Genomic DNA, 56,115 nt, shown 5'->3' on the forward strand with positions numbered 1-56,115 from the left:
GGCTCGTCCGTGACCTCCCGCCGCACCCGGGAGGTGGAGGCGCGCACGAGCACGGCGGATCGCGTCGTGCAGAGCGTGTGCCCCTACTGCGCCGTCGGTTGCGGCCAGAAGGTCTTCGTCAAGGACGACAAGGTCGTCCAGATCGAGGGCGACCCGGACTCCCCCGTGAGCCGGGGTCGGCTCTGCCCGAAGGGGGCCGCCAGCGAGCAGCTGGTCAACTCACCTTCGCGCCGCACCGACGTGCTCTACCGTGCGCCGGGCGCGAGCGAGTTCCAGAAGATCGACCGTGACACCGCCATCGACATGATCGCCGAGCGCTACGTGCGCACCCGTGCCGACACCTGGCAGGACAAGGACGAGCAGGGCCGGACGCTGAACCGCACCCTGGGGATCGCCTCGCTCGGGGGAGCCACCCTCGACAACGAGGAGAACTTCCTGATGAAGAAGCTCTTCACGGCCTCGGGGGCGATCCAGATCGAGAACCAGGCCCGTATTTGACACTCCTCCACGGTTCCCAGTCTGGGATCCTCGTTCGGCCGGGGTGGCGCCACGCAGTACCTGCAGGACATGGCCAACTCGGATTGCATCATCATCGAGGGCTCGAACATGGCGGAGTGCCACCCGGTGGGCTTCCAGTGGGTGGCCGAGGCCAAGGCCCGCGGGGCGAAGATCATCCACGTCGACCCGCGCTTCACCCGCACCTCGGCCGTCGCCGACCACCACGTGGCGATCCGGGCCGGGACCGACGTGGTCTTCCTCGGTGCACTCGTGAACCACGTGCTGAGCAACGACCTCTACTTCCACGACTACGTCGTCGCGTACACGAACGCGGCGACCCTGGTGGGTGAGGACTTCCGGGACACCGAGGACCTCGACGGGGTCTTCTCCGGCTACGACCCGGAGACCGGCAGCTACGACCCCGCCTCGTGGGCCTACGCCGAGGCCGAGGGTGGGGTCATCGAGGAGCCCGGGGGCGGCCACGAGCACGGCGCGCACCGCACCGATCGCGCGTCCGGTGACCTGCACGGCGCCGCCGGGCCGGCGCTGAACCACGCCGAGGTGATGCGCGACGAGACCCTCCAGGATCCGCGGACCGTCTTCCAGATCCTCAAGCGGCACTACTCGCGGTACACCCCGGAGATGGTCGCCGACGTGTGCGGCATCCCGGTGGACCAGTTCCAGCTGGTGGCCGACGCCGTGGCCCACAACTCCGGACGTGAGCGCACGACGGCCTTCGCGTACGCCTTGGGGTGGACCCAGCACAGCCTGGGCGCGCAGTTCATCCGCACCGCAGCGATCCTCCAGCTGCTCATGGGCAACATGGGCCGCCCCGGCGGGGGGATCATGGCGCTGCGCGGTCACGCGAGCATCCAGGGGTCCACGGACATCCCGACGCTCTTCAACAACCTGCCCGGGTACCTGCCGATGCCGATGGTCGGCAAGCACGACACCCTGGCGGACTTCCTCGGGAGCATCGCCTCCCCGACGCAGAAGGGTTTCTGGACCGAGGCACCCGCGTACACCGCGAGCCTGCTGAAGTCCTGGTTCGGCGACGCCGCCACCCCGGAGAACGACTTCTGCTACGACCGGCTGCCGCGCCTGACCGGCGCGCACGGGACGTACCAGACGACGCTGGCGATGCTCGACGACAAGGTCGAGGGCTACTTCGTCGTCGGTCAGAACCCTGCCGTCGGTTCCGCCCACGGACGCATGCAGCGCCTCGCGATGAGCCGCCTGAAGTGGCTCGTCGTGCGCGACTTCCAACTCATCGAGTCCGCCACCTGGTGGAAGGACTCACCGGAGATCGCGAGCGGCGAGCTGAAGACGGAGGACATCGACACCGAGGTCTTCTTCATGCCGGCCGCGACCCACGTCGAGAAGTCCGGCACCTTCACCCAGACCCAGCGGATGCTGCAGTGGCACCACAAGGCCGTCGATCCGCCGAACGACGCGCAGAGCGAGCTGGACTTCTTCCACCAGCTCGGCGTGCGCATCCGGGAGCTGCTCGCGGACTCCGACCTCGAGCGGGACCGCGCCCTGCAGGACCTCACGTGGGACTACCCGACGGACGAGCAGGGCGAGGTCGACGCCGAGGCCGTGCTCCGGGAGATCAACGGCTACCACCTCACCGGGGAGAAGGCGGGCCAGCTGCTGGACTCCTTCACCCAGATGAAGGACGACGGCTCCACCTCCGGCGGGTGCTGGATCTACACCGGCGTGTACGCGGGCGGGGTCAACAAGTCCGCGCTGCGCAATCCGGCCAGCGAGGAGGACCCGCTCGCCCACGACTGGGGCTGGGCCTGGCCGATGAACCGGCGCATCCTCTACAACCGCGCCTCAGCGGATCCGCAGGGCCGGCCGTGGAGCGAGCGGAAGAAGTACATCTGGTGGGACCAGGAGCAGCAGAAGTGGACCGGCAAGGACGTCCCCGACTTCCCGGTCGACCGTGACCCGTCCTTCCGCCCGGAGCCGGGTCTTCGCGGTCCGGCGGCCCTCGCCGGCGACGACCCCTTCATCATGCAGGCCGACGGCAAGGGCTGGCTCTACGCGCCGAAGGGCATGGTCGACGGCCCGCTGCCCACGCACTACGAGGCGCAGGAGTCGCCGGTCGCCAACCCGCTGTACGGGCAGCAGCGCAACCCGGGACGGGTGACCTTTCCACGCAAGGACAACCTGTGGAGCCCCTCCGCCGACGAGCCGGGGGCCGACGTCTACCCGTACGTCTTCACGACCTACCGGCTGACCGAGCACCACACCGCGGGCGGGATGAGCCGGTGGCTGCCATACCTCTCCGAGCTGCAGCCGGAGATGTTCTGCGAGATCTCCCCGGAGCTGGCGCAGGAGCGCGGGCTGGTCAACGGCGGCTGGGCGACGATCGTCTCCGCGAGGAGCGCGATCGAGGCCCGGGTCCTCGTCACCGAGCGGATGACGCCCCTGACGATCAAGGGACGCACCGTCCACCAGATCGGCCTGCCCTACCACTGGGGCGTCGGCGGGGACGCCGTCGTCGAGGGCGACGGGGCGAACGACCTCATCGGCCTGGCCCTGGACCCCAACGTCCAGATCCAGGAGTCCAAGGTCGGCTCCTGCGACATCCGCCCGGGCCGTCGCCCCCGTGGCGAGGAGCTGCTCCGGCTCGTCGCCGAGTACCAGTCGCGGGCCGGCACCACGGTCGAGACCGGCAACCAGCGCCGTTCGGACCCTGCCGGCGGCCACGACGACGGAGGGACCCCATGAGTTATCTGTCCCGCCAACTCTCGGGCCGGAGCGACCCCGCCCGGGACTCCGGATGGGTCGACCCACCACCGCGCAAGGGTTTCTTCACCGACACCTCGATCTGCATCGGCTGCAAGGCCTGCGAGGTCGCGTGCAAGGAGTGGAACGCGCTGCCGATGGACGACCTCGGGTTGTCGGCGAACTCCTACGACAACACCGGCGACCTCGGTGCGAGCACCTGGCGCCACGTCGCCTTCGTCGAGCAGAGCCAGGACCGGATCGCGGCGGCCCGCGAGTCCGGTCAGGCACTCGTCGACCTCGGCATGCCCTCGGTCGGTGCCCCGTCCGCGCCGAGTCCGATCGACGCCGTCGGAGGGGCGCCGGCCGGATACGGCAGCCTGCCCGCCCCGATCGAGGACCACGGGCCGGCCCTGGGCGACATGCTCCGGGAGAAGAGCGACTACGAGTCCGGCACCCCCATGGTCGGGCCGATGCCGGACTTCCGGTGGTTGATGTCCTCCGACGTGTGCAAGCACTGCACCCACGCCGGCTGTCTCGACGCCTGCCCGACGGGGGCCCTCTTCCGCAGCGAGTTCGGCACCGTCGTCGTCCAGGACGACATCTGCAACGGGTGCGGGTACTGCGTCGGCGGCTGCCCCTTCGGGGTCATCGAGCGGCGCACCGACTCCTCGATCTCGGTCTCGGGCGATGACCACGTGCACAACATCGGCGTCGCCCAGAAGTGCACCCTCTGCTACGACCGCCTGAGCCACGACCAGACTCCGGCGTGCGCGCAGACCTGCCCGACGACCTCGATCCAGTTCGGGGACCACGAGGACATGGTCGCCCGTGCCCACGAGCGGGTGGACCAGCTGCACGAGCAGGGCTTCACCGAGGCACGGCTGTACGGCGCCAACCCCGATGACGGGGTCGGCGGCACCGGCTCGGTCTTCCTGCTCCTCGACGAGCCCGAGGTCTACGGACTGCCCCCGGACCCGATCGTGCCGACCGCCAAGCTCCCGGAGGCCTTCAAGGCGGCCGGGGTCGCGGGCCTCGGCCTGCTGGCCGCCGCGGCGGCCGCGTTCATCGGAGGTGGGGCGTGAGTCTCTCCCCCTTCGACAGCTATCGACCGCCGGAGGAACCCCGGCGGGGCAAGCGACGCAGTCCCGTCCGTGGTGCCGCCACCGGCGCCGCCCGCAGCGTGGCGGCCCTTCGAGGCTCCTCCGTCGCACCTCAGGAACCGGGGGGCCGCGGCTGGCTGAACCGTGATGGCGGTGGCCGTCGCGAGGCTCCCGCAGTGCCCGACGCCGAGTTCTCCAGCTACTACGGCCAGCCGGTCATCAAGCCGATCCCGTGGGAGTGGCCCATCCCGGCCTACCTCTTCACCGGTGGCCTCGCCGCCGGCTCGGGGATCCTCGGTTCCGGCGCCGCCCTGACCGGTCGGGAGCTGCTCCGCCGCCGCAGCCGGATCGTCGCCGTGGTCGGGACCGCGGCCAGCGGCGGGCTGCTCATCGCCGACCTGGGCCGCCCCGAGCGCTTCCTGAACATGATGCGCACGGTGAAGCTGACCTCCCCGATGTCGGTCGGTACGTGGATCCTCTCCGCCTACGGGGCCGCCTCGGGCCTGACGACGGCCGCCGAGGTCGCCCGTCTCGTCCCGGCGCAGGGTTGGGGGCCGATCAGCGGGCTGGCCCGTGTGGTGCGCTCCCTGGAGACGCCGGCCGCCCTCGGCCAGGCGCTGGTGGCGCCCCCCTTCGCGGCCTACACGGCGGTGCTGCTGACCAACACCTCCACCCCGGTGTGGTTCGAGAGCCGGCGCCACCTGCCCTTCGTCTTCTCCGGGTCGGCGGCGCTGGCGTCCGGCGGGGTGCAGATGGTGCTCACGCCCACCGAGCAGGCGCGGCCCGCGCGCCGGCTGGCGGCGCTCGGTGCGGCCGGGGAGCTCGTCGCGATGCACCAGCTCGAGGAGCACCTCACGCGGGAGGGGCTCGAGGAGCCGCTGCGCACGGGGGAGGCCGGAACCCGGCTGCGCCTCGCCAAGGCACTGACGATCGCCGGCGGCCTGGGGACGCTACTGGCCGGCCGGAGTCGGGTGGCGGCCGTCGCCTCCGGCGCCGCGCTCGCCGCGGCCTCCGCCCTGACCCGGTTCGGGGTCTTCGAGGCGGGCATGGTCAGCGCCAAGGACCCGAAGTACACCGTTGGCCCCCAGAAGCGGCGGCTCGAGGAGCGCCGTTCCCAAGGGCAGGTGGGTGACGGCATCGTCACCGTGGGCTGACCCCGGGGCAGCTCCCCCGGGACCGTGCACAGGAGGTCCGTGTTGAGTTCCGCAACCACTCATCCCGCTCCCACGAAGCCCGGCAACCGCTGGGTCGTCCTCGTCGGCGGCGTGCTCGTCCAGCTGACCATCGGGGCCGTCTACGCCTGGAGCACGATGAGCCGTGCCCTCCAGGCGGATGAGTCCGCCTGGGACATCAGCGGCGTGCAGGCCGCCATCCCCTTCGAGGTCGCCATCGGGATGCTCTTCGTGGGCACCTTCCTCGGCGGCCGGGTCCAGGACAGGCGGGGTCCGCGGGTCGTCGCCCTCTCCGGCGTCGTCGTCTACTCGATCGGCATCATCCTGGCCGGCCTGACCCGGGACACCTCGGACCTGTGGCTGCTGATCCTCGGCTACGGCGTGCTGGGCGGCTTCGGTCTCGGCCTGGCCTACATCGTGCCGATCGCGATGCTGCAGAAGTGGTTCCCCGACAAGCGGGGACTGATCACCGGTGTCGCCGTGGGTGGCTTCGGCTTCGGTGCGGTGATCACCTCGCCGATGATGAACCGGCTCATCTCCGGGATCGACGACTACCAGGCCCAGCCGACCAAGGCCTTCATCTGGCTGGGTGTCGCCTACCTGGTCGTCGGGGCCATCGGCGCGTCCGTCTTCCGCAACCCCCCGGAGGGGTACACGGTCGCGGGTGCGGCCCAGAGCGGCGGCGCGGCGACGTCGCCTCCGGCCGGACGGGACTTCACCCAGAAGGAAGCGATGAGCACCCCGCAGTGGTACCTGCTCACGTTGGTCCTCACGGTCTCGGTGACGGCGGGCATCTCGCTGATCTCGGTGGCGGCCGACGCCGCGACGGACATCGCGAGCTTCAGCGTCGCGGCCGCGGCGACCCTCGTCGGGATCATGGGCCTCTTCAACGGCGGCGGCCGGATCTTCTGGGCGGCGGTCTCGGACCGGATCGGGCGCCGTTCCGCATTCGTGGGCATCCTCGGCCTGCAGGGCCTGGCACTGCTGGCCATCCCGCACATCGGCAACATCGTGGTCTTCTACGTGCTCTGCGCGATCGTCTACACCTGCTACGGCGGCGCCTTCGGCACCCTGCCGGCGACCGCGGGCGACTTCTTCGGTGTGCGGCACTCCGGTGCGATCTACGGGCTGATGCTCATCGGGTGGTCGATCGGCGGGATCATCGGCCCGCTGCTGATCACCTGGCTGATCGGTGACGACAAGGCCTACACCCTCGGTTTCACCGTCATGGGCCTCATCGCCCTCGTCGGCGTCATCCTGCCGATCATCTCCCGACCGCCGAAACACACCTGAGGGATCCGGCCGGAGCCGGAGTGGGTCCACGATCCCGCCCCGGGCCGGCCATACACTCACGCCCATGCGTTCTCCTCGGGTCACCGCCCTGCTGGCCGCGACCGCCCTGGCCCTGACCGCGTGCGGATCCTCCGGCTCCGGCGACGGCGACCCGTCCGGCTCCTCCTCCGCCTCCGGCTCGAAGGGGGCCTCCCCCACCTCCTCGACGCCGACGGGACCGAAGGAGATCACCATCGCCTTCGGTGGTGACGTCCACTTCCAGGACCGGGTCGCGCACCTGGCGACGGAGCCGAACGGGCTGAAGTCGCTGCGGCCCTACCTGGCCACCGCGGACCTGTCGATGGTCAACCTCGAGACGGCGATCACCGAGCGCGGCGAGCCGATGCCGAAGAAGTTCAACTTCCGCGCGCCGACCTCGGCCCTGACGACCATCGATAACGCGGGCATCGACGTCGTCTCGATGGCGAACAACCACGCCGTGGACTACGGGCCGCAGGGGCTGAAGGACACCCTGGCCTTCAAGAAGAAGAGCCCGGTCCCGATCGTCGGCATCGGCAAGGACGAGAAGGAGGCCTTCGCCCCGGTCGAGCTGAACCCGGGGAACGTCTCGGTCGCCGTGCTCTCCTCCTCGCAGGTCAGGGAGGAGACCCTCGCGAACTGGTCCGCGGACGAGGACTCCCCCGGCATCGCGAACAACCTGCCCACCGACCGGATGGTCAAGGCCGTGGAGAAGGCCGCGAAGGACCACGACCTCGTGATCGCCTACCTGCACTGGGGCATGGACTACTGGAACTGCCCGGACCAGCGCTCGGTCAACGCCGCGAAGGACCTGCAGGAGGCCGGCGCGGACATCATCGTCGGCGGCCACTCGCACCGCTTCCAGGGGTCGGGCTGGCAGGGCAAGTCCTACATCGGCTACGGGCTGGGCAACTTCGTCTGGTACTCCTCCCGCCCCTACGACAAGGAGACCGGGGTCCTGACCCTCACCGTCGACGCGCAGGCCGCCCGTGCCAAGCCCTCGGCGAAGCGGGACAAGACCGTGGTCACCGACTCGAAGTGGACCCCGATGGTCGTCGGCCCCGAGGGCCTGCCGATCGAGCAGACCGGCGCCGAGAAGGACCGCCTGATGCAGGTCAAGGACGAGCGCAACGAGTGCTCCGGCCTCGCCCAGTCCCCCGACGCCGGCTGAGGCCTCACCCCACCGAGACGGTGACCCCCTCGCCGAGCGCGCCGGCGGCGACGGTCTCCCCGACGACGGGCGCACCCGGCACCTCACCGACGACGAGCAGCCCGCCGGAGGTCTGGGCGTCGGCGAGCAGGATGAGCTCGTCCTCGTCCACCCCGTCGGCGGCGAGCGTCGGGCGCACCCAGTCCAGGTTGCGACGTGATCCGCCCGGGACGTGCCCGGCGGCGAGCGCCTCGCGGGCCCCGTCGAGGTAGGGCACGGCGGCCGGGTCGACACGGGCGGCGATGCCCGAGGCGCGCGCCATCTTGTGCAGGTGCCCGAGCAGCCCGAAGCCGGTGACATCGGTCGCCGCGCGGATCCCGGCGGTGAGCGCGGCCCGGGAGGAGTCCCGGTTCAGCGAGACCATGGAGGCAACCGCCTCGGGGCTGGCCTCGCCGGTGGTCTTCATCCGGTTGTTCAGCACGCCGACGCCGAGGGGCTTGGTCAGGCTGATCGGCAGGCCCGGCTCGGCGGCGTCGTTGCGCATCAGGGTCGCTGCGTCGGCAGTGCCGGTCGCGGCCATCCCGTAGATCGGCTCCGGTGCGTCGATGCTGTGACCACCGATGACCGGGCAGTCGGCCTGCGCGGCGACGTCGAGCCCGCCACGGAGCACCTCGCGCAACAGCTCGGTCGGCAGCGCCTCGCGCGGCCAGCCGACGAGGTTGATCGCCATGACGGGGGTGCCGCCCATCGCGTAGATGTCGGAGAGGGCGTTGGCCGCGGCGATCCGGCCCCAGTCGTAGGCGTCGTCCACGACGGGTGTGAAGAAGTCGGCGGTCGAGAGCAGGGCGGTGCCCCCTTCGATCCGCACGGCGGCGGCGTCGTCGCCGTCGCCGAGGCCCACGAGGACCTCGGCGGCCGGGTCGGCGAGGGGGGCCTGCAGACCGGCGATCACCTGTTCCAGCTCCCCCGCAGGGATCTTGCAGGCGCAGCCGCCGCCGCGCGCGTACTGGGTCAGACGAGTTGCCACCATGACCCGAGATTAGGACATGCCTCGGCATGACCACCCGACGCCCGGGTAGGACGGTGCCATGAGTCAACGTGACACCGCCGAGGAGCTCCTGCGGGAGCACGGCACGACCTACGCGCAGGAGGCCGGGGTCCGCCTGCGGGACACCCCGGCACCGCTCTTCCAGCTGCTGTGCCTGACCCAGCTCTTCTCCGCCCCCATCGGCGCATCGGTCGCCGTCGCGACGATGCGCGAGCTGCTCGCCGCGGGGTGGACGACACCGCAGCACCTGCTCGACTCCACCTGGCAGGAACGGGTGGACGCCCTCGGGCGCGGCGGCTACCGGCGCTACGACGAGAGCACCGCGACCCACCTCGAGGAGGCGGCGCAGCTGCTGCAGGACCGGTGGCGCGGCGACCTGCGCCGGTTGCACGACGAGGCCGAGGACGAAGAGGGCGTGCGCTCGCTGCTCCAGGAGTTCCCCCGCATCGGCCCGACCGGATCGCGGATCTTCTGCCGCGAGGTGCAGGCCGTCTGGCCCGACCTGCGTCCCCAGGTCGATGTCCGCGTCCGGAAGGGGGCCGAGGCGGCCGGCCTGCCCACCGACGCCGACGAGCTCGCCGCGCTCGTCCACGGCGACGAATTCGCCCGGTTGACCGCGGCCCTGGTCCGGGTGGACCTCGACGACTGACCCACGGGTCCGCCGCACGTCACACGGGAAGACCCGACTAGGCTCGTCGACGGAGGCGTCTGGGTTCCTGGTGGGCCCCCCGGTCTTCAACACCGGTGAGGCCGAGCATCTCGGTCTGGCGGGTTCGATTCCCGTCCGCCTCCGCCAGCCAGACGAAGGGGGCGTGCGCCCCCTTCGTCCCCACAGGAAGGGAGCTGCCGGTGAGCCAGTCCGACCCCCGCCGCGCCATCCCGCGGACGGACTCCGTCCTCGCGCAGGCCCCCTTCGTCGACGCCGCCCGGCGGCTCGGGCGGACCACCGTCCGAGCCGCCGTCGCGGTCGCCCAGGAGCGCGCCCGGGAGGGCGAGATCGCGCCCGACGAGGTCGCGGCCACGGCGCTGGCGACGCTGCCGCTGCGCGCCTCCTCGCTGACCCCGGTGCTCAACGCGACCGGGGTCGTCGTGCACACGAACCTCGGCCGGGCGCCCCTCTCCAGCAGTGCGATCGAGGCGGTGATGGACGCCTGCGGGTACGTCGACGTCGAGATGGACCTCCCGAGCGGGCGCCGCAGCAGCCGCGGCGTCGGAGCGGTCGAGGCGCTGACGACGGCCGTCCCCGGCGCAGGCGGTGCCCTCGCGGTGAACAACGGCGCCGCGGCACTCGTGCTCGCCACGACCGCGCTCGCGGCCGGGCGAGAGGTGGTGATCTCCCGGGGGGAGATGGTCGAGATCGGTGACGGCTTCCGGCTGCCGGACCTCATCGCCTCCACCGGGGCCCGGCTGCGTGAGGTCGGAACGACCAATCGCACCCACCTGCGGGACTACACCGACGCGATCGGCCGGGAGACCGGGTGCGTGCTCAAGGTGCACCCGAGCAACTTCCGCATCGACGGCTTCGTCTCCGGCGTCGGGCTGGAGGAGCTGCGCGGGCTCACCCGGCCGGACGGCACCCCCGTGCCCGTCGTCGCCGACATCGGCTCCGGCCTGCTCGCCCCCGACCCCGCCCTGCCGGACGAGCCGGACGCGGCGACGTCGCTGCGCCACGGGGCGAACCTCGTCACGGCCAGCGGGGACAAGCTCCTCGGCGGCCCCCAGGCCGGACTGCTGCTCGGCGACGCGGAGCTCGTCGAGCACCTCCGTCGCCACCCGCTCGCCCGGGCACTGCGCGTGGACAAGCTGACCCTGGCCGCCCTCGAGGCGACCGTGCGCGGCGGAGCGACACCGGTGAGTGACTCCCTGCACGCGGATGCAGACGACCTGCGCGAGCGGGCCGAGCGGCTCGCGGCCAGGCTGGAGCGGGAGGTCGTGGCCGTCCGGGGACGGGTCGGCGGCGGCGGCGGGCCCGGAGTTCCGCTGCCCGGGTGGGCCGTCGAGGTGCCGGAGGCCGCGGTGGCTCGGCTGCGGGACCCCCGCGACGGCATGCCGGTGGTCCTGGCCCGGGTCGACGACGGTCGGGGCCTGCTTGACCTGCGGTGCGTGCCACCGGAGCAGGACGAGGACCTCGAGACGGCCACGCGTGCGGCGCTCGCCGAGATCGGGGCGCCCGAGCCATGAGGAGGGTGCTGGCCACGGCCGGCCACGTCGACCACGGCAAGTCCACCCTCGTGCGGGCCCTGACCGGGCGCGACCCGGACCGGTTGGCCGAGGAGCGCGACCGGGGCCTGACCATCGAGCTCGGCTTCGTCTGGACCGGGCTGCCCGGTGGCGCCGACGTCGCCTTCGTCGACGTGCCGGGCCACCAGCGCTTCATCGGGACCATGCTCGCCGGGCTCGGCCCTTCTCCCGCGGTGGTCTTCGTCGTCGCGGCGGACCAGGGCTGGCAGGAGCAGAGCAGCGAGCACCTCGCCGCGGTGCAGGCGCTCGGCATCCGCGACGGACTCCTCGTCATCACGCGGGCGGACCTCGCCGACGAGGGGCGCCGCGCCGAGGTCGCGCGCGAGGCCACGACCCGTCTCGCGGGAGCGGGCCTGGACCTCCCGGCGACCGTCGTCTCCGCCACAACGGGTGAGGGGATGGAGCAGCTGCGGGAGGCGCTGGAGGCGCTCGTGGTCCGGATGCCCGAGCCGGATGCCGAGGCCCCGGTGCGGCTGTGGAGCGACCGATCCTTCGTCATCAAGGGCGCCGGGACCGTCGTCACCGGGACCCTCGGCGCGGGCACCGTCCGGATCGGGGACCGGTTGCTGCTGCTGGAGCACGGTCGGTCACGGGAGGTGGTCGTCCGCGGCCTGCACAGCGAGGACGAGGCGCGCGCGGCGATCGCCCCCGTCTCGCGGGCCGCGGTGAACCTGCGCCGGGCCGAGGGCGTCGGGCGCTCGGTCGTGCTGCTGACCCCGGGCGCCTTCGAGCTGGCGGCGAGCGTGGACGTCGCCCTCGCCCCGGTGGGCACCGGCCTCCTCGGGGACGAGCCCACGGGGACCGATCCCGGTGCCGTGGCGCACCCCCCGGAGCGGGCGACACTCCACGTGGGCACGACCGGCACCGGGGTGCACGTGCGACCGCTCGGTGACGGCTGGGCCCGGTTGTCGGCCGCCGAGGAGCTGGCGTGGCGGGTCGGGGACCGCGCGATCCTGCGCGACCCGGGCAGCCGCCGCATCTGGTCGGTGCGCGTGGTAGACGTCGATCCGCTGCCGCTACGGCGTCGCGGTGCTCCCCGACGCCGCGCCGAGGCCCTCGCGGCAGGCGACTCCTCCGGGTCGGCGAGCGGGCTCGCTGCACTGCGGCTGCGGTCCCGGTCCGCCGACACCGAGATGCGCCTGCGGCGCCTCGATCTGCCCGTGCCTGCCGGAGCAGCCACCATCGGGCCCTGGCGCGTCGATCCAACCGCCTCGGCGCACTGGCGCGACCGGCTCGTCGACGCCGTCACCGCGCACCACCGCGACCACCCCGTCAGCGCGGGCCTGTCGATGGCCGACGCCGCCCGCGCGCTCGGCCTGCCCGAGCACCTGCGCGACCCCCGGGACGGGGGGAGCCTCGGCGACGAGGCCGATCCCCCTGCGGTCGGCCTCGTCCGCCACCTGGCACCGGCGGCGGGACTCGCGATCACCGACGGGCGGGTGCACGACCCCTCGGCCGTCGGCCTCGCCGACGCCGAGGGCGCCGTCGCCTCGCTCGAGACGAAGCTGCGCGGCTCCCCCTTCGTCGCGCCGGAGCGTGGTGAACTCGCGGACCTCGGCCTGGGAGCCGCAGAGCTCGCCGCCGCCGAACGGCTCGGCCGGGTGCTCCGCCTGCCCGACGACGTCGTGCTCCTGCCCGACGGCCCGGCCCGCGCGATGCGGGTGCTCGCCGGCCTGGACCAGCCGTTCACCCTCAGCGAGGCGCGGCAGGCACTGGGCACCACCCGCCGCGTCGCCGTCCCCCTGCTGGAGCACCTCGACTCCCGCGGCTGGACACGTCGGGTCGACGGCCGGCTGCGTGAGGTGGTGCGCTGAGCTGACGAAGGGGGCCGAGCCGGCCCCCTTCGTCCCTCGGCTCAGGCGGCGGGCGCCGCCACCTGCACGCGGGTGCTCACCGGCACCCCGTTGGTGAGGTTGTCCGCGACCGGGCAGTGGGTGGCCACGGCGTCCTCGAGGCGCCGGTAGGAGGCCTCGCTCTCCGGGCCGGTGAGGTCGACCTTCAGCTCGATGCCCTCGTAGCCCGGCCGGACCCCCTCCTCCGTGCCGAAGAACCCGGCGAGGTCGATGTCGCCCGTGAGCTCGACGTCCACACCGTCCAGCTGCAGGCCGAGCTTCTGGGCCCAGACCTGGTAGCTGATGACCGTGCACGAGGCGAGCGCGGCGAGCAGGTGCTCGATCGGGTTGGCCCCCTTGTCGGTCCCACCGAGCGAGGCCGGCTCGTCGATCGTGAACTCGTGCGTCCCCGCGGTGATCTCGACCTCGGTGGCCGTCCCCCGCACGAGGGAACCCCCGACCGTGATGGTCAGCTGGGTGTCCTTGGTGGCCGTCTGCGTCATGGCATGCTCCTGTCACTCAGGGCTCTGGCGAACCCGCGCTTGCCGCGACCGGTCGGTCGCGGCCAGGTCCTCACCCGGGGCACCCCACCGTGGGTGGAGGGTTGCCGCCCAGCCAGCCGGGGCTTCGCGCTGGGGCTCATGACCTGCACATAACGTGACATGCATGGCTCCATAATGTCCACTTATGGATTGCCGGTCTCAGCATGTGGCGCACCGGTCTCCGGTGAGCCGGTGCGCAGCTCGACGGTGAAGATCGGCAGGAAGAGCTGGGCCAACGGCCCGATGGCCACGGCGTAGAGCGCGGTGCCGATGCCGACGGCACCGCCGAGCAGCCAGCCGACCACGACGACGGTCACCTCGATCCCGGTGCGCACCAACCGGATCGAGCGCCCGGTGACCTGCGACAGCCCGGTCATCAGCCCGTCGCGCGGGCCGGGCCCGAACTGCGAGCCGATGTACATCCCGGTCGCGACCCCGTTGAGCACGACGCCGCCCACGAGGAGCAGGACGCGCCAGCCGAGGTGCTCCGGCGGCTCGAGGACGGAGAGCACGACATCCGCGGAGGGGCCGATGAGCAGGGCATTGCCGATGGTCCCGACGCCCGGCTTCTGGCGAAGGGGGATCCACGCCAGGAGGACGAGGAGGGAGACCCCGACGACGATCGAGCCGAAGGTCAGGGGGACGTGGTGCGAGACACCGACGTGGAGGACGTCCCAGGGGATCTGCCCGAGGGTGCCGCGGATGACGAGCGCCATGGACGCGCCGTACAGGAAGAGGCCGATCAGCAGCATCGGCAGTCGCAGCAGCAGCCGGCCGGCCCGCAGCTGGGCGAGGGGGCCGATGTCGGCCAACTCGCGGGTGCGGCCCCGGGAGGCTCCGACACGGCTGGGACCCGGTCCTCTGGTGGCGCTCATGGCCCTAGTGTGCGCTGCCCCGGAACCACCCTCGGCTGTGCACCGGGCAGCGGCCCTCCTCGCCGGTGTCGCGGGCCGACCGCCCGCCCACGAGCACGCGGCTGGCCCACCGGATGCGGCGACGGATGAGCAGCAGGACGACGACGGCGGTGATGCCGACCGGGCCCCAGAGCGGATCGGGACCGAAGTCGGGGGGCGTGTCGTAGCCCCCGTCCCCGAGACCCGCCGCGCGCTCGAAGTGGTTGCGGGAGAGGGGGAAGACGAGGCTGTCCAGGTAGTACGCCACCGGCAGGGCCATCGGCCCGCCGGCCACGGTGGCGATGGTCCACTGGTCGACGTGCCGGGACTCGTGGCGGCCGATCGCCTCGACCTGCTCGGGGTGGGCAGTGGCATCCGACCCGAATTGCACGTACGTCTCCTGCCCCGGGAGTGCGGAGCCCGCCTGGTCCGCTTCGGGGACCCAGCTGACGAAGACGTCGCCGATGACGCTGCCGCCACCACCGGGGGCCGGGGGTGGCGGGAAGGCCACGAGCACCGCGGACCCGGAGCAGTGGCTCATCCCCAGCGCGCCCGTTGCCATGAGCATCACGCCGCTGGTCGGCGCCGTGACGGCCGAGCGGGTCCTCCCCCACCAGCCGGACGACGAAGGGGGCCGCCCCGGGCCCTCCTCGGCCACGACCTCCTCGGCGCCGCTGGTGAAGCGCGTGCTGCACTGGTCCAGGGGACCCGCCGCCGCCTGGGTCCGCACGGCGGCACCGAGGAGAAGCAGCACGGCGAATCCGGCGACCGCCACGACGCCGGCCCGCTGGTGCCGGTGGCAGACCGTGCAGGACGCCGCCCTCTCCCGACGGCGCCGACGCGCGAAGGGGAGCAGCCACAGGACGAGGCCGGCCACCCCGAGGCACAGCAGCACTGCTGCACCGAGGAGCAGGTGGAGCACCCACTGCGGTGACAGCCTGGCTCCGGGCCTGGTCCCGGCGCGGCTCCCTTCGTCCATGGGAACCCCTCATCTCGCCGGAGGCCGCGCACGACGGCGGCTCGCGACGAGCCTACCCACCCCGGCCTCGCGGGAGCCGGGAGTGAGGCGATCAGTCTCCGACGGTCTTCTTCGCCCGGGCGACGACCTTCTTGTCCGGCGCGAAGACGACCGCCCGGTCCTTGCCCTCGTAGTCGAACTGGTTGAGGAAGAAGCGGATCGCGTTGATCCGCCCACGCTTCTTGTCGTTGGACTTGATGACCGTCCACGGGGCGTGCTTGGTGTCGGTGCGCTCGAACATCGCCTCCTTCGCCGCCGTGTAGTCCTCCCACCGGTCGAGGCTCTCGAGGTCCATCGGGGAGAGCTTCCACCGGCGCACCGGGTCGATCTGCCGGATCGCGAAGCGGGTGCGCTGCTCCTGCTGGGTCACCGAGAACCACATCTTGGTCACGTGGACACCGGCCTCGGTGAGCATCCGCTCGATGCGCGGCGCCTGTCCCATGAAGACCTCGTACTGCTCATCGGTGCAGAAGCCCATGACCCGCTCGACACCGGCGCGGTTGTACCAGGAGCGGTCGAACATGACGATCTCGCCGCTCGTGGGCAGGTGCTGGAGGTAGCGCTGGAAGTACCACTGCCCCTCCTCCCGATCGGAGGGCTTGGTCAGGGCCACGACCCGGGCACCCCGGGGGTTGAGGTGCTCGGTGAAGCGCTTGATCGTCCCGCCCTTGCCGGCCGCGTCCCGCCCCTCGAAGAGGATGACGAACTTCCGGCCGGTGTCATGGGCCCAGTACTGGAACTTCAGCAGCTCGATCTGGAGCAGGTACTTCTCGACGTCGTAGTCGAAACGGGTCATCAACTCCTCGTAGGGGTAGTTCTCCCGCCAGGTCTCGACCGCGCGACCGTCCGGGGCGATGAGCATGGGGTCATCGCCCTGGTCGTCGCGAACCGTGTAGCCCTCGTCGATCAGCCGGTCGATGTACTCGCGCAGGTTCTGCTGCATGGGTCGTGGATAGCACCCCAAGGTGTCCAGCAGGTAACGGTCCGGCGCTGAGGTGCGAGGCCACCCGCGGTGGCCCCTGAGGTGCGAGCGTGCGCGCGGCTCATGCGCTACTCACGGGTACTACACCACGCTGCGCGTAGCCAGTGAAGTGGATTCCCGGAAACTCAAGGTTCTGTTGGCTCTCGACGTCTGAGAGTGGTGTCGTACCCGCGAGTCACTTGGTGAACCGGAGCGGCGCTGGGTGCCACGACTGCAGATCGCACCGCTCACGCGAAACGTAGGACCCGAGCAGCCACCGGTCCCCGAGGTGCGAGCACGCCCGCGGCCGGGCCCCGAAACCACTGGCAGGCTGACCCCATGAGCAGGAGAGCGAAGGGGGGCGGCGCCACCCCCGCGACGAAGGCGCTGTCGGCAGCCGGACACGAGTTCGTCGAACGCGCCTACGAGCACGACCCGGCCGCCGCCTCGTACGGGCTCGAGGCCGCCGAGGCACTCGGGGTGGAGCCGGAGCGGGTCCTCAAGACCCTGCTCGCCCAGACCGACCTGACCCGCGACCACGGCCTCGTCGTGGCCATCGTCCCCGTCGACCACCAGCTGGACCTCAAGGCGGTCGCCGCCGCCGTCGGCGCGAAGAAGGCGAGCATGGCCGACCCCGCCGGCGCGGAGCGGGCGACCGGGTACGTCGTGGGCGGCATCAGCCCGATCGGCCAGAAGCGCTCTCTGACAACGGTGCTCGACGAGTCGGCCATGTCTCACGAGACGATCCTCGTCAGCGGGGGTCGCCGCGGCTTCGACATCGAGCTCGCGCCGAGCGACCTCGTCGAGGTGACCCGCGCCTTCATCGCAACCATCGGGAGATAGGGCAGCGAGCAGATGGACTGCAGTTCGGTCTGCTGGGAACGAGTTCCCGCGGCCCCTCGCCCTCGTCGGCGGCGAGCTGCAGTCCATGTGCGCGTCATCGCTCAGCTCGGCCCGGAAGCGGGTCCACCCGACCGACGCACGCGACAGGCAGGTCACCGCCGTAGACGTGGGGGAAGAGCTCGCTCACCCCGGCTGCGGGCGGCTCGAACCGCACCTCGAGGCCTCGCTCGGCGAGTGCGGACTCGTCGAGCGTGAGCAGCAGCAGGGGCTCGGTGACGTCGGCGTAGAAGCGCTCGAGAACCCCGGCGGTCTGGTCGGGGGCGCTGCAGTGCATGAAGCCGACATCCGCGATGAGCCGCCCGCGTGTGGAGACGGGGTACGTGCCAATTGCCTGCGCAGCGCTCCAGTCGGACTCGAAGGCGATGTGCTGCAGAGACATGGATCCATCGTGCCCGGATAGCCTGGCCAGGTGGCGATGAGCGCGCGGGAGGACCAGAACCGCCGGCTCCTGCGCGCCCGTGACGCGATGGATCACGACTACGCGAGCCCGCTGGACATCCCTTCGCTCGCCACGGTGGCGCTGATGTCGCCGGCGCACTTCTCCCGGCAGTTCACCGCGACCTTCGGGGAGACCCCGCACCGCTACCTCCAACGCCGGCGGATCGAACGGGCGATGGCGCTGCTGCGCGACCACGACCGCACCGTCACCGACGTCGCGATGGCGGTGGGCTACGACAGCCTCGGGACCTTCAGCCGGACCTTCCGCGAGATCACCGGGCGCACGCCGAGTGCCTTCCGCGACGACCCGCCGATCGACGCGCCCGGATGCATCGTGCGGCGCTGGACGAGACCGAGCAGCTCCGGAGAAGCGCCACCGGCTGCACGTCCCTAGGTTGGAGCCATGTTCACAGGAATCAGCCACCACTCCGTCTACGTCCTCAACCAAGAGGAGGCCCTCGCCTTCTACTGCGGCAAGCTCGGCTTCGAGGTGAGCGCCGATGTCAACCTGGGCTTCATGCGCTGGCTCACCATCGCGCTGCCCTCCCAGCCGGACCGGCACATCATGCTCGAGGTGCCGGGGCCTCCCTTCGTCGACGACGCGATCGCCGGCCAGCTGCGCGACCTGCTCACCAAGGGTGCGCTCGGCACAGCCGCCATCCTCACCACCAACGACTGCCGGGCCACCTACGAGGACCTGCGGGCGAAGGGGGTCGAGTTCACCGAGGAGCCGACCGAACGTCCGTACGGCATCGACTGTGCGCTGCGGGACCCCTTCGGCAACCCCGTGCGAGTCACCCAGCCCGCGACCGGACCGGTGACCGCCGAGGACTTCGCGCAGGAGAGCACCGGGGGCTGACCCTTCGCGACGGCCGCGGGGCGGCCTCCTCAGACCGCCCCGCCTCCGTCGTCCTCACATCTTCACGCCGATGTACTTCGTCTCGAGGAACTCGTCGATCCCGGTGAAGCCGCCCTCGCGCCCCAGACCGGACTCCTTGACCCCGCCGAAGGGAGCCGCCGGGTTGGAGACGACGCCCTGGTTCAGGCCGACCATGCCGGCTTCGAGGGCGTGGCTGACCCGCAGGCCACGGTTCAGGTCCTGGGTGAAGAGGAAGGAGACCAGGCCGAAGGGGGTGTCGTTGGCCATCCGCACCGCCTCCTCCTCGGTGTCGAACTCCGTGATCGCCGCGACCGGGCCGAAGATCTCGGTGCTGGTCAGGTCGGCCTCCGCGGGGACCCCCGTCAGGACCGTGGCCGGGTAGAAGTGACCCTCGCGGTCGACCGGGCTGCCGCCGACGGCGACGGTGGCACCGCGCTCGACCGCGTCCGTGACGAGCTCGTGGACCTTCTCGACCGCGCCCTGGTTGACCAGCGGCCCGACGACGACGTCGTCCTCGACGCCGCGGCCCATGGCCAGCTGTCCCATCCGCTCGGTGAGCCTGCGGGAGAACTCCTCGGCCACGGGGCGCTGCACGAGAATCCGGTTCGCGGCGGTGCAGGCCTGCCCGATGTTGCGCATCTTCGCCGCCATGGCCCCCTCGACCGCGACGTCGAGGTCGGCGTCCTCGAAGACGAGGAACGGGGCATTGCCCCCGAGCTCCATCGAGGTCTTCATGACGGTCTTCGCCGCGAGCTCGAGCAGGTGCTTGCCCACCGGGGTCGAGCCGGTGAAGGAGAGCTTGCGCGAGCGCGGGTCGAGGATGATCGGGGTCATCACGTCATCGGTGTGGCTCGTCGTGACGACGTTGACGACCCCCTTCGGGAGCCCGGCGCGCACGAGGATGTCCACGAGCGCCAGGGTCGACAGCGGGGTCAGCGACGCGGGCTTGATCACCGCGGTGCACCCGGCGGCCAGAGCGGGGCCGATCTTGCGGGTGCCCATCGCCATCGGGAAGTTCCACGGCGTGATCAGCACGCAGGGCCCGACCGGCTCCTTGGCGACCATGAACTGCGCGCCGCCCGCGGGCGCCGTCATGTATCCGCCGTCGATGCGCACCGCCTCCTCGGCGAACCACCGGAAGAACTCGGCCGCGTAGGCGATCTCCCCCTTCGCCTCCGGCAGCGGCTTGCCCATCTCGAGGGTCATGATCAGCGCGAGCCGGTCCTGCTCGGCCATGAGCAGGTCGTAGGCACGGGAGAGGATCTCGCTGCGCTCGCGCGGTGCCGTCCTGGCCCAGTCCGCCTGGGCCGCATCGGCTGCGTCGAGGGCGCGCATCGCCTCCTCGGGGTCCGCGTCGGCGATCTCGACGAGCACCTCGCCGGTCGAGGGGTCCTCCACCGGGAGCTTCTTCGCGGTGTCCACCCACTCCCCGCCGATGAAGAGCTGGGTCGGGACCGATGCGATCGCGTCGTTCTCGCGCGCGTTCTCTGCCATGTCAAAGCCTCCTTGCCGTTGCCGCCATCCTAGAAGTATTGTCAACAATCGGACAACCAATGGAGGTTCATCGATGACTGCCCTGTCGCCCATCCTCAAGCAGGCCACCCCGGTGGTCGTCGACCACGCCCAGGGATGCGAGGTCTTCGACACCGACGGACGCCGCCACCTCGACTTCACCGCCGGCATCGGCGTGGTCAGCACCGGCCACTGCCACCCGAAGGTGGTCGCCGCCGCCCAGGAGCAGGTCGGCAAGCTCATCCACGGCCAGTACACGACCGTCATGCACCAGCCGCTGCAGCGTCTCGTCGAGAAGCTCGGCGGCGTGCTCCCGCAGGGCCTGGACTCGCTCTTCTTCGCCAACTCCGGCAGCGAGGCCCTCGAGGCCGCGCTCCGACTCTCCCGGCAGGCGACCGGCCGCCCGAACGTCATCGTCTTCCACGGCGGCTTCCACGGCCGCACCGTCGCGACCGCGACGATGACGACCTCGGGCACCCGCTTCTCCGCGGGGATCAGCCCGCTCATGGGCGGGGTGCACGTGGCCCCCTTCCCCACCGCCTACCGCTACGGATGGAGCGAGGAGGAGGCGACCCGCTTCTGCCTCCAGGAGCTGGACTACATCTTCGCGACGCTCTCCGCGCCGGACGAGACCGCCGCCTTCATCATCGAGCCGGTCCTCGGCGAAGGGGGGTACATCCCCGCCAACACCGCCTTCATGCAGGGTCTGCGGGAGCGGGCCGACGAGCACGGCATCCTGCTCGTCGTCGACGAGGTGCAGACCGGCTTCGGCCGGACCGGTCGCTACTTCGGGCACGAGCACTTCGACGTGCGCCCCGACGTGGTCACCCTGGCGAAGGGGATCGCCTCCGGCTTCCCCATCTCCGGCATCGCCGCCTCCGAGGAGCTCATGGCCAAGGCCTGGCCCGGCTCGCAGGGTGGCACCTACGGCGCCAACGCCGTCGCCTGCGCGGCCGCAGTGGCCACCCTCGAGGTCATCGAGGAGGAGGGCCTCGTCGCCAACTCCGAGGAGCGCGGCAAGCAGCTCATCGAGGGCGCCCGCCAGGCCGCGGACGACGGCGTCGGTGACGTGCGCGGGCTCGGCCTGCTCGTCGGCAACGAGTTCACCACCGCGGACGGCGAGCCGGACACCGCCCGGGCCAAGGCCGCCCAGCAGAAGGCCGCCGAGAAGGGGCTGCTCATGCTCACCAACGGCGCGCACACGAACTGCGTCCGGATGATCCCGCCGCTCGTCATCACCCCCGAGGAGGTCGACGAGGGGCTGCAGATCTGGTCCGAGGTGCTGAAGGAGGTCTGAGCCGTGGCTCGCTACATGACGATCACGCTCGAGAGCCGGGGGGTCTCGTGCCGGGCCCGGCTGCTCGACGAGGAGGCGCCCGGCAGCTGCGCCGCGGTGTGGGAGGTGCTGCCGACCGGGGGTGATGCCTTCCACGCGAAGTACGCCCGCAACGAGGTCTACACCCTCATCCCCCGGCTGACCGCGGCTCCCCACCGGGAGAACCCGACGATCACGCCGATCCCGGGGGACGTGTGCCTCTTCGACTTCGAGCCCTGGGAGATCGGCAACCCGGCCTACGGCTACGACGCGGGGTCGGCGGCGCACGCGGAGCAGGGCGCGACCGACCTGGCGATCTTCTACGGGCGCAACAACCTGCTCGTCAACGGTGACGTCGGCTGGGTGCCCGGCAACGTCTTCGCCACGATCGAGGAGGGGCTGGCCGAGATGGCCGAGGCCTGCAACGACCTCTGGCGCACCGGCGTCGTGGGCGAGCGACTCACCTTCGCCCGGGCCTGAACCACGCCTGACCCACGAAGCCCGACCCGGGCGCTGCCTCGGGGGAGGGGGTGCACGCGCCCGGGCCGGGGGTCGATGGACGCCACCGACCACAGCAGTGGCGCAGGCGAATCTCCGGCCTGACAGGCTTGCCCGATTCCCCCTCCGTCACGTCTCGACGGCGCCTGCCGCCGGATTACGGTTGTGGTAGGGCCCTCCAGTGCACTGGAGGGCCCTCCTCCCCCGAACCCATGCGTTGATCTTACTACTTCTTTACTCTTTGTGAAGGTCTCGTTCCGGCAACGGCACGGGCCGTCGCCTCAGCGGCCCATCACCCACTCCACGAACCGCCCGGCGGCTAGGACGAGGTCGTCGGAGTGGCGCGGTCCGACGATCTGCAGACCGACCGGCAGCCCGGCGGCGGTGGTGCCCACGGGGATGCTGATCGCCGGCTGCTGGGTCATGTTGAAGGGGTAGCTGAACTGCGTCCACTGCGGCCAGGTCTCGTAGTCGCCGCCCGGCGGCACGTCGTGCCCGGCCTCGAAGGCGACGATCGGCATCGTCGGGGTGATGAGCAGGTTGTGCTCCTCGTGGAACTGCCCCATCCGGATCCCGAGGGCTGCCGAGACGGCCTGCGCCTTGAGGAACTCCACGGCCGTGGCCCGGTCGCCCTGGTCCCACATCCGCCCCAGCCCGGGGTCGACGGTCTCGCGGGCACCGGGCATGCCGCCGAGCAGCTTCGCCGCGCCGGCAGCCCAGAGCAGTTGGAAGGACTCGTACGGGTCCTCGAAGCCGGGATCGGCGTTCGTCACGTCGAGGCCGGCAGCGGCCACCTTCGCCACGGCGTCGTCGCAGATGCGGGCGACCTCCGGGTCGACCCGCACGTACCCGAGGTCCCTGGAGTAGGCGACGTGCAGCCCGGTCACCTCACGGTTGAACTCGCCGCGGTAGGTCAGCTGCGGCGGTGCCTGCGAGGTCGGGTCGCGCGGGTCCGGGAGCGAGAGGATGTCCATGAGCAGCGCGGCGTCCTCCACGGTGCGCGTCATCGGACCAGCGTGCGCCAGGGGCCCGAAGGGGCTCGCCGGGTACATCGGGATCCGGCCGTGGGTGGGCTTGAGCGCGACGATCCCGCAGAAGGAGGCCGGGATGCGCACGCTGCCACCGCCGTCGGTGCCGACCGCGACCGGGCCCATGCCGCTGGCGACCGCGGCCGCCGCCCCACCGGAGGAGCCGCCGGCGGTCGTGCTCGGGTCGACCGGGTTGCGCGTGATCCCCGTGAGCGGGCTGTCGGTGACCGCCTTCCACGCCAGCTCCGGGGTCGTGGTCTTGCCGACGAAGACCATCCCGTCGGCCCGCAGGCGGGCGGTCACGGGGGCGTCCTCGTCCCACGGCTGGTCCGGGTCGACGGCCCTGGAGCCGCGCAGCGTCGGCCAGCCCTTGGTGAGGAAGATGTCCTTGATCGAGATGGGCACCCCGTCGAGCAGGCCCTGGGGGTGCCCGGCGCGCCACCGCTCCTCGGAGGCACGGGCCATCTCCAGCGTCGTCTCGCGATCGACCAGGCAGAAGGCATTGAGCCCACCGTCGACCTCGTCGATGCGGTCCAGCACCGCCTCGGCGGCCTCGACCGGCGAGAGCTCACCACCCCCGTAGGCGGCGACGAGCTCGACGGCGGTCATCTCGGTGGGGTTCATCTCTCAGCTCCCGGTGCTCGGTACGTAACCCAGTGAGGTGTCGACGACGTTGGCCAGCGGCTCCTCGTCGACCCAGCGCGCGAAGTTGTCCGCGAACAGGCGCAGCAGCTCCTCGCGCCACCCGATGAAGTCCCCCGAGTTGTGCGGGGTGATGACGACACCGGGCATGCCCCACAACGGGTGGTCCTCCGGCAGCGGCTCGACGTCCAGGACGTCGAGCGCGGCTCCGGCGATCGACCCGTCACGCAGAGCGGACACGAGGTCGTCGGTGACGACGGACTCCCCGCGGCCGACGTTGATGAAGCGGGCGTGGTCCGGCATGGCACGGAAGGCCGCCGCGTCGAACATCTCCTTGGTGTCCTCGGTCAGCGGCGCGATGCCGACCACCCAGTCGGCGCGGCCGAGCGCCTCGTGCAGGTCCGCCTGGGCGGTGACCGTCCCGAAGTCCGGGTCGTCGGTGCGGGCCCGGCGGCCCGACCCGGAGACCTGCACGCCCACGGCGGTGAGCAGCCGCGCGACGGCCCGCCCGATCTGGCCGGTGCCCACGACGAGCGCCTTGGTGCCGGCGACCCGCTCGGACTCCCGGTGCACCCAGCGCCGGGCGCGCTGCAGTTCCCAGGAGCGCGGCATGTCCTTGGCGAAGCTCAGCACCTGCCCCACGACGTACTCCGCGATGGAGTCGTTGAAGACCCCCCGCGAGTTGGTGAGGATGACGTCGCTGTCGACGACCTCCGGGGAGAGGATCGCGTCCACCCCGGTGGCCGCGACGTGGATCCAGCGAAGGGAGTCGGCCGCGTGCCAGGCGTCCGGTATCGCCTGCGAGAAGAAGTCGTGCGCGAAGAGCACGTCCGCGCCGGGCAGCGCGTCGGGCAGCTCCTCTGCCGTCGCGTAACGCACCTCGGCCGCCTTCTCGCGCACGGGCGCCATCGCCTCTTCATCGGGGAGATCACCGTCGTGCAGCACCACGACCACGGACTGCCTGGTCATGTTGACAACGTAGAAGCGGCGCTCCTAGATTGTCAACAATCTTGCAATCCTCCCTCTGTGAAGGTGAGGTCCCACCGTGGAGCTGACCGACGTCGAACTCGACGGCCCACTCGCGCAGCGCGGCATCGGCATCATCGCGCCCTTCGACCTCGCCCTCGAGCGGGAGTTGTGGCGCTGGGCGCCGCTGGAGGTCAGCTTCCACCTGGCGCGCACCCCCTTCGAGCCGGTGGCGGTGAGCCTGGAGCAGGCGGAGCTCGTCTCGGCCCCGAAGCACCTGCAGACCGCGACCCGCGACGTACTCGGCGTCTACCCGGAGATCGTCGCCTACCTGTGCACCTCGGGCAGCTTCATCCACGGGGTGGAGCACGAACGACGGCTCGTGCAGGCGATCCTCGACGCGGGCGCCCCGGACGCGGTGACCACCTCGGGCGCCCTCGTCGAGGCGGTGCGCGCGCTCGGCCTGTCCCGGATGTCCGTCATCACGCCGTACGACGAGACGCTGACCCGGCGCCTCGAGGCCTTCCTCGGGGAGCTCGGCGTCGAGGTCCTCCACTCCCAGTACCTCGGTCTCGGCGGCGGCATCTGGCGGGTCAACTACCGCACCGTGGCCGAGCTGATCCTCGCCGCCGACGACCCCGCGGCGGAGGCCATCTTCGTCTCCTGCACCAACTTGCCGACCTACGACATCATCGCGCCGATGGAGCGCGAGCTCGGCAAGCCGGTGCTCACCGCCAACCAGCTGACCGTGTGGTCCTGCCTGCACCGGATGGGCCTGCCGATGATGGGCCCGGGCAGCTGGGTGACCCCGCTGCTCGAGCGCGAGGGCGAGACCGCACCAGGAAAGGAGCACCCATGAGCACCGACCGGGCCACGGTCGGGATCATCTACCCCGACCATGCCGCCGAGGACGACTACCCGCTCGCCGAGCGGCTGCTCGGGGTCTCGCTGCCGGTGGTCCACATCTACGGCACGGACCTGCACGCGGTACCCGAGCTGCTGGACCTCGGCAGCCCGCAGCGCCTCGCCGAGGGGGCCCACCAGCTCGCCGGGCACGCGCCCGATGCGGTGATGTGGGCCTGCACCTCGGGCAGCTTCGTGCGCGGGGTCGACGGGGCCCGCGTGCAGGTCGAACGCCTCGCCGACGTCACCGGGGTACCGACCTCCAGCACGAGCCCGGCCTTCGTCGGGGCGCTGCAGACCCTCGGGCTCTCCAGGGTGTCGGTCGCCGCGAGCTATCCCGACGACATCGCCCAGCTCTTCGTCGACTACCTCGCCGCCGGTGGCGCCCGGGTGCTCGCGATGTCCAGCGCCGGCATCGACACCGCGGCGGAGGTCGGGACCCTGCCCCCGGGCCGGGTCGTGGACCTCATCACCGCAGCGGACCGGGAGGACGCCGAGGCGGTCCTCGTCCCGGACACGGCGATGCACACCCTCGGGGTCATCCCCGAGGCCGAGGCGGCGATCGGCAAGCCCGTGCTCACCGCCAACCAGGTGACGATCTGGCAGGGGCTGCAGCCCCTCGGGTGGCACGGAGGGGGCGAAGGGGGCCCCGCAGCGACCGCTCCGCCCGAGGGGGCGCCACCGCCCGTGCGGACACTCGGGGCACTCTTCGCCACCGGTGGCACCGCCGGGGACCGCACCACCGGCGAGAGGGCATGATGTCGGACCTCGAGGTCACCCCCGCCCCACGACGATCGACCGTCGAGCACATCGCCGCGGAGCTGCGTGCCGCCGTCATCGCCGGGACGTTGCCTCCCGGGACACAGCTCGGGGAGGCGGACCTGGCCCATCGCTTCGAGGTCTCGCGGGGCCCCCTTCGCGAGGCCATGCAACGCCTGGTCTCGGAGGGCATCCTCGTGGCCATCGCCAACCGCGGGGTCTTCGTCACCGAGCTGACGACCGAGGACATGGCCGACATCTACCGTGCCCGTGCGGCGATCGAGCGCGGCGCCGCGGAGGTCCTCCTCGACGGGCACCGCCGGCAGGCGCACAGTGCGCTCGGGCCCCCGGTCCGGGAGATGAAGGCAGCCGCCCGGGCCGGCGACGGGCCCGGCGTCTCGGATGCCGACCAGGCCTTCCACGAGGCGCTCGTCGCGTGCTCGGGGAGCCCTCGTCTCATCCGCGCCATGAGCACCCTCATCGTCGAGACCCGGCTCTGCCTGGGTGAGCTGCGCACGACCTACCCCGACCTGCGTACCCAGGTGCGCGAGCACGAGGACCTGCGCCGGGCCATTCGGGACGCCCCGCGCGAGCAGGTCCTGGACCACGTGCGCGCACACCTCGAGGACGCCGTCGACCGGCTCACCGCGAAGCGAGCCGGCTGACGACGCCCTCGGTCGAGGTGGGGCGGGCACTCAGGGGACGATGATCTCCGCCCCCGCGAGCGCCTCACGGTTGGCCTGGGCGATCCCGCGAGCGGTGGTGCGTGGCGGCACCCGGTCACTCGTCCAGGCCTCGAGGATCACCGCGACCTTGGACTGCATCTCGTTGCGCAGCCTGCGGAAGGAGTCCTCGGGATCGGTCCCGACCTGGCCCTGCAGCAGCCACCAGGCCCAGGCTGCGGCGCCCGCGTTGGCGACGAAGTCCGGGACGACCGGCACGCCGCGAGCGGTCAGCTCGTCCTCCGCCGGCGCGGTCGTCGCCGTGTTCGCGGCCTCGACGACCACCCGGGCGGCGACGTCGGCGACGTTGTCCTCGTTGATCGCGTACGAGACGGCGGCGGGCACGAGGATGTCGACCTCGCTGGCGAGGATCGCATCGCGGGGCAGCTGCTCGACGCTCCCGGGGACCTGCGAGCGGTCGATCTCGCCGTACTCGTCACGAGCCGCGAGGAGCGCGGGCACGTCCAGGCCGTCCGGGTCGCGCAGCGTCCCGCCGGCGTCGGCGATCGCCACGATCTTCACACCCGCCTCGTGCAGGTACCAGGCTGCTCCGCCGCCCATGGTCCCGACCCCCTGGACCGCGACGGTCGTGGTCGACGGGGGCCAGCCCAGCGCCACCGCCGTGCCCAGGCAGGCCTGCGCGACGCCGTAGCCGCCGATGACGTCACCGAGGGGCAGCGGCAGCTCGTCCTCGGTCTGGACGTGCAGCCCGGCCCGGACCCGGGCCAGTGCGCGCTCCGGGTCGGCGGAGCGACCGATCGCCGCGTGGTAGGACTGCGAGAGCCCGAGCTCGGCGAAGGCCTCGTCGATCTGCTCCTGGGAGACGCCCAGGTCCTCCGCGGTGATCCAGTGCCGGTCCAGCCAGGGGCGCATGGCCTCGCAGAAGCGGGTCAGCACGCCCATGGCCCGTGGGTCCTTCGGGTCGAAGTCGATACCGCCCTTGGCGCCGCCGACCGGGAGGCCGAAGGTCGCGGTCTTCGTGGCCATGCCGCGGGCGAGGTCGGTGACCTCCTCGACCGTGCACCCCTTGCGCATGCGGGTACCTCCCGTGGCGAGGCCCCCGACGAGCGTCTGCACGACGAGGAATCCGTCGGCGCCCGTCACCGGGTCGCGCCAGGTGACCTCGTGCGCCGGAGGGGCCTCGGTCAGGTCGACCGGGACGGCTGTCACCGCCTGTCGGGCCTGCTTGTCCAGTTCACCCCTGTTGTCCATCAGCGTCATGTCGACCACCTCCGTAGCGAGATCGAGGGCCTCGTTGCCCCGTACGGCCAGCGTGCGGCCGGGCCCGAGCCCCCGTCCAGCAACAGTTCGTGCACGTTCCTGCGAAGGTTCACTTCACGATCGCGAGGGCGCCTCGGATGGACGTGGCCGCGCCGACGTTCCACCGGCGGGTCGACCTCGACCCGGGTCGCCGACGAGGCTCCGGGCATTCCGTGCCACGCCGTGCCACTCTGGGCTCATGGAGCTGTCCCTGCGCCGTCTCCACATGCTGCGCGAGCTGCGTCGCCGCGGCACGGTGACGGCCGTCGCGGAGACGCTGCACTACAGCACCTCCGGCGTCTCCCAACAGCTCGCGCAGCTCGAGCGGGAGGTGGGCGTCAAGCTCGTCGAGCGGCACGGGCGCCGGCTCCAGCTGACCGAGCTGGGCCTGCTGCTCTCCGAGCACGCCGACGAGATCCTGCAGGCGGTGGACCGGGCCACCGCGGCGCTCGACGAGGCGGAGGAGGGGCTCACGGCGAGGCTCACGCTCGGGGTGTGGGCCTCCGTGGCCTCCGGTCTCGTCCCACCGGCCCTGGCTGCCCTGCTGCACAGCCACCCGGGCGTCACCGTGAGCACGGTCGAGCTGGCCCCGGAGGAGACGGCCGAGGCGGTGCGTGACGGCCGGCTCGACATGTCCTTCGTCATCGACTACTCGGGCCAGCCGCTGGACCACGACCCGACGCTCGTGCGCGCGGTGGTGGCCGTCGAGCGGCTGCACGCCGCCGTGCCGACGGAGATGATGATCCCCCCGGGGACGGTCTCGCTCATCGACCTGGCCGAGCACCCGTGGATCCTCGCCGGCCGCCGCTCCCAGTTCGGACGGGCGGTGCGCACCGCGTGCCACCAAGCGGGCTACGAACCACGGATCGCGCACACCGTCGAGGAGCAGCCGACGGCCCTGGCGATGGCCGCAGGCGGCCTCGGCGTCACCCTCGTCTCCGACCTGGCCCTGGAGCACCTCCCACCGGGAGTGGACATCCTCCCCCTTCGGGAGCCGGTGATGCGCACGGTCTCGATCACGCACCGCCGCAGGCCGGTTCGCCCTTCGCTCGACCTCGTCATCGACGCGGTCAGGGCAACCGCCGCGACGAAGGGGGTCGCCGCCGGGTCGCTCCCGGCGACCGACCCGCAAGCCCCCGCCTGAGGTGCCACGCATTCCCGTGACGAGGACTCTTGCGGCGACCAACTTAAGCCTTTAAGTTAGTCCGGTGAGAGACCTCGCCCACGAGTTGAACGACCTCGTACTGACGCTCAACCGGAGCGCCGAGCGACGTCTGGCACCGCTGGGCCTCACCTTCCGGCGGTTCCTCGCGCTGACGATCATCGGGGAGCACCCCGGCCTGACCGGGCGCGACCTCTCCGGGGCCATCGGCATCACCGAGGCGGCCGGTAGCGGGCTCGTACGCGCCCTCATGGCCGACCATCTGGTGCTCGACGTGGCCCCCACGGGGTCGGGCAACCGTCGTCGGCTGCAGCTGAGCGACACCGGCGAGGACCTGCTGCGCCGCAGCGGCGAGGCCCTCGGCGACTCCTTCGACGCCTTCGTCGCGAGCCTGGACATCGATCCGAGGACTCTGGCCGAGACCGTCCACACGATCACCACGGCCCTCAAGGCCGACTCCCGATGAACGGAGAACACCTCATGCCCCACCTCCTGGCACTGCTGGCCGCCCTGCTGCTGGTGGTGCGCCTCGGAATCCTCATCCACCTGCACCTCTCCCAGCCCCGGATCCACCCCGTCCGGCAGGCGGTCAGCGACTACGCCCTGAGCGACGGACGACGCTGGTTCGCCACGATGGGGGTCGTGGGCGCCCTGGTCTGGGTCTGCCTCGCCGTGGCGGTGGGCACCGGGCTCCCGGGCTGGTCGGACCGATCCTCCGTCACCACCCAGCTCCTCGTGCTGACCGCCTCGGTGCTCGCCGCTGCTGCACTGCCCACCGACGCGGAGGGCTCGCCGCGGACGCTCACCGGCGTGCTGCACTACGCGGCGGCGATCGTCCAGTTCGCGATCCTCTACGGCCTCACCGGCAACTTCGTGCGGCTGGCGGCGACGGATCCGGGCCTGGCTCCCTTCGCCCCGATCCTGGAGCCGCTGCGCACGGTCGTCCTCGTCTCGCTCATCGCCCTCGTCGTGGCCCTGCTGCCCAAGGTCCGCCACCTCTTCGGGGTGCCCGAGCGGGTCTTCCTCGTCTCGACGCTCGCCTTCTACCTGCTCGTGGCCATCGGTCTCGCGCGCTGACCGGCACCGAGCAGGACCACGCCGGCGACCGCCTGCCACACGAGTGGCGCGTAGACGCTCATCCGCTCGGTGATGCCGAAGAGCGGTGGGACCACGAGCATGCCGACGAGCCCGATGACGGCGAGCGCGGCGAGACCGCCGGCGAGCAGCGCCAGGCCCCGGCGGGCCCGCCACAGGTTGATCGACGCGGCGATCAGCAGCAGGGTCCCGCCGTAGAAGACGGCGACGGCACCCAGCCCGTGCAGGGCGCCGCGGAGCGGGACCATGCCGGTGGGGAAGCACCCGACGACCACGAGACCGAGACCGTTGACCAGCGCGAGGGTGACCACCGTGCGCCGGCCCCGCCGCGGGGCGAAGGGGGCCAGCAGCACCGCCGCGACCGCGAGGCGCAGCCCGGTGCCGATAAAGGTCAGGTTCATCAGCAGGTGCCGGCTCGAGAAGGCCGGCTGCGGGGTCCAGTCCTGGACCTCCGGGACACCGAAGAGGCTGATGGCGTCCGAGGTCCAGGCGTAGGGGCGGCCCTGCCAGCCGGCGGCGGCGAGCGCCTCACCCACGAAGTAGAGCGCAGCGAGCACGAGGAGCACTCCGCCCCAGCGGTATCGGGTCGGGCTCGGATGGCCCGGTCCGGGCCCGGTCGAGGTCTTCGTCACGCCGGCAGGTGCTGGTCCAGCCACCCGATGATGTCCGAGACGATCTCGTCACGACCCACCTCGTTGAGGATCTCGTGCCGCGCGCCCGGGTACAGGGTCACCGAGACGTCGTGCACGCCCGCGGCGGAGAGCTGATCGCCCACCTGCCGCACCCCCTTGCCGTGGGCTCCGACCGGGTCCGCCTCGCCGGAGGTGAGCAGGATCGGCAGGTCGGCCGGAGTCCGGCCCGCGAGCCGGGACAGGCCGTTGACGCCGCCGAGCAGGTCGGCGTAGAAGCCGGCCGTGAAGACCTCCCCGCAGCGTGGGTCCGCCACGTACAGGGCGACCTCGTCGGGGTCGCGGCTCAGCCAGTCGAAGTCGGTGTCGGTGGGCTTGAACTGCCGGTTGTAGCCACCGAAGACGAGCGTGTCCATCAGCGGTGAGCGGGTGCGACGCCCCCGAAGTCGGGACTCGGCCTTCGCGACCAGCTCGCCGACGCGACCGAGCAGTCCCTGATCGCCGCTGGTCCCGCAGAAGACCGCACCGGCGAGCTCCTCGCCGTGGCGGGTGACGAAGTCACGCCCGAGCAGCGAGCCCATCGAGTGACCGAAGAAGAGGATCGGCAGCCCGGGGTGGGCCTGCTTGATGGCCTCGGTGATCGCGTACATGTCCTCCACGGCGGTGTCCCACCCCTGCTCGTCGGCGAGGTAACCCGCCTCTTCCGTTAGGGAGGAGGTCTGGCCGTGACCACGGTGGTCGTGCATCCACACCGCATACCCGGCACCGGTGAGCGCGCGCGCAAAACGCTCGTACCGGCTGGAGTGCTCGGCCATGCCGTGGGCCGCCTGCACGACCGCCTTGGGCTCGCCGTCGGGCAGCCAGGTCCGGACGAACAGCGGGACCGAGTCCTGCGGGGAGGCGATGGTGGTCGTGTCGCTTCGCATGCCGGGAGGCTACCGGCCCGGGCTGGCAGGGAACTCCCAGACGTGGGTGCGAGCATGGTCACGAATTTTGCCCACCCCCTGACCCCTGAGGGACCCATGAGCAAGAAGTCCGCGAAGAAGCTCACCGCCCGCGAGGCCCGACTGTCCGAGGCCCGCGAGCAGCAGCGCGCCACCGAACGCCGCCGTGCCCTGCTGCTGACGGTGGCCACGGGCCTCGTCATCGCCGTCATCGTCGGGGCCGTCGCCTGGGCGATCGTCGGCGAGAAGGACGAGCGCGAGGCGGGCGGTGACCTCTCCGCCGTGCAGGAGTTCGACTACGACGGGCAGCAGCACGTGGAGGGCCAGGTCGACTACGAGGAGTCCCCGCCCGTCGGCGGCGAGCACAACCCCGCGTGGTTGAACTGCGGCGTCTACGACGAGCCGGTCCCGAACGAGCACGCCGTGCACTCCCTGGAGCACGGCACCGTGTGGATCACCTACGACCCCGACCTGCCAGACGGCGAGGTGAGCACGCTGGAGGACCTCACTCCCGGTACCTACGGTCTGCTCTCCCCGTACGAGGGAGACATGCCGGGCAAGATCGTCCTCTCGGCGTGGAACCACCAGCTGAGCGTCGACTCGGCCGACGACCCGCGGATCGAGGGCTTCATCCGGGAGTACCGCCAGGGCCCGCAGACCCCCGAGCCGGGCGCTGCCTGCACCGGAGGTGTGGACCCGTCGGAGAGCCTGGTCGGGTGAGCACCCGCGTCCTGAAGCCGCTGCTGGCCCTCCTGGTCGCCCTGGCCATCGGGCTCGTCGGCGGGATCCTCCTGGGCCGCTCCGGCGAGCAGGCGCAGACGCCCGCGGACAACAGCGTGGCGGCGGGCTTCGCCCGGGACATGCAGACCCATCACGACCAGGCGGTGGAGATGTCGTGGATCGTGCGCAGCCGGACGAAGGACCCGGCCGTTCGCTCCCTCGCCTACGACATCGCCCGCACCCAGGAGAGCCAGTCCGGTCAGATGGCCGGGTGGCTGCAGGTGTGGGGGCTACCGCCGACCGGTCCCGGTGAGCAGATGGAGTGGATGCGGCTGACCGGGCACCAGCACGACCGCGGGGAGATGGTCGAGAAGGACGGCCGGATGAAGGGGATGGCCTCGGAGGAGGAGCTGGAGAAGCTGCGCGGCCTGCGCGGCGAGGAGGCCGAGATCCTCTACCTGCAGCTGATGATCGACCACCACCTGGGCGGGGTGCCGATGGCCAGGGCGGTGCTGGACTGCGGTGTCGGGCCCGTGGAGGACCTCGCCGATGCGATCATCACCAGCCAGCGCGCGGAGGTGGGCACGATGACCCGGATGCTGGAGGAGCGCGGCGCGAAGCCACGCCCGGACTCCACCTGAGGCAAGGCCTCCCGGGTCCGCAGCGCCCATCCACGATGATGGACTCATGGACTTCGGCACAGAGACGATCCGGGCAGCGGCCGAGCGAATCCACGGACGAGTCCGGCGGACCCCGCTGCTGTCCTCCCCGATGCTCGACGAGGCCACGGGGGCAACGGTGCTCGTCAAGGCCGAGGCGCTGCAGCTGACCGGCTCCTTCAAGATCCGAGGCGCGCTCAACGTCCTCCTCTCGCTCACCGACGCGGAGCGGGACGCGGGCGTCCTCGCCTTCTCGACCGGCAACCACGGTCAGGCGGTGGCGGCGTCGGCACGGATGACGGGCTCACGGGCGACGATCGTCATGCCGCAGGACGCCCCACGGATCAAGGTCGACGGCGTTCGGTGGTGGGGCGGTGAGGTCGTCTTCTACGACCCCGCCGCGCAGGACCGCGAGGTCGTCGGTCGTGACCTCGTCGCCGAGCGCGGCCTGACGCTCGTGCACCCCTACGACGACGTGCGCACGATGGCCGGGCAGGGCACCGCCGGTCTCGAGATCCTCGACCAGCTGCGCGAAGGGGGCCACGCCCCGGACGCGATCGTCCTCCCCTGCAGCGGCGGTGGGCTCGCCTCGGGAGTCCTCGAGGCGGTGCGTTCGGAGGTGGACGCCGCCCCCTTCGTCGTGGAGCGGGAGGGCTACCCGAAGATGGCCCGCTCGCTGGCCACCGGCCGGGTGCAGCAGGTACCCGCCGTCCCGGCCTTCCTCGACGCGATCGGCTCGCCGACGGTCGGCGAGTCCACCCTCGCCGCGCTCTCCCGGCACCCGGTGACCGCACTCGAGTTGAGCGACGACCAGGCGCGGCTGGCGATGCGCGAGGCCTTCCGCACGCTCAAGCTCGTGCTCGAGCCGGGCGGCTCCGCGGCGCTGGCCGCCGTGCTGGCACGCCGGGACCGGTTCGCCGGGAAGACCGTGGTCGTCCTCGCGAGCGGCGGCAACGTCGACGCGTCGGTCTACTCCGAGGTGCTCGCGGACGCCACACCCGGATGATGGCCGTCCGCTGGTCCGCGGTGACCCTGTGGAGCACCGGCCACGGTTGTCGGCGCGCGCGGATACGGTCTGATCGTGGCACTACACCTCCACCGCGCGCAGCGGACCGACGTCCTCGCCGACGAGCTCGGCGCGCTGCTGGCGAGCCCGCTGCCGGACCCCTTCGCCCGGGAGGTCGTCGTCGTGCCCGAGCAGGGCATCGAGCGGTGGCTGGCGCAGCGGCTCTCGCACCGGCTCGGCGCCAGCGGTGGACGCGGGGACGGGGTGTGCGCGGGAGTGGAGTTCCTCCGGCCCCACTCGCTCGTGACGATGCTCACCGGACGCGACGAGGACGACCCGTGGCTGCCCCAGCACCTCGTCTGGCCCCTGCTCGAGGTCATCGACGCCTCGCTCGGCGAGCCGTGGTGCACCGACCTGACCCGGCACCTCGGTGCCGACGGTGAACCGGATGCCGAGCTGGCGCAGGTGCGGGCCGGGCGGCGGTACTCGGTCGCACTGCGGCTGGCCGGGCTCTTCCACCGGTACGCGACGAGCCGGCCCCGGGTGCTGCGCGACTGGCGCGAGGGCCGGGACACCGACGGGCTGGACGGCACCCCGCTCGACGCGGACCTGACCTGGCAGCCGGAGCTGTGGCGCCGGCTCGTCGCGGCCGTCGACGCCCCGCCCCCCGACGTGCGCCACGAGCAGACCGTGGCCCGGTTGCGCGCGGGCGAAGGGGGTGACCTGCCGCTGCCGGACCGGCTCTCCCTCTTCGGGCACACCCGGCTCGGCGTGACCGAGGTCGAGCTCCTCGACGCGCTCGCCACCTCGCGCGAGGTGCACCTGTGGCTGCCGCAGCCGTCGGAGGCGCTGTGGCAGGAGCTGCAGGCCGCACAGGCGGACCATGTCCTCCCCCGGGACCGGGACGACTCGAGCCACCTCGTCCGGCACCCGCTGCTCGCCTCCCTCGGTCGGGACTCGCGGGAGCTGGTGCGGGTGCTCGGGAGCTTCGCGAGTCCCCGCCGAGGCCCGGCCGAGGACGGCCCCACACCGCCCATGCGGAACGCAGGGCCCGAGGGACCGGAGGCTGAGCCGACGACGGTCCTCGGGTGGCTGCAGGCGGACATCGCCGCCAACCGCGACCCCTCCGGCGAGCCGCAGCGCGAGGTCGCCGCGGGCGACGGGTCGGTCCAGGTCCATGCCTGCCACGGCCCCACCCGCCAGGTCGAGGTGCTGCGGGAGGTCCTCGTCGGCCTCCTCGAGGACGACCCGGACCTCGAGCCGCGCGACGTGCTCGTCATGTGCCCCGACGTGGAGACCTACGCCCCGCTCATCGGGGCGGCCTTCGGCCTGGGCGAGCACGGCACCGACGCCGAAGGGGTCGACACCCACCCGGCGCACCGGCTGCGGGTCCGCCTCGCGGACCGCTCCCTTCGCTCCACCAACCCGCTGCTCGACGTCGCCGCGCGCCTCATCGGTCTCGCCGGCGGACGACTCACCGCCAGCGAGGTCCTCGACCTGGCCGCGGCGCCGCCGGTGCGCCGCCGCTTCGGGCTGGGCGAGGACGACCTGGCCACGATCACCCGCTGGGTCACCGATGCCGGCATCCGGTGGGGCCTCGATGCCGAGCACCGGGCCCCCTTCGCCATGGAGCGGGAGGACCAGGGGACGTGGCGCTTCGGGCTGGACCGGCTGCTGCTCGGCGTGACGATGTCCGAGGACGGGCCGCTGCACGTGGCGGCCGTGATGCCGGTCGACGACGTCGGCAGCGGGTCGGTGGACCTCGTCGGGCGGCTCGGCGAGCTGATCGACCGGACCGGCACCGCCCTGGACGCCATGCAGACCGCCCGCACCGCCGGCGAGTGGATGGGCGTCCTCACCGAGGCGGTCCTCGCGCTGACCCACGTGCCGCCGAGCGAGCAGTGGCAGGTCGGGGACCTCCAGCGCACCCTCTCCCGCGCCGCCCGGCACGCCACCGAGGACGTACCGGTGGGGCTCGCCGACGTGCGCGCCCTGCTGGAGGACCAGCTCGCGGGCCGGCCGAGCCGTGCCAGCTTCCGCACCGGCGGCCTCACGGTCTGCACGATGACCCCGATGCGCTCGGTCCCCCACCGCGTCGTGTGCCTGCTGGGCATGGACGACGACACCTTCCCCCGGCAGCAGACCGTCGACGGCGACGACGTGCTCGCCCGCCGGCCGGTGACCGGTGAGCGCGACGCGCGCAGCGAGGACCGCCAACTCCTGCTCGACGCCGTGCTGGCCGCCGGGGAGCGGCTCATCGTCTGCTACACCGGAGCCGACGAGCACAGCGGGGAGCGGCGCCCGCCGGCCGTCCCGCTCAGCGAGCTCCTCGACGCCGCCCGGGGGACGACGACGGCGCCCGTCGAGGTGGTCCACCACCCGCTGCAGCCCTTCGACCCGCGCAACTTCGCCCCCGAGCGGCCCTTCAGCTTCGACCTGGCCGCACTCGAGGGCGCCCGCTCCGGCACGGACCCGGAGCCCACCGACTCCCGGCTGATCCGCACGCCGCTGCCCGCACCCGTGGTCGAGGACGTCTCCCTGGCGGACCTCGTCGGCTACTTCCAGCACCCGGGGCGCGGCTTCCTGCGCGACCGGCTGCAGGTCGGTGTCTCCCGCGAGGCGGACGAGGTGAGCGACCGGCTGCCCATCGACCTGGACGGGCTGGAGAAGTGGTCCGTCGGCGACCGCGCCCTGGCGGCCCGCCTCGCCGGCCGCCCCGCCGACGACGTCTACACCGCCGAGCTGCTGCGCGGCGACATCCCGCCCGGGAGCCTGGGGAACCGCGCGCTCACCCCGATCGCCGAACAGGTCGAGGACCTCGTCAGGCACGTCGCGGAGGGGCCCGGAGGGCCGCCCGGCTCGGTCGACATCGACGTGCCGCTCCCCGGCGGACGCCGCCTGACCGGGACGGTGGACGGCGTGCGGGGCCCGCACGTCGTCGACGTGACCTTCAGCCGACTGGCCGCCAAGCAGCACATCGCCTCGTGGCTGCGTCTGCTCGCGCTCTCCGCGACCGAGGAGGCCGAGTGGTTCGCCTCGACCCTCGGCAAGGGACGCGGGCGCGGGCGGCCGGTCGCCCGCACCACCAGGGGGCCGGTGCCGCTCGCTGCCGCACGCTCCCACCTGAGTGAGCTCATCGACGTCCACGCCGTCGGGTTGAGTGCCCCGCTCCCCCTGCCGGTCAAGACCTCCCTCGCGTGGGCCGAGACGGTCCACCGCAACCCCACGCGCACCCGCATCGCCGCGAGGAAGGCCCGCGAGGACTGGGAGCCGCGCCGGTCCAGGACCGGCGCGACCTTCCCCGGCGAGCGCGACGACGGGTGGTGGCGCCGGATCCACGGAGCGGACGCCCCCTTCGAGCTGCTGCTGACCGAGGTCGCCGGCCCCGGCACGGACCTGCCCACCCTCGCGTCGCGGGTGTGGGGCCCGGCCCTGGACAACGTGACGGCCACGGCATGAACGAGCTGACTCCCTTCGACGTCGCCGCGCAGCTGCCGGCTCCCGGCGAGACGGTGCTGCTCGAGGCCAGCGCCGGGACCGGCAAGACGTGGACCATTGGTGCGCTCGTGGCCCGCCACGTGGCCGAGGGGACGCCGCTGGAGGAGATGCTCGTCATCACCTTCGGGCGTGCGGCCAGCCGGGAGATGCGCGAACGCGTCCGCGAGCACCTCCAGATGGTCCACCGCGGCCTCGCCGAACCGGGCACGCCGACCTCCGACCCGGTCGTGGCGCTGCTGCGCCAAGGGGGCCCCGCCGAGGTCGCCGACCGCGCCCGGCGCCTGCACACCGCGTTGACCCACTTCGACGCCGCGACGATCGCCACGACCCACCAGTTCTGCCAGCTCGTGCTGCGCAGCCTCGGCGTCGCCGGCGACTCCCACCCGCGAGCCCGCCTCGTGGAGGACCTCTCCGACCTGCGCGAGGAGGTCGTCGACGACCTCTACATCCGCGGCTTCGGTGGCGGCGGCACCCCCGCCTTCACCCGCGAGGAGGCGGGCACCATCGCGCGCGCGGTCACCGAGAACCCGCACGCCCGGCTCGACCCGGAGCACCTCGAGGGTGGCTCCGAGGACGCCCGGCGACTGGGCTTCGCGAAGCTGGTACGGACCGAGATGGAGCGGCGCAAGCAGCGTCTGGGCCTGCTCAGCTACGACGACCTGCTCTCCCACCTCGCCGACGCGCTGACCGAGGAGGACTCACCCGCGCGGCAGCGGATGCGCCAGTGGTGGCGCGTCGTGCTCGTCGACGAGTTCCAGGACACCGACCCGGTGCAGTGGCAGGTGATCGACCGGGCCTTCACCGGACACAGCTCGCTCGTGCTCATCGGCGACCCGAAGCAGGCGATCTACGGCTTCCGCGGCGGGGACGTCGACACCTACCTGACCGCCTCCACGACCGCCACCACGCGGCACACCCTGGGCGTGAACCACCGCTCCGACGAACCGCTCGTGCGCTCCCTCACCACGCTGCTGCGCGGCGCCGAGCTCGGCGACCCCGACATCGTCGTGCACCCGGTGAGCGCGCAGCAGCAGGGATCGCGACTCGGTGCCGCCGACGGGCGCACCCCTCCGGACGGCCTGCACGCCCCGGTCCGGCTGCGACTCGTGCCCCGCGACCTCGTGAGCGACCCCGGGGCGCACACCGTCTCGATCGCCGACATCCGTCCGGTCGTCGCCCGGGACTGCGCCGCCGAGATCACCCGGCTGGTGTCCGGTGGGACCACCTTCGCGAGGCGGCCGCTGCGCGCCGGCGACATCGCGGTCCTGGCGCACACCCGGTACCAGCTGGACCACATCCGCACGGCGCTCGAGCACGTCGGGCTGCGCTCGATCATGGTCTCCAGCGACAGCATCTACGAGTCGCCGGCCGCGGAGACCTGGCTGACGCTGCTCGAGGCGATGGAGCTGAGCCACCGACCGGAACGGGTGCGGGCGGCGGCGCTGACTCCCTTCGTCGGGTACGACGCGGCCGAGCTGGACCGGGGAGGGGACGAGGTCACGGACGAGATGTCGCGCCTCATGCGCACCTGGGCCTCGCTGCTCGAGCGGCGCGGGGTCGCCGCCGTGCTCGCCGCGGCCTCCTCCGGCGGGCTGGACGCCCGGGTCCTGCACCAGGAGGGCGGAGAGCGGATGCTCACCGACCTGCGCCACGTCGCCGAGACACTCCACCAGCGGGTCGTGGCCGAAGGGGACGGCCTCGCCTCCCTCACCACGTGGCTGCGGGAGCGGATGGCGGCCCTGCGCAAGGAGGAGCGGGCACGCCGCCTCGACAGCGACGCCGATGCCGTGCACCTGGCGACGATCCACTCGAGCAAGGGCCTGCAGTACCCCGTCGTCATGCTCCCCTTCGTCGCCGACCGCAACCGCAGGAGCGAGCCGGGGGTGCTGCACTTCCATGGTGAGGACCGCAGTCGCCTCCTCGACATCGGCATCACCTCCGACCCGGGACGCCGCGACCGCGTGCGACGCCACCTCGCCGAGGAGGACGGCGAGTCGCTGCGTCGTCTCTACGTCGCGATGACCCGGGCGCAGAGCCAGGTCGTGACCTGGTGGTTCCCCTCGGACCGCAACACCCCCTGCTCACCCCTGCACCGCATGCTCCTCGGGCGGCGGGGCGACCAGGCCGACGTGCCCGTCTCCCACCCCGTCCCCGGCGAGCAGGCCGTCGAGGAACACCTGCTGGAGTGGGAGCGTCGCGGGGGCCTCCGGCTGGAGCACGTGGCGGCGCCCCACCCCGTCCCGAGGGAGCCCGAGGCCCCACCGGCCCGGCTGACCGCGCGCCGCTTCACCCGGGAGGTCGACGACGCCTGGCGGCGGACCTCCTACACCGCCCTCACCCGCCCGATGGAGGAGGCACCGACCGCGGTCGGGGACCAGCTCGTGGGCAGCGAACCGGAGGTCACCGCCCGGGAGGACGACGAGGGGGCGACCCCCTTCGTGGCGGTGGAGGAGCACGGCGACGTCGAGCACCTCCCCTCCCCGATGGCCGAGCTGCCCGTCGGGGCCGGCTTCGGATCGCTCGTGCACGCCGTCCTCGAGGAGGCCGACCCGCAGGCGACGGACCTCACCGCGGAGCTGCGCACCCACGTCGAGGAGCAGCTCGTCCGCTGGCCGGTCCCCGACCTGGACCGCGAAGGGCTGACCCGAGCGCTCGTCGAGGTACTCACCTCCCCCCTCGGACCGCTGGCCCCCGAGACCACACTGCGCGATGTCGGCCTGCGGGACCGGCTCGCCGAGATGGACTTCGAGCTGCCCCTCGGCGGGGGTGACGCCGGGCGGCCGCGCCCGGACGAGGCGGTGCTCGGTGACCTGGCGGACCTCATGCGCAGGCACCTGCCCGAGGACGACCCGGTCCTGCCCTTCGCCGAGGTGCTGGCCGATCCCGTCCTCGGCGGCCAGCCGCTGCGCGGGTACCTCACCGGCTCGGTGGACATCGTGCTGCGCATCGGCTCGAGCCACCTCGTCGTGGACTACAAGACGAACTGGCTCGGCGAACCCCAGTTGCCGCTGAGCACCGCCCACTACGACCCGGCCGCGCTCCGGGCGGCGATGAACCACTCCTCCTACCCGCTCCAGGCGATCCTCTACGCGGTCGTGCTGCACCGCTTCCTGCGATGGCGCCAGCCGGGCTACGACCCGCAGGTGCACTTCGGCGGCGTCCTCTACCTGTACCTGCGCGGCATGGCCGGCCCGGAGACGCCGTGGGTGGACGGAAACCCGACGGGAGTCTTCAGCTGGCAACCACCGATCGCACTGATCGAGGCCGTCTCGGACCTGCTCGACGGCACCAGGACAGCCACGGCAGGCACGACGAAGGGGGACCCGGCGTGAGCGACGTGACCCACGTGGACGACATGACCGCCGCCGGCGGCTTCGAGACCGACGACACCCGTGACCGTCGGTACGCGCTGTCGGCGACAGGCGTGCTGGGAGAGCTGAACGCGGCCGGTCTCATCGAGGCCGCCGACGTGCACGTCGCCTCGCGGCTGACCCAACTGACGGGCGAGACCGACGACCTCGTGACCGCGACGCTCGCGGTGCTGGTGCGGGCCGTGCGGGAGGGATCGACGAGCCTGGCCCCGGAGCACGCCCGCGAGGTGATCGAGCCGGTGGTCGAGGACCTGCCCGACGACGACACCTGGCTGGAGCGCGTCTCGGCCGGCGCGCTCCACGAGCACGGGGTGATCGGGGTCGAGCACTCGCTGATCTACCTCGACCGCTACCACCGGGAGGAGCGGCAGGTCGCCGAGGACCTGGCCCGCCGCGAGACCACGGACCCACCACCCGTCGACGACGCGACGCTGTCGGCGGGCCTGGACCGGGTCTTCGCGGGCGAGACCTGGGATGAGCAGCGGGCGGCGGTGCGGACGGCCGCCGGGCGGCTGAGCACCGTCCTTGCGGGTGGCCCGGGCACCGGCAAGACCTCGACCGTCGCAGGGCTGCTGACCCTGCTGCTGGAGCAGGCCGAACCCTCGGGGCGCCGGCCCCGGATCGCGCTTGCGGCACCGACCGGCAAGGCCGCGGCCCGGCTGCGGGAGTCGGTGCTCTCCTCGCTCGCCCACCTGCCGGAGGAGGACCGCGCCCGACTCGGCACCGACATCGAGGCGGTGACCATCCACCGCCTCCTCGGCTGGCGGCCGGACCGCAGCAACCGCTTCCGGCGCGATCGCAGCAACCCGCTGCCGCACGACATCGTCGTCGTCGACGAGGCCTCGATGCTCTCGCTCACCCTCACCGCGCGACTCCTCGAAGCACTCCGCCCCACCGCGCGGTTGCTGCTCGTCGGGGACCCCGACCAGCTGGCCTCGGTCGAGGCCGGCGCCGTGCTGGCCGATCTCGTGGCCGGGTACGGCGACGGCCCCGACAGCCCGGTGGTGCGGCTACGGACCTCGCACCGCTTCGGCGAGGAGATCGGGGAGCTGGCCGAGGCGGTCCGGGTCGGTGACGCGGACCGCGTGATGGAGCTCCTCGAGGGCGGCGACGCGGCCGGACCCGTGCGGCACCTGCCGCTCGACGACGTGCTCGCGGTCGACGAGGCGCTGCGCGCGCCCCTGCTGGAGCACGCCCGCACGCTGCACGACCTCGCCGCCTCCCGGCAGTGGGGTCCCGCCCTGGAGGAGCTCGCGAGCCACCGGCTGCTCTGCGCGCACCGGGACGGCCCGTGGGGGGTGCGCCCGTGGAACGACCGGATCGAGCGCTGGCTCGGCGAGTCGGTCGGCCACCACGGCCGCCACCTCTCGGGGCGGCCGCTGCTCGTCACCGCCAACGATCGGGGTCTGGGCCTGTTCAACGGCGACACCGGGGTGATGACCCAGCGTTGGGACGGCCGACCGGTCGCGGTCTTCGGGGAGCCCGGCGCACCGGTGGAGCACGCCGCCTCGTCGCTGGCCGAGGTGGAGACCGCCTACGCGATGACGATCCACAAGAGCCAGGGGAGCCAGGCCCGAGCGGTCACCGTGCTGCTGCCGGAGCCGGACTCGCGTCTGCTGACCCGGGAGCTGCTCTACACCGCGATCACGCGCGCCCGGGAGTCGGTGACCCTCGTCGGGTCCGAGGCCGCGGTCCGCGCCGCCGTCTCCCGCCGCACCCAGCGGGCGACGGGACTGCGTCACCGGCTCTGACTCAGTCCTGCGCCGGTTCGGCGTGCAGCACCTCGAAGTCCTCGAGGACGACCGGCATGTCCGGCGCGAACCCCTTCTCGTGGCTGGCGTGCTCGGTGAAGAAGCGCTCGTGCACCTCGCGCCAGTACTCCAGCGACCCATCGCCCTCGCCCTCCGCGGCGGCGTGGGCGACATCGACCTGGTCGAAGGGGACGACCCGCACCCGGGTGGTCACCAGCAGCGCTCGGGGCGCCCCCGCACCGTCGACCACGATCCCGAGGGTGCCCTCCTCGGGCAGGTCCTCTTCCTCCGCCTCGTAGTCCCACAGCGCCGACGACGTCGCGGTCTTGGTCCCGGCGAGGACGAGGTCGAGCAACTCGTCGGCGTGCTCCGTCGTCGCCCCGAAGCTCCACGCCGGCGGCCGGAGCACCGCCAGCGGGTTGACCCCCATGTACGAGGTCACCCCGGCGAGGTTCGCGTGCTGCTGGGCGCGCTCCCAGAAGGCGTCGATGTCGTCCATGACCCCATCCTGCCCGCTCGGACCCCCACCCGTGCCCCGCCCGGCATCCCGACGTGAGCTGCGTGTGCGACGGCACCCCGCTCCCGGGCCCGTCGGCCGTCCGGGCAGACCGGCGGCCCGACCGCTCACGGTCGGGTCCGGGGCGGGGACGCTAGAGGTGCCAGGTCACCCCGGTGCCGGTGATCGTCGCGCTCACCCCGAGCTGGTGGACCCTGGTGTGGTGCCGCCCGCACAACAGCGCACCGTTCGAGACGTCGGTGGCTCCGTCGTGGCACCACCAGTCGACGTGGTGCACATCGGTCCACTGCGGAGGCATCGTGCAGTCGGGGAAGGTGCACCCCTGGTCCCGCAACCAGATGGCGCGGCGCTGTCCGGGCGTGAAGAAGCGCACCTTCCTCCCCATCTCCAGCACCTCGCCGTTCGACCCGAGGATGGCCGGGATGATGCCCGCGTCGCAGGCCATCCGCCGGACCACCGACGGGGCCAGCACCTGGCCGGTGCAGGTCAGTCCGGCCGCATTCGTCTGCTCCCGCAGGTCATCGAGGTCCATCGTGACGATGACCTGCGCCTTCTCGTTCGTCGAGGTCTCCCCCGGGGAGGAGACCGCGCGTCGGATGATCTCGACGAGGGCATCCGCACGACGCTGCGTCGCCGGACGCGGGTCGGGCTCCCCGCTCGGCCCGGTGACCGGTCCCGAGAGTGCCGCCAGGGCCGCGTCCAGGACCGAGGCCCCTTCCTCGTCCAGCAGCACCCGGTAGCGGGTCATCCCCGCCGGCCCCTCGGACCTGGTGAGCGACCGGGCGGCCTTGGCCCGACGATCCTCGTCCTCCTGCTCCTTCTCCGGCCGCAGCAGGCGTCCCGTCCGGGAGATCGCCGAGGCCAGCTGACGCTCGGTCAGGCCGCCGATCCGCTCCCGGCTCAGCCCCTCCGGGCCGGTCCGGCGCACCTCGTCGCTCGCGCCGTCGGTCAGCTTCTCCAGCGCCTCGGCCAGCTCCTCCTCGACCGCGACGGGCGCGACCTGGTCGTGGAAGCGGGCCAGCTGGTCCGCCTTGCCCAGCGGCAGCTCACCGGACTCGAAGGCCGCCACCAGGCCCGCCACGGCCTCGCTCGCGACGTGCGCCGACCGGCCCGCCATCGGCGTGCCGGTCCTGGCCATCCGCACGATCTGGGAGGTGTGCCGCCCACTCGGATCGGGGCACCGCTGCCCCTCCGCTCGCGTCACCCAGTCGCGCTCGGTCCACGCTGTCTCCGCCGGAAGGCCCCGCCCCAGGCCTTCACGGACCAGGGCCACCTCGGCGACGTCGAGCAGCTGGCGCACCCTCGCGACGTCCGAGAGCGCCTCGGTGACGTCGTCGTCGGCCAGCTGCCAGAGCTGGTCCCGGCCGCCCGTCGACTCCAGCAACGAGCGCAGCGCCTCACGCACCCCGGGCACCGTCCCGGGCAACTCGCGCTGCTGGATCGTCATCGACATGTATCGATCGTATGTTCGACCACCGACAGCCATAAGGGGCGAGCGCCGACCTGTGGACGGCCGGCCCGCGCGTCAGCGCAGGACGGCCCGCTGGTAGGAGCGGATCGAGACCGGCACCGCCACCACGAGGATGAGCAGGATCCAGCCGAGGGTGTAGATCTCCGCGTGCTGCAGCGCCCACGTGTACTCGGCCGCCTGACGTGCGGCCTGACCGCTCGTGCCCTGGGCGGCGAGCGCATCGAGGTTCCCGAAGTTGTCCCGGACCGCGTGGGTCAGCGTGGAGATGGGGTTCCACCCCGCGAAGGTCTTCAGCGCCGAGGGCAGCTGCTCGGCCGGCACGAAGGTGTTCGCGATGAAGGTGAGCGGGAAGATGATGATGAAGGAGGCGTTGCCGACCACCTCCGGGGTGCGCACCTTGAGACCGACCCAGGCCATGATCCAGCTGATCGCGTACGAGAAGAGGAGCAGCAGCCCCGCCGCGACCAGCGCGTCGAGCAGCCCGTCGCGGATGCGCCACCCGATGAGCAGGCCCGTCAGACCCATCACGAGCAAGGAGATGACGTTGTTGACCACGTCGGAGAGCGTCCTGCCGATGAGCACCGCACCGGGATGCATCGGCAACGTACGGAAGCGGTCGATGACCCCCTTCTGCATGTCCTCGGCCATCCCGAAGCCGGTGAAGGTGCCGCCGAAGACGACGGTCTGCGCGAAGATCCCCGCCATGAGGAACTCCCGGTAGCCCTGGGAGTTGCCCTGGGTCAGGGCCCCGAAGACGAAGCCGAAGAGCAGCACGAACATGATCGGCTGCAGCGTGGTGAAGACGAGCAGGTCCGGCACCCGGCGCAGCTTGATGACATTGCGCCGGACGATGGTCCAGGAGTCGGTCAGGACGTGGTTCATGCGGTCTCCTCCATGCCGTCGTCCTCGTCCTCGGCCTTGTACCCCGTGAGGGTCAGGAAGGCGTCGTCGAGCGTCGGACGTCGGATGCCGATGTCCTGGGCGGTGATCTCGGCCCGGCCGAGGCGCGAGACCGCCTCGATCAGTGCGCTCGTCCCGGAGTCCACCGGCACGGTGATGGTGCGGGTGTGCTCGTCGACGTCGGCCTCGCCGAGGCCGACCGGGCCGAGGAGCTCGGCGGCCTCGCCCAGCCGGTCCTCCTCGGCCACCGTCACGGTCAGCCGCTCCCCGCCCACCTGGGCCTTGAGCTGGTCCGCGGTGCCCTGGGCGATGATCCGGCCCTGGTCGATGACGACGATGTCGTCGGCGAGGACGTCGGCCTCCTCGAGGTACTGGGTCGTGAGCAGCACGGTCGTCCCCTTCGCCACGAGGTCACGGATGACCTCCCACATGCCACCTCGCGAGCGCGGGTCCAGCCCGGTGGTCGGCTCGTCGAGGAAGACCACCGGCGGGCGGGCCACGAGGGCCCCGGCCAGGTCCAGCCGGCGGCGCATCCCCCCGGAGTAGGTCTTGGCGGGCCGGTCCGCGGCGTCCTCGAGACCGAAGTCGCGCAGCAGCTCGGTGGCCCGGGACCGCCCCGCGGCGCCGCCGAGGTGGTAGAGCCTCCCGATCATCTCGAGGTTCTCCCGGCCGGAGAGGTACTCGTCGACGGCCGCGTACTGCCCGGCCACGCCGATCCGGCTGCGCACCTCGCGCGGCTCCTCGGCGACGTCGGCGCCGGCCACCCGCGCGCTGCCCGCGTCCGGACGGATGAGCGTGGAGAGGATCCGCACGGCCGTGGTCTTGCCGGCGCCGTTGGGACCGAGCACCCCCAGCACCGATCCTGCGGGGACGGCCAGATCGATGCCGCGAAGGGCGCGGACCTCGCCGTAGCTCTTGGTCAGGCCGATGGCCTCGATCGCGTGGTCACTCACCGGAGAAACCCTATGCGGCCCCGCCGACAGCCCCAATCCCTTTTTTCGGGTGGACGCAGCAGCGCCCCCTTCGCATCACGGAGGAAGGATCAATGCGAAGGGGGCGACCACTTGTGTCGTCGGGGGCGGCATTCCCCGACCACCAGTCACGCTACGGATCCGGTGCGCCGCACTCCATCCTTGTGGAGTCACGGTTCACGGCCGATCGGTCAGAACTTGGTCAGGAATCGGCCGTCACCGGCTCAGGAGCCGTAGACCTCCTTGATGCCGTCGCGGTCCATGTTCGTCATCGACAGGTCGTCGTCGGACCCGTTGCACTGCGGGTAGTGCATGATCGAGGACGAGTCGTACGGGGTCAGCGGACGCCAGTTGTCGTCCTCGAAGCAGGTCCCGGCCTCCGGACGGGTGTGCTCGTGGCGGAAGCCGAGGGAGTGGCCCAGCTCGTGCGCCAGGACGTCGTCCGGCGCCCAGCCCGAGGTGAAGATCTGGTCGGTGTTGACCAGCACGTTCCGCGTGCTGTCCTCGGTGCTCGGGAAGAAGGCCCGCGCGATGTACTGCGCACCGGTCACCGGCTCCACGGAGAAGAGCACCGCGTCGTTCGAGGTCGTGCAGTTCGCGTCCTCGCTCGCGACGTGGCTGAAGTCCACACCCGAGCTGGCAGCCTCCCACTGCCCCGCGCCGGCCTCCATCGCCTGGGCGATCTTGTCGTGGTCGCCGCCGAAGTCATCGCTGACGCAGTAGGTGAGGTCCTTCGCCTGCTCGGCGGTCCACACGTCGTCCTTCCCGTAGACCGTGTTGACGATGAGACTCGTCCGCGGATCGGCCGTGACCTTGGTGTAGAAGTCACGCAGCGCCTGCTCCCCCTGCACCGGGATGTCGCCGTTGACGATGTACTGCCCGTCATGGGGGTCCTGGTAGGTCTGGGACTTGAACTCGCCGTAGCTCGGCGTCTCGGAGTCCTGCGCCTGGACGGCTCCGGCCGCCCCCAGGGACATCGTCGCGGCGATCGCCAGTGCGCCGGTGGCGCGAATGGTGCGCTTCATGGGTTTCCCTCCCAGTCAGGTCATGGGGCGCGGTCACGCCCACGGCAGACGACGCTAGGAGCGGAAGGACCCACGACTCCATCCTCGGGCCGTACGGGAAGGACCATCCTGTTTCAGAACTTGGTCAGGACTTTCTTCACCCAGCCAGTCACTGGACCGGACATCAGGCGGCCCGACGCGTCTCCGCGAGGATCTCCAGGGTGCGCATCCGGGTGGCCAGGTCCGCGGCCGGGTTGGTCACCATCAGCTCGTCCGTATCGGCCAGCCGGGCGAAGTCGGCCAGCCCCTCCGCGACGGCCGCGCGATCGCCGACGACGGTGTGACTGAGCATGTGCCGGGCCTGCTGCCCGACCGCGCTGTCCATGAGCCCGTCGACGGTCGCGTCGTCGAGCGGCCCGGAGCCGACCCGGCCCGCCAGCATCCGTACCCGCGCCCGCAGGACCTCGTCGGCAGCGCGCTGCGCCTCGGCCACCTCGTCGGCCGCGACGACGTTGAGGGCGGCGATGACGTGTGGACGCTGCAGCTGCTCGCTCGGCGTGAACTCGCTGCGGTAGGTGCGCACCGCCGCCTCGAGGGCGTCCGGCGCGAAGTGGCTCGCGAAGGCATAGGGCAGCCCGTAGGCCGCAGCCAGTCGGGCCCCGAAGAGCGAGGAGCCGAGGATGTACAGCGGCACATTCGTCCCCCGACCGGGGTAGGCGTGGATCCCCTCGATGAGGGTCTCCCCCGAGAGGTACCCCTGCAGCTCCCGCACGTCTTGGGGGAAGGAGTCGGCGGCCCGCGGGTCGAAACGCAGCGCGCGCATCGTGGCGGGGTCGGTACCCGGGGCCCGGCCCAGCCCGAGGTCGATCCGCCCCGGGTGCAGCTCGGCGAGGGTGCCGAACTGCTCTGCGATGACCAGCGGCGCGTGGTTGGGCAGCATGACGCCCCCGGAGCCGACCCTGATCCGCTCGGTGCGAGCCGCGACGTGTCCGATCAGCACGGACGTGGCGGCCGAGGCGATGCGCTTCATGTTGTGGTGCTCGGCGAACCACAGCCGTTCGAAGACGTCCAGCTCATCGGCCTTCTGCGCCAAGGTCACCGACTCCGCCAGCGCCTCACCGGTCGAGGCCTCACGGCGCACCTGCGCCAGGTCGAGGAGGGACAGGGACGGGACCGCGGTGCTCATGGGCCCATCGTCGCACCCACTCCGTCACCGCCCACGCGAGGGCGTAGGGCCGCGCGCCGGTGATTGCCACCCTCTGTGCACGGGAGCACACTCTGCCCATGGAACCCATGGATCCGGCGTACTCGACCGGGATCATGCTGCTGGTGGCCGCCATCGCCGTGGCAGTGCTGCTCGTGCTGATCCTCGCACTGAAGCTGCACGCGTTCATCTCGCTCGTGCTGGTCAGCATCCTCACCGCCATCGCCGTGCAGGTACCCGTCTCGAAGATCCCCGACGTCCTCATGTACGGCTTCTCGGACACCTTGGCGTCCGTGGCCCTGCTCGTCGCGTTCGGGGTGATGCTCGGGCGCATCCTGGAGGTCTCCGGCGGGGCGCAGACCCTGGCAGACACCATGATCAGCAGATTCGGTGAGCATCGTGCCCCCTTCGCCCTCGGCGTCGCCTCGTTGCTCTTCGGGTTCCCCATCTTCTTCGACGCCGGGCTGGTCGTGTTCCTGCCGATCATCATGACGGTCGCCCGCCGCTTCGGCGGCTCCCTCCTCTACTACGCCCTGCCGGCCGCGGGGGCCTTCGCGGTCATGCACGCGATCGTGCCGCCGCACCCCGGCCCGGTGGCGGCGGCCCAGTTCCTCGGCGCCGACATCGGCTACACCCTCCTCATCGGCCTGCCGGTCGTGGCCATCTCCTGGTACGTCGGCGTGTACCTCTTCTCCCGGGTCATCTCCCCGAGGGTCTTCGTCGGCATCCCCGACTTCCTGGCCAGTGGCGGGGCGTCGACGGCCGACGAGGCCGCCGGCGGCACCCAGGGCCCGCCGTCCTTCGGCGCCGTCTCGGGGCTGCTGCTGCTCCCGCTGGTGCTGATCTCCATGGACACGGTGACCAGCACCCTCTCCGAGGCCGGCGTCATCGACGGGGACGCGACCTGGGTCAGCGCCCTCAGCCTGCTCGGCCAGACCTACGTCGCCCTCATGATCACCGTCCTGGTCGCGATCTGGATGCTCATCGTGCGCGGGCGCGGGCGGGCGGAGGTCGAGCAGCTCCTCAACGACTCCCTCGGCCCGATCTGCGCGATCATCCTCATCACCGGCGCCGGCGGCATGTTCGGCGGGGTCCTCGAGCTGAGCGGCATCGGTGGCTCGCTGGCCGACTCCCTCGACGCCCTGGGTCTGCCCCTGATCATCGCGGCCTTCGTCATCGCCGCGGGCATCCGGGTGGCCCAGGGCTCGGCGACGGTGGCGCTGGTGACCGCCTCCGGGATCATCGCTCCCGCGGTCGAGGCCACCGGCGGACTGAACCAGGTCGAGCTGGTGGCCCTGGTCATCGCCATCGCGGCCGGGGCGACCGTCCTCTCCCACGTCAACGACTCCGGCTTCTGGCTGGTCAGCCGGTTCTTCGGGATGGACGAGAAGACCACCCTGAAGGCCTGGACGGTCCAGGAGACCACCCTGGGTCTCGTGGCCTTCCTGTGCGGCCTGGTCCTCTGGTACGTGTTCTAGTCTCCGGGGCATGGACACCACCCGGGCCCTGGGGCTGGCCCGCCAGCTGCTGGACGAGCACGGTCTCGACGACTGGTCGGTGACCCTCGACCGGGCGAGGCGTCGGGCGGGTGTCTGCCGGTACCAGCGCCGGCAGATCAGCCTGAGCGGGCCGCTGACCCGGATCCACGACGAGGAGCAGGTCCGCGACACGATCCTGCACGAGATCGCCCACGCGCTCACCGGGCCACGCGCCGGTCACGGCCCGCGGTGGCGGGCGGCCGCCCGGGAGCTCGGGGCACGCCCCCTTCGCTGCCTGCCCGAGGACGCCGCCACGATCCCGGGCGCGTGGATCGGCACCTGCCCCGCAGGGCACCGGGTGGACCGGCACCGCCGACCGACGCGGGTGCTCTCCTGCCGGCGCTGCTCCACCCGTTTCGACCCGGGCGCGCTGCTGACGTGGACCCACCACGGCGAGAGCGTGGACCTGGGGCCGCGATACCGGGCCGAGCTGGCCCGCGTGCGCCGCGGCTGATCAGTCTCACACCGCCTCGGGAGGGGGCGGAGGCATGAGAACCGGCCCAGACGTGGTTGGCTGGGGGGCGTGAACGTGCGCGACATCCTTCCCCCAGACATCGACCTGCCCGAGGCCGGGACCGTGACGATGTTCTCCACCTCGTGGTGTGGGTTCTGCCGTCGCCTGAAGTCCCAGCTGGACCGCGAGGGCATCGGCTACACCGAGATCAACATCGAGCAGGCTCCCGGGACCGCCGAGCTCGTCGAGACGATCAACGGCGGCAACCAGACCGTGCCGACGCTGCTCTTCCCCGACGGGTCCTCGGCCACCAACCCCTCGCTGACCCAGGTCCGCGACCAGCTCGGGTGACCTCGATGAGCCGCTCCCGACGGATCAACCCCACCACGGCCGCCCTCGGCACGAGCGTGGCCGGCGGACTGCTGACCTCGCTCTCCGGGGCGGGGCACCACGTCGGCCACTTCTTCCGGGGACGGTTCCCCAGCATCGCCGTCACCGGCATGACGGGCGTGGGCAAGACGAGGCTCGCGGACCGGATCTCCCGGCACACGACGCCGGAGGAGCACGCGGAAGTCGGCTCCGCGACGATGGAGCGCCGCACCCGCACGACACGAAGGGGGCGTGGCTTCCGTTTCCGCGTCGTGCCCGGCGACAACGCCGCCACCCGGCTGAGTGCGCTCGACGAGGTCTTCCACGACGACCCTGTCGACGGGGTGCTGCACGTCGTCGCCTACGGCCACGCCACGCCGCGACGGGTGGCCGGCACGAGCGGCTCCGCGCGCGCCAGCCGCGAGGAGCTGATGGCCCAGGAGATCGAGGACTGGACGATCACCTCCCACCGGATCGCATCGATGGCGGTGCGGCGTGGCCGCCCGGTGTGGCTGACGATCGTCGTGACGAAGACCGACCTCTTCCCGGACCAGATCGAGGAGGCGGTGCGCTACTACTCGCCCGGCAGCGGCTCCCCCTTCGCGGAGAAGCTGGACGAGCTGCGCTCCCTCGCCGGCGGTGCCAGCCTGTCCGTCGACGTGCTGCCGATGTGCTCACCGGACGGCCCGATCCAGCGCAAGGGCCGCTGTGCCGAGCAGCTGGCCGCGCTCGAGGCGCGGATGGCCCAGCTCTCCGGCCACGTCTGAGCGCTCGTCCGACCCCCGAACTCGCGGGTACTACACCACTCTCAGACGTCGAGAGCTGACGGATCCTTGATGTGCCGGGGATCCACGTCGCCAGTTGCGCGGAGCATGGTGCAGTACCCGTGAGTTACACGTGAGCCGCGCGGCGGCCTCAAAAGGTGTGGCGCAGCGGGTAGTCGCTGGCCCCCTTCGGGCCGTTCTTCGTGAGCAGGATGTGGCTCAGCTCGATCTCGTCACGCTCGAAGGCCACGCGGGAGCCACACATGTACAGCCCCCACACCCGCGCGGTGCCCTCGCCGACCTCGGCGACGGCGGCGTCCCAGTTGGCCTCGAGGTTGCGGTTCCAGCCGGCCAGCGTCCTGGCGTAGTGCGGCCGGAGGTTCTCCGCGTGCTGCACCTCGAGCCCGGCGTCCTGGGCGGTCGCCATGACCGTGCCCATGCCCGTCAGCTCCCCGTCGGGGAAGACGTAGCGGTCGATGAAGGCGCCGGTCTGCACCTTCTGGTTGCCCGGGCGGGTGATGCAGTGGTTGAGCAGCCGGCCGCCGGGGCGCAGCTTGTCCCGCAGCTCGGCGAAGTAAGCCGGGTAGTTGGCGACACCGATGTGCTCGGTGAGGCCGATCGAGCTGATCGCATCGAAGTCGCCCTCGGGCACGTCGCGGTAGTCCATGAAGCGCACCTCGGCGAGGTCGCCCAGGCCCTCCCGGTCGATGGCCTCCTTGGCCCAGTCGGCCTGCTGCCGCGAGAGGGTCACGCCGATCGCCTTGACGCCGTACTCACGGGCGGCGTGCCGGACCATGCCGCCCCAGCCGCAGCCGACGTCGAGCAACCGCTGTCCGGGCTGCAGGTCCAGCTTGCGGGCGACGAGGTCGTACTTGGCGGCCTGCGCCTCCTCGAGCGTCTCCCGGCCGGTCGGGAAGAGGGCGCACGTGTAGGTCATCGACGGGCCGAGCACGAGCTCGTAGAAGCGGTTCGAGACGTCGTAGTGGTGGTGGATGGCCTCGGCGTCGCGGTGCTTGCTGTGGCGGAGCCCCTCGACGACCCGGCGCCAGCGGGGCAGGCTCTCCTGCGGCGGGGGCGGAGGCGGGTTCAGGTGGCGCACCCCGAGCCCGCGCACGGTCTCGACGGCCTCCCGGACGCTCGGCTTGCGCCAGCGATCGATGTTGTCCATCGCCTCCATCAGCGGGTACGGGTCGCCGGGGTGGAATCCGGTGGCGACGAGGTCCCCGCTGACGTAGGCACGGGCCATGCCCAGGTCGCCGGGCGCGGTGAGCAGGTAGTTGAGGCCGCGTTCGGTGCGCAGGTCCATGGTGAACTCGGCGTCCTCCGGCCCGGCGGCGCTGCCGTCGTAGGCCGTGATCCGCACCGACAGGTCGCTGGGCATGAAGCCGGCCAGCGCGTCGGCGATCCTCATCGTGCTCATTGCCTCTTCACCGCTTTCTCGTAGAGCCCCGTGAGCCGGTCCTCCGGGTCGTAGCGTTCCTTCACCTCGGAGAGGTTGCCCAGGTCGTACAGGCGGTCGAACTGCTCCCGGTCGTAGAAGGCCTCGGAGTAGAGGGACTTGTGGCCGCCCAGCTCGTGGACCTTGGCCTCGATGGCCCGGTTCAGCGGGCCCTCGGATGCGTCGTCGCCGACGGGGACCGTGCCCCAGAAGCCGGCGTTGACGTACGTCGTGCCGGGACGAAGGGGGTAGCTCGGCCACTCACGGGCGGCACCGTCGACCTCCCGCAGGCGAAGGGGGCACAGCCACACCGGCCGCATCCCGACCGCCTCGTCGAACCACGCGAGGAATTCCGGCAGGTCCTTGGCCTCGATCTCGACGTCCTGGATGACCCGCTCCCGCAGCGGGCGCCCGGCCCGCGCGTCGAGCCGGTCCAGCACCGAGAAGCGGCGGTCGAGGGCGACGATCCGGTGGTAGACGTCGGAGCGGCGGTAGCGCCGCGGCCAGAGCCGTCGCACGCTCGGGTTCTGCACGCCGAAGGCACCGGAGCACCAGAACCAGTCGGTGTCCCAGCGCCACAGGTAGTCGTGCATCGTCAGCAGGTCGGTGGAGCGCTGCTGCAGCGACCGGTAGTAGATGTCCTGGCCGGTGTAGTCGCTCACCCGTCCGGCCCGGTCGGTCCACTCCGCGAGGGTCAGGTACAGCTCGTCCGGGGCGAAGGCGACGCCGTCGATGGCGTCGACGCGGACACCGTCGTGCTCGCCGTCGGCGACGATGCGGGTGAGCGCCTCGGTGAGGGACTGCCCGTCCTCGAACCGCAGGTGCCGCAGGGAAACTCGCTGTGGCACGGCTTCCAGCTCGATCTTCAGCCGGGTGGCGTACCCGAGCGAACCGTAGGAGTTCGGGAAGGTCTCGAAGAGCCGGGCGTGCTCATTGTCGGGGGTCGCCGTGACCACCTCGCCCGAGCCGGTGAGGATGTCCATCTCGAGCACCGACTCGTGCGGCAGCCCGTTGCGGAAGCTCGTGGACTCGATCCCGAGGCCGGTGACGGCGCCACCGAGGGTGATCGTGCGCAGCTGCGGCACGACGAACGGGATGAGCCCGTGCGGGAGGGTCGCGGCGACGAGGTCCTCGTAGGTGCACATGCCCTGCACGTCGGCGGTGCGCGCCTGCGGGTCGATGGCGATGACACCGCCGAGGCCGGACACGTCGAGTCCCGGCACGGAGCTGTCGCTGCGTGGCCGGAAGAGGTTCGAGGTCTTCTTGGCCAACCGCACGGGCGCTCCCCGGGGGATCGCCGCGTGGGATCGGACGAGACGCTCGACCGCCTCCCGGTGCGCACTCCAACCGGCTATTGGCTGCATCACGCAGACAACTCTAGTCCTCACGGATGCGGACGTCGCAGCCGCCCTCGCCCCGGTCAGCGCCTCTGCGGGAGAGTACCGAGGGAGCGGTACCGGTTGACCGCGGCGTGGATCTCGTGCGGTCTGGGGCGGGCCAGGTGGCCCGGGTGGGAGCGCCGCCCGGCCAGCGCGTCGAGCCCCTGCTCGTCGATGCGGCGGGTCAGCTCGCCCACCGCAGCGGCCAGGACGTGTCGCCCGTCGAGCAGGTCCGCGAGCGCATCGAGCGCCCGGGCGATCGCGGCGGTCTGCTCCGGGTCGACCAGCTGCTCCAGCGCCGCCAGGTCGATGGTCTCGCGCCCGAGACGGATCTCGCTGCGGCCCCGGGACTTCGCCGGCTTCCTCGACCCCGGAGGCGGCAACGCCCCCTTCGCCGGGACCCGTCCGCCGGGCCACGCACCGGGTGGGGTGCCACCGGAGGGGACCGCCACGCCGGCGACCCGGTGGGCCCGCGCGGTGACGTCGTGGGGGCGGTAGGAGTCGACGGCGATCACGTGGTCCGCGACCTCGAGGAAGGCACCGGAGCCGCCGGTGACGACGATGGTCGAGACCCCCCGATCGGCGTGCAGGGAGCGCACCCGCTCGACGAAGGGGGTGATCGGCTCCTTGTCCGCCGGCACCAGCTCACGCATCCGCTCGTCGCGGATCATGAAGTTCGTGGCCGAGGTGTCCTCGTCGATGAGCAGCGCACTGGCTCCGGCGCCGAGCGCCTCGACCACCCCGGCGGCCTGGGAGGTCGACCCCGACGCGTTGCCCGTGGTGAAGCGGCGGGTGTCGGTGCCCGCTGGCAGGTTGGTGATGAAGGCCGAGATGTCGACGTCGGTGACCGCCCGCCCGTCCTCGGCGCGGACGGCCACCGCGTCCTCGCGGGTGAGCACCCACTCCCGGCCGTCACCGGCCAGGTGCGGGTAGGTGCCGC

The 56,115-nt window shown here is 72.1% G+C and carries 50 protein-coding genes, 1 tRNA gene and 1 riboswitch (1 of these 52 only partly in view); of the genes, 30 read left to right on the forward strand and 21 right to left on the reverse strand.

The window, feature by feature from the left end; all coding sequences use genetic code 11:
* The 5 genes from fdh to JCO01S_RS02755 form a co-directional block, all read left to right on the forward strand.
* A partial coding sequence (gene fdh, locus JCO01S_RS02735; protein WP_245634310.1) for a formate dehydrogenase occupies positions 1 to 3,237 on the forward strand: 3,237 nt, incomplete at its 5' end.
* The gene (locus JCO01S_RS02740) at positions 3,234 to 4,319 is read left to right on the forward strand and encodes a 4Fe-4S dicluster domain-containing protein (RefSeq protein WP_068250349.1); all 1,086 of its coding nucleotides are present in this window, start codon (positions 3,234 to 3,236) and stop codon (positions 4,317 to 4,319) included. The genes fdh and JCO01S_RS02740, both read left to right, overlap by 4 nt.
* On the forward strand, positions 4,316 to 5,491 hold the full coding sequence (gene nrfD, locus JCO01S_RS02745; RefSeq protein ID WP_068250352.1) for an NrfD/PsrC family molybdoenzyme membrane anchor subunit: 1,176 nt from the start codon (positions 4,316 to 4,318) through the stop codon (positions 5,489 to 5,491). Before JCO01S_RS02740 ends, nrfD begins: the two co-directional genes overlap by 4 nt.
* Before the next feature lie 39 nt (positions 5,492 to 5,530).
* The gene (locus tag JCO01S_RS02750) at positions 5,531 to 6,802 is read left to right on the forward strand and encodes an L-lactate MFS transporter (protein ID WP_245634311.1); all 1,272 of its coding nucleotides are present in this window, start codon (positions 5,531 to 5,533) and stop codon (positions 6,800 to 6,802) included.
* 64 nt (positions 6,803 to 6,866) lie between these two features.
* Entirely contained in the window at positions 6,867 to 7,991 is a 1,125-nt protein-coding gene (locus JCO01S_RS02755) for a CapA family protein (RefSeq protein ID WP_068250358.1), read from the forward strand.
* Between the two features lie 4 nt (positions 7,992 to 7,995).
* Here JCO01S_RS02755 and selD read toward each other — a convergent pair whose 3' ends face one another.
* Positions 7,996 to 9,000 (reverse strand): selenide, water dikinase SelD, encoded by a 1,005-nt coding sequence (gene selD, locus JCO01S_RS02760; RefSeq protein ID WP_068250360.1) that lies wholly within the window; start codon positions 8,998 to 9,000, stop codon positions 7,996 to 7,998.
* 58 nt (positions 9,001 to 9,058) lie between these two features.
* Between selD and JCO01S_RS02765 the strand changes: the two genes are divergently transcribed.
* The 4 genes from JCO01S_RS02765 to JCO01S_RS02780 all read left to right on the forward strand — a co-directional run bounded on the left by JCO01S_RS02765 (position 9,059) and on the right by JCO01S_RS02780 (position 13,073).
* A complete protein-coding gene (locus tag JCO01S_RS02765) occupies positions 9,059 to 9,667 on the forward strand; it encodes an endonuclease (protein WP_068250363.1) in 609 nt (202 codons plus the stop codon).
* Positions 9,668 to 9,718: 51 nt separating this feature from the next.
* Positions 9,719 to 9,814: transfer RNA gene (locus tag JCO01S_RS02770), tRNA-Sec, on the forward strand.
* A gap of 53 nt (positions 9,815 to 9,867) precedes the next feature.
* Entirely contained in the window at positions 9,868 to 11,199 is a 1,332-nt protein-coding gene (selA, locus tag JCO01S_RS02775) for an L-seryl-tRNA(Sec) selenium transferase (protein ID WP_068250366.1), read from the forward strand.
* Positions 11,196 to 13,073, forward strand: coding sequence for a selenocysteine-specific translation elongation factor (locus JCO01S_RS02780; protein ID WP_068250369.1), 1,878 nt, complete (start codon positions 11,196 to 11,198; stop codon positions 13,071 to 13,073). Before selA ends, JCO01S_RS02780 begins: the two co-directional genes overlap by 4 nt.
* Positions 13,074 to 13,114: 41 nt before the next feature.
* Here JCO01S_RS02780 and JCO01S_RS02785 read toward each other — a convergent pair whose 3' ends face one another.
* The 4 genes from JCO01S_RS02785 to ppk2 form a co-directional block, all read right to left on the reverse strand.
* Entirely contained in the window at positions 13,115 to 13,594 is a 480-nt protein-coding gene (locus JCO01S_RS02785) for an OsmC family protein (RefSeq protein WP_068250372.1), read from the reverse strand.
* 30 nt (positions 13,595 to 13,624) lie between these two features.
* A riboswitch (SAM riboswitch) is annotated at positions 13,625 to 13,738 on the reverse strand.
* A gap of 38 nt (positions 13,739 to 13,776) precedes the next feature.
* A complete protein-coding gene (gene yczE, locus JCO01S_RS02790; protein ID WP_068250375.1) occupies positions 13,777 to 14,508 on the reverse strand; it encodes a membrane protein YczE in 732 nt (243 codons plus the stop codon).
* 4 nt (positions 14,509 to 14,512) lie between these two features.
* Positions 14,513 to 15,505 (reverse strand): hypothetical protein, encoded by a 993-nt coding sequence (locus tag JCO01S_RS02795; protein WP_157074451.1) that lies wholly within the window; start codon positions 15,503 to 15,505, stop codon positions 14,513 to 14,515.
* A gap of 91 nt (positions 15,506 to 15,596) precedes the next feature.
* Positions 15,597 to 16,487: a polyphosphate kinase 2 gene (ppk2, locus tag JCO01S_RS02800; protein WP_084342573.1), complete on the reverse strand. Its 891-nt coding sequence runs from the start codon at positions 16,485 to 16,487 to the stop codon at positions 15,597 to 15,599.
* Positions 16,488 to 16,844: 357 nt separating this feature from the next.
* On the opposite strand from ppk2, the gene ybaK reads away from it, so the two are divergent.
* Entirely contained in the window at positions 16,845 to 17,348 is a 504-nt protein-coding gene (gene ybaK / locus JCO01S_RS02805; protein WP_068250384.1) for a Cys-tRNA(Pro) deacylase, read from the forward strand.
* Positions 17,349 to 17,442: 94 nt separating this feature from the next.
* On the opposite strand, the gene JCO01S_RS02810 is transcribed toward ybaK, so the two are convergent.
* On the reverse strand, positions 17,443 to 17,787 hold the full coding sequence (locus tag JCO01S_RS02810; protein WP_068250387.1) for a DUF952 domain-containing protein: 345 nt from the start codon (positions 17,785 to 17,787) through the stop codon (positions 17,443 to 17,445).
* Between the two features lie 36 nt (positions 17,788 to 17,823).
* Here JCO01S_RS02810 and JCO01S_RS02815 point away from each other — a divergent pair, with 36 nt between their 5' ends.
* Positions 17,824 to 18,240, forward strand: a complete 417-nt coding sequence (locus JCO01S_RS02815) for a helix-turn-helix transcriptional regulator (protein ID WP_068250389.1) — start codon at positions 17,824 to 17,826, stop codon at positions 18,238 to 18,240.
* A gap of 9 nt (positions 18,241 to 18,249) precedes the next feature.
* A complete protein-coding gene (locus JCO01S_RS02820) occupies positions 18,250 to 18,705 on the forward strand; it encodes a VOC family protein (RefSeq protein WP_068250392.1) in 456 nt (151 codons plus the stop codon).
* Between the two features lie 54 nt (positions 18,706 to 18,759).
* Here the strand turns inward: JCO01S_RS02820 and JCO01S_RS02825 are convergent, their stop codons facing one another.
* The gene (locus JCO01S_RS02825; RefSeq protein WP_068250396.1) at positions 18,760 to 20,220 is read right to left on the reverse strand and encodes an NAD-dependent succinate-semialdehyde dehydrogenase; all 1,461 of its coding nucleotides are present in this window, start codon (positions 20,218 to 20,220) and stop codon (positions 18,760 to 18,762) included.
* A 73-nt stretch (positions 20,221 to 20,293) separates the two neighbouring features.
* Between JCO01S_RS02825 and JCO01S_RS02830 the strand changes: the two genes are divergently transcribed.
* Together JCO01S_RS02830 and JCO01S_RS02835 are read left to right on the forward strand one after the other, a co-directional pair.
* Positions 20,294 to 21,535, forward strand: coding sequence for an aspartate aminotransferase family protein (locus tag JCO01S_RS02830; protein ID WP_068250399.1), 1,242 nt, complete (start codon positions 20,294 to 20,296; stop codon positions 21,533 to 21,535).
* Positions 21,536 to 21,538: 3 nt separating this feature from the next.
* Positions 21,539 to 22,033, forward strand: coding sequence for a DUF3830 family protein (locus JCO01S_RS02835; protein ID WP_068250402.1), 495 nt, complete (start codon positions 21,539 to 21,541; stop codon positions 22,031 to 22,033).
* 299 nt (positions 22,034 to 22,332) lie between these two features.
* Here the strand turns inward: JCO01S_RS02835 and JCO01S_RS02840 are convergent, their stop codons facing one another.
* Positions 22,333 to 23,703, reverse strand: a complete 1,371-nt coding sequence (locus JCO01S_RS02840; protein ID WP_068250405.1) for an amidase — start codon at positions 23,701 to 23,703, stop codon at positions 22,333 to 22,335.
* Between the two features lie 3 nt (positions 23,704 to 23,706).
* Entirely contained in the window at positions 23,707 to 24,690 is a 984-nt protein-coding gene (locus tag JCO01S_RS02845; RefSeq protein WP_068250408.1) for a D-2-hydroxyacid dehydrogenase, read from the reverse strand.
* 76 nt (positions 24,691 to 24,766) lie between these two features.
* Here JCO01S_RS02845 and JCO01S_RS02850 point away from each other — a divergent pair, with 76 nt between their 5' ends.
* The 3 genes from JCO01S_RS02850 to JCO01S_RS02860 are packed head-to-tail and all read left to right on the forward strand — an operon-like array spanning position 24,767 to position 27,014.
* A complete protein-coding gene (locus tag JCO01S_RS02850) occupies positions 24,767 to 25,546 on the forward strand; it encodes a maleate cis-trans isomerase family protein (protein ID WP_068250411.1) in 780 nt (259 codons plus the stop codon).
* The gene (locus JCO01S_RS02855) at positions 25,543 to 26,349 is read left to right on the forward strand and encodes a maleate cis-trans isomerase family protein (protein ID WP_084342574.1); all 807 of its coding nucleotides are present in this window, start codon (positions 25,543 to 25,545) and stop codon (positions 26,347 to 26,349) included. Before JCO01S_RS02850 ends, JCO01S_RS02855 begins: the two co-directional genes overlap by 4 nt.
* Complete coding sequence (locus JCO01S_RS02860) at positions 26,346 to 27,014, forward strand: GntR family transcriptional regulator (protein ID WP_245634312.1); 669 nt, start codon at positions 26,346 to 26,348, stop codon at positions 27,012 to 27,014. Before JCO01S_RS02855 ends, JCO01S_RS02860 begins: the two co-directional genes overlap by 4 nt.
* A gap of 30 nt (positions 27,015 to 27,044) precedes the next feature.
* Here JCO01S_RS02860 and JCO01S_RS02865 read toward each other — a convergent pair whose 3' ends face one another.
* Positions 27,045 to 28,292, reverse strand: coding sequence for a Glu/Leu/Phe/Val dehydrogenase dimerization domain-containing protein (locus tag JCO01S_RS02865; protein ID WP_084342584.1), 1,248 nt, complete (start codon positions 28,290 to 28,292; stop codon positions 27,045 to 27,047).
* A gap of 238 nt (positions 28,293 to 28,530) precedes the next feature.
* On the opposite strand from JCO01S_RS02865, the gene JCO01S_RS02870 reads away from it, so the two are divergent.
* The 3 genes from JCO01S_RS02870 to JCO01S_RS02880 all read left to right on the forward strand — a co-directional run bounded on the left by JCO01S_RS02870 (position 28,531) and on the right by JCO01S_RS02880 (position 30,570).
* Positions 28,531 to 29,475, forward strand: a complete 945-nt coding sequence (locus JCO01S_RS02870) for a LysR family transcriptional regulator (RefSeq protein WP_068250417.1) — start codon at positions 28,531 to 28,533, stop codon at positions 29,473 to 29,475.
* 64 nt (positions 29,476 to 29,539) lie between these two features.
* Positions 29,540 to 29,959: a MarR family winged helix-turn-helix transcriptional regulator gene (locus JCO01S_RS02875; RefSeq protein ID WP_068250421.1), complete on the forward strand. Its 420-nt coding sequence runs from the start codon at positions 29,540 to 29,542 to the stop codon at positions 29,957 to 29,959.
* 14 nt (positions 29,960 to 29,973) lie between these two features.
* Positions 29,974 to 30,570, forward strand: coding sequence for a DUF998 domain-containing protein (locus tag JCO01S_RS02880; protein ID WP_068250423.1), 597 nt, complete (start codon positions 29,974 to 29,976; stop codon positions 30,568 to 30,570).
* Here the strand turns inward: JCO01S_RS02880 and JCO01S_RS02885 are convergent.
* Both JCO01S_RS02885 and JCO01S_RS02890 read right to left on the reverse strand, forming a co-directional pair.
* Positions 30,537 to 31,220: a DUF998 domain-containing protein gene (locus JCO01S_RS02885; protein ID WP_068250427.1), complete on the reverse strand. Its 684-nt coding sequence runs from the start codon at positions 31,218 to 31,220 to the stop codon at positions 30,537 to 30,539. The two genes, JCO01S_RS02880 and JCO01S_RS02885, sit on opposite strands and share 34 nt — an antisense overlap.
* Positions 31,217 to 32,143, reverse strand: a complete 927-nt coding sequence (locus JCO01S_RS02890) for an alpha/beta hydrolase (RefSeq protein ID WP_068250431.1) — start codon at positions 32,141 to 32,143, stop codon at positions 31,217 to 31,219. The genes JCO01S_RS02885 and JCO01S_RS02890 overlap by 4 nt, the downstream gene beginning before the upstream one ends.
* A gap of 96 nt (positions 32,144 to 32,239) precedes the next feature.
* Here JCO01S_RS02890 and JCO01S_RS02895 point away from each other — a divergent pair, with 96 nt between their 5' ends.
* The 6 genes from JCO01S_RS02895 to recD all read left to right on the forward strand — a co-directional run bounded on the left by JCO01S_RS02895 (position 32,240) and on the right by recD (position 43,166).
* Positions 32,240 to 32,881: a thioredoxin-like domain-containing protein gene (locus JCO01S_RS02895; protein WP_068250434.1), complete on the forward strand. Its 642-nt coding sequence runs from the start codon at positions 32,240 to 32,242 to the stop codon at positions 32,879 to 32,881.
* Positions 32,878 to 33,522 (forward strand): DUF305 domain-containing protein, encoded by a 645-nt coding sequence (locus JCO01S_RS02900; RefSeq protein ID WP_157074452.1) that lies wholly within the window; start codon positions 32,878 to 32,880, stop codon positions 33,520 to 33,522. The genes JCO01S_RS02895 and JCO01S_RS02900 overlap by 4 nt, the downstream gene beginning before the upstream one ends.
* Positions 33,523 to 33,568: 46 nt before the next feature.
* A complete protein-coding gene (locus JCO01S_RS02905; RefSeq protein WP_068250437.1) occupies positions 33,569 to 34,546 on the forward strand; it encodes a threonine ammonia-lyase in 978 nt (325 codons plus the stop codon).
* A 75-nt stretch (positions 34,547 to 34,621) separates the two neighbouring features.
* The gene (recC, locus tag JCO01S_RS02910; protein WP_068250440.1) at positions 34,622 to 38,005 is read left to right on the forward strand and encodes an exodeoxyribonuclease V subunit gamma; all 3,384 of its coding nucleotides are present in this window, start codon (positions 34,622 to 34,624) and stop codon (positions 38,003 to 38,005) included.
* Positions 38,002 to 41,376 carry a UvrD-helicase domain-containing protein gene (locus JCO01S_RS02915; protein ID WP_068250444.1) on the forward strand — a complete coding sequence of 1,125 codons (3,375 nt, stop codon included), beginning with the start codon at positions 38,002 to 38,004 and terminating at the stop codon, positions 41,374 to 41,376. Before recC ends, JCO01S_RS02915 begins: the two co-directional genes overlap by 4 nt.
* Positions 41,373 to 43,166 carry an exodeoxyribonuclease V subunit alpha gene (recD, locus tag JCO01S_RS02920; RefSeq protein WP_169796886.1) on the forward strand — a complete coding sequence of 598 codons (1,794 nt, stop codon included), beginning with the start codon at positions 41,373 to 41,375 and terminating at the stop codon, positions 43,164 to 43,166. The genes JCO01S_RS02915 and recD overlap by 4 nt, the downstream gene beginning before the upstream one ends.
* A gap of 1 nt (position 43,167) precedes the next feature.
* On the opposite strand, the gene JCO01S_RS02925 is transcribed toward recD, so the two are convergent.
* From JCO01S_RS02925 to JCO01S_RS02950, 6 genes are all read right to left on the reverse strand, one after another.
* A complete protein-coding gene (locus tag JCO01S_RS02925; protein ID WP_068250447.1) occupies positions 43,168 to 43,665 on the reverse strand; it encodes an ASCH domain-containing protein in 498 nt (165 codons plus the stop codon).
* 151 nt (positions 43,666 to 43,816) lie between these two features.
* Positions 43,817 to 45,136 carry an HNH endonuclease signature motif containing protein gene (locus JCO01S_RS02930; protein ID WP_068250450.1) on the reverse strand — a complete coding sequence of 440 codons (1,320 nt, stop codon included), beginning with the start codon at positions 45,134 to 45,136 and terminating at the stop codon, positions 43,817 to 43,819.
* Positions 45,137 to 45,208: 72 nt separating this feature from the next.
* Positions 45,209 to 46,036 carry an ABC transporter permease gene (locus tag JCO01S_RS02935; RefSeq protein WP_068250453.1) on the reverse strand — a complete coding sequence of 276 codons (828 nt, stop codon included), beginning with the start codon at positions 46,034 to 46,036 and terminating at the stop codon, positions 45,209 to 45,211.
* On the reverse strand, positions 46,033 to 47,007 hold the full coding sequence (locus tag JCO01S_RS02940; protein ID WP_068250456.1) for an ATP-binding cassette domain-containing protein: 975 nt from the start codon (positions 47,005 to 47,007) through the stop codon (positions 46,033 to 46,035). Before JCO01S_RS02940 ends, JCO01S_RS02935 begins: the two co-directional genes overlap by 4 nt.
* A gap of 242 nt (positions 47,008 to 47,249) precedes the next feature.
* Entirely contained in the window at positions 47,250 to 48,050 is an 801-nt protein-coding gene (locus JCO01S_RS02945) for a matrixin family metalloprotease (protein ID WP_068250459.1), read from the reverse strand.
* Positions 48,051 to 48,213: 163 nt separating this feature from the next.
* Positions 48,214 to 49,215, reverse strand: coding sequence for an LLM class flavin-dependent oxidoreductase (locus JCO01S_RS02950; RefSeq protein ID WP_068250461.1), 1,002 nt, complete (start codon positions 49,213 to 49,215; stop codon positions 48,214 to 48,216).
* A 98-nt stretch (positions 49,216 to 49,313) separates the two neighbouring features.
* On the opposite strand from JCO01S_RS02950, the gene JCO01S_RS02955 reads away from it, so the two are divergent.
* The 4 genes from JCO01S_RS02955 (at position 49,314) to JCO01S_RS02970 (ending at position 52,361) form a co-directional block, all read left to right on the forward strand.
* Complete coding sequence (locus JCO01S_RS02955; RefSeq protein ID WP_068250463.1) at positions 49,314 to 50,711, forward strand: GntP family permease; 1,398 nt, start codon at positions 49,314 to 49,316, stop codon at positions 50,709 to 50,711.
* A 10-nt stretch (positions 50,712 to 50,721) separates the two neighbouring features.
* On the forward strand, positions 50,722 to 51,225 hold the full coding sequence (locus JCO01S_RS02960; protein ID WP_068250465.1) for a SprT-like domain-containing protein: 504 nt from the start codon (positions 50,722 to 50,724) through the stop codon (positions 51,223 to 51,225).
* A 129-nt stretch (positions 51,226 to 51,354) separates the two neighbouring features.
* Positions 51,355 to 51,576, forward strand: a complete 222-nt coding sequence (locus tag JCO01S_RS02965) for a mycoredoxin (protein WP_174521058.1) — start codon at positions 51,355 to 51,357, stop codon at positions 51,574 to 51,576.
* Positions 51,577 to 51,581: 5 nt separating this feature from the next.
* On the forward strand, positions 51,582 to 52,361 hold the full coding sequence (locus JCO01S_RS02970) for an ATP-binding protein (RefSeq protein ID WP_068250681.1): 780 nt from the start codon (positions 51,582 to 51,584) through the stop codon (positions 52,359 to 52,361).
* A gap of 148 nt (positions 52,362 to 52,509) precedes the next feature.
* Here JCO01S_RS02970 and JCO01S_RS02975 read toward each other — a convergent pair whose 3' ends face one another.
* The 3 genes in view from JCO01S_RS02975 to JCO01S_RS02985 are tightly spaced (at most 56 nt apart) and all read right to left on the reverse strand, a layout consistent with a single transcriptional unit that may run on beyond the window.
* Positions 52,510 to 53,778, reverse strand: a complete 1,269-nt coding sequence (locus tag JCO01S_RS02975; protein WP_068250468.1) for an SAM-dependent methyltransferase — start codon at positions 53,776 to 53,778, stop codon at positions 52,510 to 52,512.
* On the reverse strand, positions 53,775 to 55,160 hold the full coding sequence (locus JCO01S_RS02980; protein ID WP_068250685.1) for an FAD-binding oxidoreductase: 1,386 nt from the start codon (positions 55,158 to 55,160) through the stop codon (positions 53,775 to 53,777). Before JCO01S_RS02980 ends, JCO01S_RS02975 begins: the two co-directional genes overlap by 4 nt.
* 56 nt (positions 55,161 to 55,216) lie before the next feature.
* A protein-coding gene (locus tag JCO01S_RS02985) for an ABC-ATPase domain-containing protein (protein ID WP_068250688.1) crosses the window boundary here: on the reverse strand, positions 55,217 to 56,115 show its 3' portion. It continues 808 nt past the right edge of the window; only the last 899 of its 1,707 coding nucleotides appear in the window; its start codon lies beyond the right edge, outside the window — the gene reads right to left on this strand; the stop codon is at positions 55,217 to 55,219.

This window comes from Janibacter corallicola NBRC 107790 (genome assembly GCF_001570965.1).
Taxonomy (GTDB): Bacteria; Actinomycetota; Actinomycetes; order Actinomycetales; family Dermatophilaceae; genus Janibacter; species Janibacter corallicola.

Bases quoted from the DNA above. Each gene is read 5' to 3' on its own strand.
- JCO01S_RS02975 (WP_068250468.1), bottom strand. From the start codon at position 53,778: ATGAGCACGATGAGGATCGCCGACGCGCTGGCCGGCTTCATGCCCAGC.
- JCO01S_RS02825 (WP_068250396.1), bottom strand. From the start codon at position 20,220: ATGGCAGAGAACGCGCGCGAGAACGACGCGATCGCATCGGTCCCGACC.
- JCO01S_RS02860 (WP_245634312.1), top strand. From the start codon at position 26,346: ATGATGTCGGACCTCGAGGTCACCCCCGCCCCACGACGATCGACCGTC.
- JCO01S_RS02980 (WP_068250685.1), bottom strand. From the start codon at position 55,160: ATGCAGCCAATAGCCGGTTGGAGTGCGCACCGGGAGGCGGTCGAGCGT.
- JCO01S_RS02950 (WP_068250461.1), bottom strand. From the start codon at position 49,215: ATGAGCACCGCGGTCCCGTCCCTGTCCCTCCTCGACCTGGCGCAGGTG.
- JCO01S_RS02945 (WP_068250459.1), bottom strand. From the start codon at position 48,050: ATGAAGCGCACCATTCGCGCCACCGGCGCACTGGCGATCGCCGCGACG.
- JCO01S_RS02930 (WP_068250450.1), bottom strand. From the start codon at position 45,136: ATGTCGATGACGATCCAGCAGCGCGAGTTGCCCGGGACGGTGCCCGGG.
- JCO01S_RS02925 (WP_068250447.1), bottom strand. From the start codon at position 43,665: ATGGACGACATCGACGCCTTCTGGGAGCGCGCCCAGCAGCACGCGAAC.
- JCO01S_RS02960 (WP_068250465.1), top strand. From the start codon at position 50,722: ATGGACACCACCCGGGCCCTGGGGCTGGCCCGCCAGCTGCTGGACGAG.
- JCO01S_RS02740 (WP_068250349.1), top strand. From the start codon at position 3,234: ATGAGTTATCTGTCCCGCCAACTCTCGGGCCGGAGCGACCCCGCCCGG.
- JCO01S_RS02815 (WP_068250389.1), top strand. From the start codon at position 17,824: ATGAGCGCGCGGGAGGACCAGAACCGCCGGCTCCTGCGCGCCCGTGAC.
- JCO01S_RS02855 (WP_084342574.1), top strand. From the start codon at position 25,543: ATGAGCACCGACCGGGCCACGGTCGGGATCATCTACCCCGACCATGCC.
- selD (WP_068250360.1), bottom strand. From the start codon at position 9,000: ATGGTGGCAACTCGTCTGACCCAGTACGCGCGCGGCGGCGGCTGCGCC.
- JCO01S_RS02880 (WP_068250423.1), top strand. From the start codon at position 29,974: ATGCCCCACCTCCTGGCACTGCTGGCCGCCCTGCTGCTGGTGGTGCGC.
- ppk2 (WP_084342573.1), bottom strand. From the start codon at position 16,487: ATGCAGCAGAACCTGCGCGAGTACATCGACCGGCTGATCGACGAGGGC.
- JCO01S_RS02810 (WP_068250387.1), bottom strand. From the start codon at position 17,787: ATGTCTCTGCAGCACATCGCCTTCGAGTCCGACTGGAGCGCTGCGCAG.
- JCO01S_RS02830 (WP_068250399.1), top strand. From the start codon at position 20,294: ATGACTGCCCTGTCGCCCATCCTCAAGCAGGCCACCCCGGTGGTCGTC.
- JCO01S_RS02785 (WP_068250372.1), bottom strand. From the start codon at position 13,594: ATGACGCAGACGGCCACCAAGGACACCCAGCTGACCATCACGGTCGGG.
- JCO01S_RS02845 (WP_068250408.1), bottom strand. From the start codon at position 24,690: ATGACCAGGCAGTCCGTGGTCGTGGTGCTGCACGACGGTGATCTCCCC.
- ybaK (WP_068250384.1), top strand. From the start codon at position 16,845: ATGAGCAGGAGAGCGAAGGGGGGCGGCGCCACCCCCGCGACGAAGGCG.
- yczE (WP_068250375.1), bottom strand. From the start codon at position 14,508: ATGAGCGCCACCAGAGGACCGGGTCCCAGCCGTGTCGGAGCCTCCCGG.
- JCO01S_RS02905 (WP_068250437.1), top strand. From the start codon at position 33,569: ATGGACTTCGGCACAGAGACGATCCGGGCAGCGGCCGAGCGAATCCAC.
- JCO01S_RS02870 (WP_068250417.1), top strand. From the start codon at position 28,531: ATGGAGCTGTCCCTGCGCCGTCTCCACATGCTGCGCGAGCTGCGTCGC.
- JCO01S_RS02780 (WP_068250369.1), top strand. From the start codon at position 11,196: ATGAGGAGGGTGCTGGCCACGGCCGGCCACGTCGACCACGGCAAGTCC.
- JCO01S_RS02915 (WP_068250444.1), top strand. From the start codon at position 38,002: ATGAACGAGCTGACTCCCTTCGACGTCGCCGCGCAGCTGCCGGCTCCC.
- JCO01S_RS02965 (WP_174521058.1), top strand. From the start codon at position 51,355: ATGTTCTCCACCTCGTGGTGTGGGTTCTGCCGTCGCCTGAAGTCCCAG.
- JCO01S_RS02895 (WP_068250434.1), top strand. From the start codon at position 32,240: ATGAGCAAGAAGTCCGCGAAGAAGCTCACCGCCCGCGAGGCCCGACTG.
- JCO01S_RS02865 (WP_084342584.1), bottom strand. From the start codon at position 28,292: ATGACGCTGATGGACAACAGGGGTGAACTGGACAAGCAGGCCCGACAG.
- JCO01S_RS02890 (WP_068250431.1), bottom strand. From the start codon at position 32,143: ATGCGAAGCGACACGACCACCATCGCCTCCCCGCAGGACTCGGTCCCG.
- JCO01S_RS02970 (WP_068250681.1), top strand. From the start codon at position 51,582: ATGAGCCGCTCCCGACGGATCAACCCCACCACGGCCGCCCTCGGCACG.
- JCO01S_RS02820 (WP_068250392.1), top strand. From the start codon at position 18,250: ATGTTCACAGGAATCAGCCACCACTCCGTCTACGTCCTCAACCAAGAG.
- JCO01S_RS02765 (WP_068250363.1), top strand. From the start codon at position 9,059: ATGAGTCAACGTGACACCGCCGAGGAGCTCCTGCGGGAGCACGGCACG.
- JCO01S_RS02795 (WP_157074451.1), bottom strand. From the start codon at position 15,505: ATGGACGAAGGGAGCCGCGCCGGGACCAGGCCCGGAGCCAGGCTGTCA.
- JCO01S_RS02840 (WP_068250405.1), bottom strand. From the start codon at position 23,703: ATGAACCCCACCGAGATGACCGCCGTCGAGCTCGTCGCCGCCTACGGG.
- JCO01S_RS02755 (WP_068250358.1), top strand. From the start codon at position 6,867: ATGCGTTCTCCTCGGGTCACCGCCCTGCTGGCCGCGACCGCCCTGGCC.
- JCO01S_RS02935 (WP_068250453.1), bottom strand. From the start codon at position 46,036: ATGAACCACGTCCTGACCGACTCCTGGACCATCGTCCGGCGCAATGTC.
- JCO01S_RS02955 (WP_068250463.1), top strand. From the start codon at position 49,314: ATGGAACCCATGGATCCGGCGTACTCGACCGGGATCATGCTGCTGGTG.